Annotated in this window: 50 protein-coding genes and 1 riboswitch (2 of these 51 cut by a window edge); of the genes, 35 read left to right on the top strand and 15 right to left on the bottom strand. The window is 59.3% G+C overall.

The window, feature by feature from the left end; all coding sequences use genetic code 11:
• Window positions 1–209: the 5' end (the start) of an IclR family transcriptional regulator gene (locus tag ACMVPR_RS15465; protein ID WP_416883604.1), read on the bottom strand. It extends 604 nt beyond the left edge of the window; only the first 209 of its 813 coding nucleotides appear in the window; it begins with the start codon at window positions 207–209; its stop codon lies off the left edge, out of view.
• 168 nt (window positions 210–377) lie between these two features.
• Window positions 378–1274: a LysR family transcriptional regulator gene (locus ACMVPR_RS15460; protein ID WP_416883603.1), complete on the bottom strand. Its 897-nt coding sequence runs from the start codon at window positions 1272–1274 to the stop codon at window positions 378–380.
• Window positions 1275–1407: 133 nt separating this feature from the next.
• On the opposite strand from ACMVPR_RS15460, the gene hmgA reads away from it, so the two are divergent.
• The 4 genes from hmgA (at window position 1408) to ACMVPR_RS15440 (ending at window position 5825) form a co-directional block, all read left to right on the top strand.
• Window positions 1408–2757 (top strand): homogentisate 1,2-dioxygenase, encoded by a 1350-nt coding sequence (gene hmgA, locus ACMVPR_RS15455; RefSeq protein ID WP_416883602.1) that lies wholly within the window; start codon window positions 1408–1410, stop codon window positions 2755–2757.
• 72 nt (window positions 2758–2829) lie between these two features.
• Entirely contained in the window at window positions 2830–3819 is a 990-nt protein-coding gene (locus tag ACMVPR_RS15450) for a fumarylacetoacetate hydrolase family protein (RefSeq protein WP_416883601.1), read from the top strand.
• 10 nt (window positions 3820–3829) lie between these two features.
• A complete protein-coding gene (locus ACMVPR_RS15445; RefSeq protein ID WP_416883600.1) occupies window positions 3830–4012 on the top strand; it encodes an FAD-dependent monooxygenase in 183 nt (60 codons plus the stop codon).
• Window positions 4013–4940: 928 nt separating this feature from the next.
• Window positions 4941–5825, top strand: coding sequence for a MurR/RpiR family transcriptional regulator (locus ACMVPR_RS15440; RefSeq protein WP_416883599.1), 885 nt, complete (start codon window positions 4941–4943; stop codon window positions 5823–5825).
• Window positions 5826–5989: 164 nt separating this feature from the next.
• On the opposite strand, the gene ACMVPR_RS15435 is transcribed toward ACMVPR_RS15440, so the two are convergent.
• The 3 genes from ACMVPR_RS15435 to iolD are packed head-to-tail and all read right to left on the bottom strand — an operon-like array spanning window position 5990 to window position 9587.
• Window positions 5990–6823: an SDR family oxidoreductase gene (locus tag ACMVPR_RS15435; protein ID WP_300586852.1), complete on the bottom strand. Its 834-nt coding sequence runs from the start codon at window positions 6821–6823 to the stop codon at window positions 5990–5992.
• Window positions 6820–7716 carry a myo-inosose-2 dehydratase gene (gene iolE / locus ACMVPR_RS15430; RefSeq protein ID WP_416883598.1) on the bottom strand — a complete coding sequence of 299 codons (897 nt, stop codon included), beginning with the start codon at window positions 7714–7716 and terminating at the stop codon, window positions 6820–6822. Before iolE ends, ACMVPR_RS15435 begins: the two co-directional genes overlap by 4 nt.
• Window positions 7716–9587 (bottom strand): 3D-(3,5/4)-trihydroxycyclohexane-1,2-dione acylhydrolase (decyclizing), encoded by a 1872-nt coding sequence (gene iolD, locus ACMVPR_RS15425; protein WP_416883597.1) that lies wholly within the window; start codon window positions 9585–9587, stop codon window positions 7716–7718. The genes iolE and iolD overlap by 1 nt, the downstream gene beginning before the upstream one ends.
• Window positions 9588–9703: 116 nt before the next feature.
• Between iolD and iolG the strand changes: the two genes are divergently transcribed.
• The 9 genes from iolG to ACMVPR_RS15380 all read left to right on the top strand — a co-directional run bounded on the left by iolG (window position 9704) and on the right by ACMVPR_RS15380 (window position 19154).
• Entirely contained in the window at window positions 9704–10714 is a 1011-nt protein-coding gene (iolG, locus tag ACMVPR_RS15420; RefSeq protein WP_416883596.1) for an inositol 2-dehydrogenase, read from the top strand.
• The gene (locus ACMVPR_RS15415) at window positions 10714–12147 is read left to right on the top strand and encodes an NAD-dependent succinate-semialdehyde dehydrogenase (protein WP_416883595.1); all 1434 of its coding nucleotides are present in this window, start codon (window positions 10714–10716) and stop codon (window positions 12145–12147) included. The genes iolG and ACMVPR_RS15415 overlap by 1 nt, the downstream gene beginning before the upstream one ends.
• An 11-nt stretch (window positions 12148–12158) precedes the next feature.
• Window positions 12159–12977: an HpcH/HpaI aldolase family protein gene (locus ACMVPR_RS15410; protein ID WP_416883594.1), complete on the top strand. Its 819-nt coding sequence runs from the start codon at window positions 12159–12161 to the stop codon at window positions 12975–12977.
• 1 nt (window position 12978) lies between these two features.
• Window positions 12979–13944, top strand: coding sequence for an NAD(P)-dependent oxidoreductase (locus tag ACMVPR_RS15405; RefSeq protein WP_416883593.1), 966 nt, complete (start codon window positions 12979–12981; stop codon window positions 13942–13944).
• A 158-nt stretch (window positions 13945–14102) separates the two neighbouring features.
• Window positions 14103–15122 carry a sugar ABC transporter substrate-binding protein gene (locus ACMVPR_RS15400; protein WP_416883592.1) on the top strand — a complete coding sequence of 340 codons (1020 nt, stop codon included), beginning with the start codon at window positions 14103–14105 and terminating at the stop codon, window positions 15120–15122.
• A 24-nt stretch (window positions 15123–15146) separates the two neighbouring features.
• On the top strand, window positions 15147–16628 hold the full coding sequence (locus ACMVPR_RS15395) for a sugar ABC transporter ATP-binding protein (protein WP_416883591.1): 1482 nt from the start codon (window positions 15147–15149) through the stop codon (window positions 16626–16628).
• Window positions 16625–17680, top strand: a complete 1056-nt coding sequence (locus tag ACMVPR_RS15390; RefSeq protein WP_300586796.1) for an ABC transporter permease — start codon at window positions 16625–16627, stop codon at window positions 17678–17680. Before ACMVPR_RS15395 ends, ACMVPR_RS15390 begins: the two co-directional genes overlap by 4 nt.
• Window positions 17681–17738: 58 nt before the next feature.
• On the top strand, window positions 17739–18701 hold the full coding sequence (locus ACMVPR_RS15385) for an aldo/keto reductase (protein WP_416883590.1): 963 nt from the start codon (window positions 17739–17741) through the stop codon (window positions 18699–18701).
• Window positions 18702–18794: 93 nt separating this feature from the next.
• Window positions 18795–19154: a hypothetical protein gene (locus tag ACMVPR_RS15380; protein ID WP_416883589.1), complete on the top strand. Its 360-nt coding sequence runs from the start codon at window positions 18795–18797 to the stop codon at window positions 19152–19154.
• On the opposite strand, the gene ACMVPR_RS15375 is transcribed toward ACMVPR_RS15380, so the two are convergent.
• From ACMVPR_RS15375 to ACMVPR_RS15365, 3 genes are all read right to left on the bottom strand, one after another.
• On the bottom strand, window positions 19123–19350 hold the full coding sequence (locus tag ACMVPR_RS15375) for a hypothetical protein (protein ID WP_416883588.1): 228 nt from the start codon (window positions 19348–19350) through the stop codon (window positions 19123–19125). The two genes, ACMVPR_RS15380 and ACMVPR_RS15375, sit on opposite strands and share 32 nt — an antisense overlap.
• 156 nt (window positions 19351–19506) lie before the next feature.
• Window positions 19507–20217, bottom strand: a complete 711-nt coding sequence (locus ACMVPR_RS15370; RefSeq protein WP_416883587.1) for an aspartate/glutamate racemase family protein — start codon at window positions 20215–20217, stop codon at window positions 19507–19509.
• On the bottom strand, window positions 20214–21134 hold the full coding sequence (locus ACMVPR_RS15365; RefSeq protein ID WP_300586789.1) for a LysR family transcriptional regulator: 921 nt from the start codon (window positions 21132–21134) through the stop codon (window positions 20214–20216). Before ACMVPR_RS15365 ends, ACMVPR_RS15370 begins: the two co-directional genes overlap by 4 nt.
• A 100-nt stretch (window positions 21135–21234) precedes the next feature.
• Here ACMVPR_RS15365 and ACMVPR_RS15360 point away from each other — a divergent pair, with 100 nt between their 5' ends.
• The 7 genes from ACMVPR_RS15360 (at window position 21235) to ACMVPR_RS15330 (ending at window position 29246) form a co-directional block, all read left to right on the top strand.
• Complete coding sequence (locus tag ACMVPR_RS15360) at window positions 21235–22368, top strand: enolase C-terminal domain-like protein (RefSeq protein ID WP_416883586.1); 1134 nt, start codon at window positions 21235–21237, stop codon at window positions 22366–22368.
• The gene (locus ACMVPR_RS15355; RefSeq protein WP_416883585.1) at window positions 22365–23615 is read left to right on the top strand and encodes an NAD(P)/FAD-dependent oxidoreductase; all 1251 of its coding nucleotides are present in this window, start codon (window positions 22365–22367) and stop codon (window positions 23613–23615) included. The genes ACMVPR_RS15360 and ACMVPR_RS15355 overlap by 4 nt, the downstream gene beginning before the upstream one ends.
• A 47-nt stretch (window positions 23616–23662) precedes the next feature.
• Complete coding sequence (locus ACMVPR_RS15350) at window positions 23663–24640, top strand: TRAP transporter substrate-binding protein (RefSeq protein WP_416883584.1); 978 nt, start codon at window positions 23663–23665, stop codon at window positions 24638–24640.
• Between the two features lie 85 nt (window positions 24641–24725).
• Window positions 24726–25256 (top strand): TRAP transporter small permease, encoded by a 531-nt coding sequence (locus ACMVPR_RS15345; RefSeq protein ID WP_416883583.1) that lies wholly within the window; start codon window positions 24726–24728, stop codon window positions 25254–25256.
• 6 nt (window positions 25257–25262) lie between these two features.
• Window positions 25263–26567 carry a TRAP transporter large permease gene (locus ACMVPR_RS15340; RefSeq protein ID WP_292265130.1) on the top strand — a complete coding sequence of 435 codons (1305 nt, stop codon included), beginning with the start codon at window positions 25263–25265 and terminating at the stop codon, window positions 26565–26567.
• A complete protein-coding gene (locus ACMVPR_RS15335) occupies window positions 26567–27517 on the top strand; it encodes a hypothetical protein (protein WP_416883582.1) in 951 nt (316 codons plus the stop codon). The genes ACMVPR_RS15340 and ACMVPR_RS15335 overlap by 1 nt, the downstream gene beginning before the upstream one ends.
• A gap of 10 nt (window positions 27518–27527) precedes the next feature.
• Window positions 27528–29246: a thiamine pyrophosphate-binding protein gene (locus ACMVPR_RS15330; RefSeq protein ID WP_416883581.1), complete on the top strand. Its 1719-nt coding sequence runs from the start codon at window positions 27528–27530 to the stop codon at window positions 29244–29246.
• An 82-nt stretch (window positions 29247–29328) separates the two neighbouring features.
• On the opposite strand, the gene ACMVPR_RS15325 is transcribed toward ACMVPR_RS15330, so the two are convergent.
• Window positions 29329–30432, bottom strand: coding sequence for a mandelate racemase/muconate lactonizing enzyme family protein (locus ACMVPR_RS15325; RefSeq protein ID WP_416883580.1), 1104 nt, complete (start codon window positions 30430–30432; stop codon window positions 29329–29331).
• A 119-nt stretch (window positions 30433–30551) separates the two neighbouring features.
• Here ACMVPR_RS15325 and ACMVPR_RS15320 point away from each other — a divergent pair, with 119 nt between their 5' ends.
• The 9 genes from ACMVPR_RS15320 to ACMVPR_RS15280 all read left to right on the top strand — a co-directional run bounded on the left by ACMVPR_RS15320 (window position 30552) and on the right by ACMVPR_RS15280 (window position 41147).
• Window positions 30552–32054 carry a PLP-dependent aminotransferase family protein gene (locus tag ACMVPR_RS15320; protein WP_416883579.1) on the top strand — a complete coding sequence of 501 codons (1503 nt, stop codon included), beginning with the start codon at window positions 30552–30554 and terminating at the stop codon, window positions 32052–32054.
• 109 nt (window positions 32055–32163) lie between these two features.
• Window positions 32164–33471 carry an NAD(P)/FAD-dependent oxidoreductase gene (locus ACMVPR_RS15315; protein WP_416883578.1) on the top strand — a complete coding sequence of 436 codons (1308 nt, stop codon included), beginning with the start codon at window positions 32164–32166 and terminating at the stop codon, window positions 33469–33471.
• A gap of 193 nt (window positions 33472–33664) precedes the next feature.
• On the top strand, window positions 33665–34705 hold the full coding sequence (locus tag ACMVPR_RS15310; protein ID WP_416883577.1) for a polyamine ABC transporter substrate-binding protein: 1041 nt from the start codon (window positions 33665–33667) through the stop codon (window positions 34703–34705).
• A 79-nt stretch (window positions 34706–34784) separates the two neighbouring features.
• Window positions 34785–35873, top strand: a complete 1089-nt coding sequence (locus ACMVPR_RS15305; RefSeq protein ID WP_416883576.1) for an ABC transporter ATP-binding protein — start codon at window positions 34785–34787, stop codon at window positions 35871–35873.
• A gap of 1 nt (window position 35874) precedes the next feature.
• Window positions 35875–36759: an ABC transporter permease gene (locus tag ACMVPR_RS15300; protein WP_300586891.1), complete on the top strand. Its 885-nt coding sequence runs from the start codon at window positions 35875–35877 to the stop codon at window positions 36757–36759.
• Window positions 36759–37595: an ABC transporter permease gene (locus tag ACMVPR_RS15295; protein WP_416883575.1), complete on the top strand. Its 837-nt coding sequence runs from the start codon at window positions 36759–36761 to the stop codon at window positions 37593–37595. Before ACMVPR_RS15300 ends, ACMVPR_RS15295 begins: the two co-directional genes overlap by 1 nt.
• Before the next feature lie 42 nt (window positions 37596–37637).
• The gene (locus tag ACMVPR_RS15290) at window positions 37638–38003 is read left to right on the top strand and encodes a cupin domain-containing protein (protein WP_416883574.1); all 366 of its coding nucleotides are present in this window, start codon (window positions 37638–37640) and stop codon (window positions 38001–38003) included.
• A gap of 65 nt (window positions 38004–38068) precedes the next feature.
• A complete protein-coding gene (locus tag ACMVPR_RS15285) occupies window positions 38069–38983 on the top strand; it encodes a LysR family transcriptional regulator (RefSeq protein WP_416883573.1) in 915 nt (304 codons plus the stop codon).
• Between the two features lie 121 nt (window positions 38984–39104).
• Entirely contained in the window at window positions 39105–41147 is a 2043-nt protein-coding gene (locus ACMVPR_RS15280) for an acetate--CoA ligase family protein (RefSeq protein ID WP_416883572.1), read from the top strand.
• 72 nt (window positions 41148–41219) lie between these two features.
• Here the strand turns inward: ACMVPR_RS15280 and ACMVPR_RS15275 are convergent, their stop codons facing one another.
• On the bottom strand, window positions 41220–42725 hold the full coding sequence (locus ACMVPR_RS15275; RefSeq protein ID WP_416883571.1) for a fumarate hydratase: 1506 nt from the start codon (window positions 42723–42725) through the stop codon (window positions 41220–41222).
• Window positions 42726–43007: 282 nt separating this feature from the next.
• Here ACMVPR_RS15275 and ACMVPR_RS15270 point away from each other — a divergent pair, with 282 nt between their 5' ends.
• Window positions 43008–44687 carry an ABC transporter permease gene (locus tag ACMVPR_RS15270; RefSeq protein ID WP_416883570.1) on the top strand — a complete coding sequence of 560 codons (1680 nt, stop codon included), beginning with the start codon at window positions 43008–43010 and terminating at the stop codon, window positions 44685–44687.
• Between the two features lie 32 nt (window positions 44688–44719).
• On the opposite strand, the gene ACMVPR_RS15265 is transcribed toward ACMVPR_RS15270, so the two are convergent.
• Together ACMVPR_RS15265 and ACMVPR_RS15260 are read right to left on the bottom strand one after the other, a co-directional pair.
• On the bottom strand, window positions 44720–45745 hold the full coding sequence (locus ACMVPR_RS15265; RefSeq protein ID WP_416883569.1) for an extracellular solute-binding protein: 1026 nt from the start codon (window positions 45743–45745) through the stop codon (window positions 44720–44722).
• Between the two features lie 166 nt (window positions 45746–45911).
• Complete coding sequence (locus ACMVPR_RS15260; RefSeq protein WP_416883568.1) at window positions 45912–48140, bottom strand: DUF4214 domain-containing protein; 2229 nt, start codon at window positions 48138–48140, stop codon at window positions 45912–45914.
• 219 nt (window positions 48141–48359) lie between these two features.
• Window positions 48360–48567: riboswitch (cobalamin riboswitch) on the top strand.
• Between the two features lie 129 nt (window positions 48568–48696).
• Between ACMVPR_RS15260 and ACMVPR_RS15255 the strand changes: the two genes are divergently transcribed.
• Together ACMVPR_RS15255 and ACMVPR_RS15250 are read left to right on the top strand one after the other, a co-directional pair.
• Entirely contained in the window at window positions 48697–50529 is a 1833-nt protein-coding gene (locus ACMVPR_RS15255) for a TonB-dependent receptor plug domain-containing protein (RefSeq protein ID WP_416883567.1), read from the top strand.
• A 24-nt stretch (window positions 50530–50553) separates the two neighbouring features.
• Window positions 50554–51351, top strand: coding sequence for an ABC transporter substrate-binding protein (locus ACMVPR_RS15250; protein ID WP_416883566.1), 798 nt, complete (start codon window positions 50554–50556; stop codon window positions 51349–51351).
• Between the two features lie 3 nt (window positions 51352–51354).
• On the opposite strand, the gene ACMVPR_RS15245 is transcribed toward ACMVPR_RS15250, so the two are convergent.
• Both ACMVPR_RS15245 and ACMVPR_RS15240 read right to left on the bottom strand, forming a co-directional pair.
• Window positions 51355–52233, bottom strand: a complete 879-nt coding sequence (locus ACMVPR_RS15245; RefSeq protein WP_416883565.1) for a BadF/BadG/BcrA/BcrD ATPase family protein — start codon at window positions 52231–52233, stop codon at window positions 51355–51357.
• A gap of 93 nt (window positions 52234–52326) precedes the next feature.
• Window positions 52327–53700 carry an aspartate aminotransferase family protein gene (locus ACMVPR_RS15240; RefSeq protein ID WP_416883564.1) on the bottom strand — a complete coding sequence of 458 codons (1374 nt, stop codon included), beginning with the start codon at window positions 53698–53700 and terminating at the stop codon, window positions 52327–52329.
• A 155-nt stretch (window positions 53701–53855) separates the two neighbouring features.
• Here ACMVPR_RS15240 and ACMVPR_RS15235 point away from each other — a divergent pair, with 155 nt between their 5' ends.
• The 3 genes from ACMVPR_RS15235 to ACMVPR_RS15225 are packed head-to-tail and all read left to right on the top strand — an operon-like array spanning window position 53856 to window position 56878.
• Window positions 53856–55040, top strand: a complete 1185-nt coding sequence (locus tag ACMVPR_RS15235; protein WP_416883563.1) for a M24 family metallopeptidase — start codon at window positions 53856–53858, stop codon at window positions 55038–55040.
• A gap of 4 nt (window positions 55041–55044) precedes the next feature.
• Window positions 55045–56205: an acetylornithine deacetylase gene (argE, locus tag ACMVPR_RS15230; protein ID WP_416883562.1), complete on the top strand. Its 1161-nt coding sequence runs from the start codon at window positions 55045–55047 to the stop codon at window positions 56203–56205.
• Window positions 56198–56878 carry a GntR family transcriptional regulator gene (locus ACMVPR_RS15225; RefSeq protein ID WP_416883561.1) on the top strand — a complete coding sequence of 227 codons (681 nt, stop codon included), beginning with the start codon at window positions 56198–56200 and terminating at the stop codon, window positions 56876–56878. Before argE ends, ACMVPR_RS15225 begins: the two co-directional genes overlap by 8 nt.
• A gap of 56 nt (window positions 56879–56934) precedes the next feature.
• Here ACMVPR_RS15225 and ACMVPR_RS15220 read toward each other — a convergent pair whose 3' ends face one another.
• Window positions 56935–57671: the 3' portion of an AbrB family transcriptional regulator gene (locus tag ACMVPR_RS15220; RefSeq protein ID WP_416883560.1), read on the bottom strand. Its footprint extends 298 nt past the window's final position; 737 of the gene's 1035 nt are visible here — the last part of the coding sequence; its start codon lies beyond the right edge, outside the window; it ends in the stop codon at window positions 56935–56937.

Genomic DNA, 57671 nt, shown 5'->3' with positions numbered 1-57671 from the left:
TCGTATCGACCTGTTTCCTGACTCTGTGAGACGAGGCCTGCGCGGATCAAACTGACCAGATATCTCCGGGCCTTTGTTGGCGTAATGCGGGAATGACCGGACAGTTGTGTCAGTGATGCGGGACCAGGCAAGTCCACGAATGCCTTCAACAGGGTGCCAGCTACCTCAACCGACTGTATGCCAGTCGGTTTCCTTTCCGAATTTCCCAAATTTTCGTACCTTTGAATAGCAGATAGGGAAGGCTTGAAATTTCCCCGTGTCTTTCATGTCAATTTAGCTGACTTGCCGTGGACCCGCCAGCCAAAGTCGTAAAGACCCCGCCCCGCGGTCCTGCCTGGTGGAACGACGCACCGGAGTCAAAGTAAGACCGGGCCGGCCTATTGATGGGGGCTTTCAAGATGCGAACGTATCATTTCCCGGAACGCGCGATAGGCGGCGCTGGCTCTCGCAGAGCGACGGCGGGCAACACCGGCTGGGAAATTCCAGAATGTTCCGTCATGTTCGATGCGCTGCAAACCGAATGCCTGCATGGAAGTCTCTGCCTTGGCTTCAAAGATCGTCAGACAATCCGATTGTCGCAGCAAGGATATGCAGCCCAATGTCGTCGTCTCGATGGCAATCCTTGGCGGTTCGAGCCGATGGGCCGCAAAATAGGACCCGACCCAAGACGAACTTATCGGATCATCGGCCAATAGAATCCATGGATAGCTGTTCAGGTCATCCGGGCTGGCATGGTGCAGGGTCAGGGGATGCCCCGCACGCGCATAGACCGTGTAGCGGGCGTCAAACACGTGTTCTTTGTGGATTTCCGGATGGTCGGGAAAGTCCAAGGTCCCACAGATCGCATCGCAATCACCGTTCAGCAAGGCATCAAGCTGGGTCGAAAACGGCCCGTGGGTGAGCGTGACAAGCACGTCCGGGTAGCGGTCTGAGAAATCCGCAAGGATATTGGGCAGAAAATGGACGATCCACGATGGCCCGGCAGCCAGCCGAAGCCGGCCTTTGATGCCTTGGTGGTGATCTGAAATCTCTGAGAGCGCGTGCTGGTACTCAATGTCCATCAGCTTGACCCGGCGCGCCAGAATAAGCCCTTCGGCAGTCAGAACGACGCCCTTCGCTCGGCGGTCCAGCAGGCGGACATTCAAAGTGTCCTCCAATTGTTTGACGCTTCGCGACAGGGCGGGCTGGGTCACACCAAGTTCGCGCGCAGCAGCTGAAATGGATCCAAGCCGCGATATAGCCAGAAACTGAAACAACAATCTGAACTGGGTCAATCGCGGATCCTTTTTCACATCTTCCTGAGATGGATGCTGGACATAAACAAATTTGATGCCTTTGTGTCAAATCGGCATGTCTGCTCTTGCGACCTTGGCGGTATATTCGCCGAAAAGCGGAGGACGTGATCAGATGACACTACAGGAACACATTTTTTCTGGTGGCCAGGTGAAGAATGCGGACCCGGATTTCGGTTACCTTCCAGGGTTTGGCAACACGCATTCGACGCAAGCGGCATCCGGGGCGCTGCCAATCGGCCGAAATTCACCGCAGCAGCCGCCACTTGGTCTTTATGCCGAGCAGTTGAGCGGCACAGCCTTCACCGCGCCGCGCGCCGACAACAAGCGGTCCTGGCTCTATCGCATCCTGCCCTCGGTCAAACATGGCACCGGGTTTCAAGAGGTGGACCGCGGGCTGATCCGCACCGGACCTTGCCGAGAAAGTAACTTGCCTGCACAGCAATTACGATGGCAACCGATTGATATTCCGGAAGATGGCTCTGTCGATTTCCTGATGGGATTGCGGACGGTTGCTACCTGCGGCAACGCAGCTGCGCAAACTGGTCTGGCCGCTCACGTCTTTGTCGCCAATGCATCGATGGGCCGAAAATACTTTCACAATGCGGATGGCGAATTGCTCATCGTGCCGCAGCACAACACGATGAAACTTGTCACCGAAATGGGCATCATTGTTGCCGCTCCGGGCGATATCGTTGTGATCCCGCGTGGTATCAAGTTCAAGGTCGATCTGGTGGATGGCCCGATCCGCGGCTATGTCTGCGAAAATTACGGTGTGGCATTAACCCTGCCGGAGCGGGGGCCGATCGGCGCAAATTGCCTGGCGAATGCCCGCGACTTTCTTTATCCGGCCGCGGCCTATGAGGATATCCGGGAAACCTGCACACTTTACCTAAAGGCGCAGGGGCGGCTGTTCCGCACGACGCTTGAGCAAAGTCCGCTAGACGTGGTGGCTTGGCATGGGAACTATGCGCCCTACAAATACGATCTGCGCCGTTTTTCTCCGGTCGGCGCGACGCTGTTCGACCACCCCGATCCGTCAATCTTCACCGTGCTCTCTGCCCCGTCCGATATTCCCGGAACGGCCAATGTTGATTTTGTCATCTTTCCCGAGCGTTGGCTTGTCATGGAGGACAGCTTCCGCCCGCCCTGGTACCATATGAATGTCATGAGTGAATTCATGGGCCTGATTTACGGGGTCTACGACGCCAAACCCGGAGGTTTCGTACCGGGCGGTATGAGCCTGCACAATGCGCTTGTCGCCCATGGACCCGACACCGAGGCGTTTGCCCGTGGATCGACGAAAGTGCTGGAGCCCGAGAAGCTCGCCGGCACGATGGCCTTCATGTTCGAGACGCGATACATCCTTGATCCAACGGACTATGCCGCAAATCTCGATACGATCGACGCAAGCTATCCCGATTGCTGGGACGGGCTGGAACGGACGTTCCGGGCACCTGACTGAGCGGCGGCAAAGGCGTGCCCACGGCACTTGCGCCCAAATCGAACATCATTGATCCAACCCAAGGCACTATCCATGAAACTCGCTTCTTTGAAATCCGGTCGCGACGGCGCTTTGATCGTCGTTTCCAAGAATCTCAAATCCGCCGTACGTGTCACAGACATCGCCCCGACGATGCAGGCCCTGCTCGACGATTGGACGCATCTCGCGCCAAGGTTGGAAACCGTGTCAGATGCCCTGAATGCCGGACAGCAGCCGGGCGCATTCGATCTGGATATGGGCATGCTTGCCGCCCCCTTGCCCAGAGCCTATCAATATCTCGATGGCGCCTGCTATGTCTGTCACATCCGGCGCAACCGCGAGGCACGCGGCGATACATTGCCTTCTGATATCATGCAGGCCCCGCTGATCTATCAGGGTATCTCGCATGGATTCGGGGCCTGGAACGATCCGATCACAGGCCAGAAAGTCGAAGACATGATCGACTTCGAGGCCGAGATCGCCGCGATCACCGGTGATGTGCCGCAGGGCGTCACGCCGGACGAGGCCACGCAATATATCCGGTTGTTCTGCTTGCTGCAGGACACCAGTTTGCGGCGCATCGTGGCGCCCGAACTGAAGCGCACCTTCGGCTTCCTGACGTCAAAACCCGCGAGTTTTCTGGGGCCCATCGTGGTGACGCCCGACGAACTCGGCGATCTATGGGATGGCAAGATGGTCTCCGGAAAGATGCATGTGCATTTGCGGGGCCAGCAGATCGGCAACATCCATACCGGGATCGACAGCCCGTTCCACTATGGCGACGCCATCGCGCATGTGGCGCAGACGCGTCCTTTCGAACCCGGTACCATCATTGGCCTTGGGACTGTGTCGAACGAAGCAGCTGACGATGACTGGTCCATTGGCGCGGGCTGTATTGGTGAATATCGTGCAATGGAAACCATTCAGACGGGCGAGGCCAAACTTGCCTTCATGCAGCCGGGCGATGTGGTGCGGATCGAGCTTTTTGATTTTGAAGGCAATTCGGTGATGGGGGCTATCGAACAGAACGTGTTGGGTGCATGACCCGGCGGACATGACCTGGGATGTCGCGGCTATCGGCCTTGGACCCGTTGGGGCAACTCTTACTTCCCTCCTGAGTCTCCTAGGCCTGCGAACGGTGGTTCTTGACGGGGATGCAAAGGTCAACCCGTCGCCCCGCGCGGTTGCCGTTGACGACGAAGCTACGGGCAGCAGCGATCGCGCGAGGCTTTCTTGATCCATCTAGGTCGAGGTGCCCTGCCCGGGTTCAAGGTGACTGCTGTGTGCGGGGTGCCGGGGCAGTCACGGGATGGGCGCATTGGGAAGCGACGTACGGTGTTCCCTTTTCAGCCAATTCAGAGGAGCCGGACACCATGGAAGCGAACATCGCAGGGACGGCTCGACACGTCCATCGATAGACTTGAGGATGCGACGAATGCGCCACTTCCGATCGGTATTACGCAAGCAGGTCAGGCCAGGACCCTTGGACGAACGGGTCGAAACTCAAGTGGTCAGACGTTGCGCACGAGCCGATCTTGTGCACAGGGCGTATACGCGGGTTCTTCTTCAGGCGAGAAAGCTGAGATCGCATAACCAGCACCTTTTCACGCCGCGCCTGCCAGTTCTAAGCCGCAAGCTGCGTAACCACGCTCTCCACCAACTGCAGAAATCGTGAGTTGCGAGCCCCCGCAACCAAATCCCTCCGGAAACCAAATTAATGTTCGTGGCTTGCGGAGTGGCGTGAATTTAAGGATCATTTTTCTATACAGTATCAATTACTTATACCGATAGGTGCAAATCACCCTGCAAACAACTATGACGGAGCATAGTAGCGGTCAATCTGCCGTGTTCTCATGATGCATGGTGACGATTTCGGATTTATTTCAACCGGATGAGGGGCGTCTTGTGGAACACAGGTAAATGCTGCGATTGTGCGATATCGCACGGTGTCGCGGTATGGCGCCGCTCTAGCCGCATGCTGTCTTTTCGGAGTTGACGTGTCTGTATTGCTTAGAATTATCCCATGCGGAAAAGAAGGCTCTGCGACATCGGTTCCTTGGCTTCAATACGCAGTGAGAACCTGAACGAGCGCTTGCGTCTATGCAATAAAAATTGCACAATAAATGCGCTGCAATTGTCATATTGAGGGCCTGGAGACGGATCGAATGCAGACGACACGAGCAAGACAACCTGAGAGTTTCGAAGCGCTCATCACGGAGATCCACGCCCAGTACGATGATCTGAGCAAAACCAACCAGCAGATTGCCGTATATCTGACGCAGAACCCCAATGATGTGGCGATGAATTCCGTCAACTCCATTGCCGAACGGCAGGGGGTGCATCCGTCAAGCTTCGTCCGGTTTGCTCAGCACTTTGGGTACAAGGGTTTCAAGGAGCTTCAGGGGATCTTCCGCCAGCGCTTGAACACAGCCGCGCCGGGGTTTGAGACGCGCGCAGAGCAGATGAAAGCGCGATTGGCCGAGACGGGCGAGAGCGGCGCGAAAGGGCACCTTGTAGACCTCGTGGCAAACGATCTGGCCTCGCTCGAACAGCTTGTCTCCGACATCGACGAAAAGGATCTCGAGCGCGCAATCGATCTTCTGGAGGCGGCCAACTGTATCTACTTGATCGGGCAGTTGCGGTCCGAGCCTGTCGTCCTATTGTTGCGATACATCCTGACGATGTTGGGGCGGCGCGCTGTGCTCATCGACGCCGCAGGTGGTCTGGCAACACATATGGGCAAGGTAATAGGCAAGAACGACGTGCTTCTAGCGGTGTCCTTCCGGTACTATGCCAAGGAAGTCGTGAACACGGCGGAAGAGGTGGCCGCACGGGGCATCCCGATTATCGCGATCTCGGACTCGACGCTTTCGCCGCTCGCCAAGTCGGCCGATGTACTATTCGAGGTGCCGGAGCGAGAGCAGGCTTTCTCGCGCTCCCTGGCTGCGCCGATCTGTCTTGCCCAGGCTCTGATGCTCGGATTGGCGGCACGCCAGACCGATGACGGTGCGAAGAAAGGACCGCTTATTCCGGTCGTCAGTGCGCCCTGAGGCGCAACTCGGAACCATTTGTTGTCGATCGCCGTGACCGAGCCCGGACACGTTTACGTGCCTGCGCGCTTTTGCCCAAAACGAAGCCACGAAAGACCGCCATATGATGCACATGACGGTCTTGCCCTTGTGGCCTGGTGGCCTTGAAACGGGCGCTGTCGGCTTCAGCCGTATTGCGCTTCAAGCGACATCGCCCGTTCGGGCACGGGCGGTGCGAATTGATAGGCACCCCAAACCGATTGGTCGAAATTAATCACGGACCCGGTCATCATGCCAGCATCGTCCGAGGCAAGATAATTGACCGCCTTGGCCACTTCGGCGGGGTCGAGCAGTCTACCGAAGGGTTGCTCGGCCGCGACTTTTTCCAGCCAGTTCTCATCGGCTCCGTGATATTCCCTCTGAGTTTTGTCCTCTCCTTCAGAGGCCATCCACCCGATATTGAGCTGGTTCACGCGGATGCGGTTCCGCATGACGGCGAATGCGGTGTTGCGAGTAAAGGTTGCGAGGGCTTCCTTCGACGCGCAGTAGGTCGAGATGAAGGGTTGGCCCGCGAGAGCGGATGTCGAGCCGATGTTGACGATAGCCCCCTCGATGCCCTCGCGGATCATGATCGCGATGGCTCCCTGCATCAGGAAGAACGGCCCCCGCGTGTTGACGGCAAACATCTTGTCGAACAGCGCCTCGTCCGTGCGCAGGATGTCGCCCCGGTCGGTGATGCCCGCGGCGTTGACCAGAATATCGACACGCCCGAACTCCATGTCGGCGCGATCCGTCACCGCCTTGCAGTCCGCGACCTTGCCAAGATCGGCCTTCTGGAAGACGACCTTGCAGCCGGTATCGGCCTTGATGGACGCGGCGACGGCTTCGCCCTTCTCGGCGCCGCGCCCGCAAGTCACTATGCCTGCCGCTCCGGCTTCCGCCAGACGGCGCGCGATTGCGGCCCCAAGCCCTTGCGTGCCGCCGGTCACCACGGCGATTTTTCCATCAATACGGTTCATGTTGTTACCTCGTATCCTGCTGCGTCCATAACGCGCTTCAATTCCGCGCGGCCCTTGATGGCCATGTCGAGCGGTGGGTTGGCTTTCGGATCCTGTTCGGCCTCGATGACAAACCAGCCCTCATAGCCCTTGTCGGCCAGTGCCATGACAATGGCCTCGAAATCGAGCGAGCCGTCGCCAGGTACGGTGAAAGCGCCCTTGATGACAGCGTCGAGGAAGCTTTCCTTCGTGCGGTCCAGACCGTCGACCACATTTCGCCGAATGTCTTTCGTATGCACATGAGTGATGCGCGCGTGGTGGTTCTCGATCACCCGGAAATTGTCCCCCCCAGCGAAGGCCATGTGGCCTGCATCGAAGAGGAGCGGCACGCTGGAGTGCTTCATGAGAAGGTCCAGTTCGGCCTCGGTTTCCACGACAGCTGCCATGTGGTGGTGGTAGGCGATATGCATACCTTCCGCCGCGCACCAGTCAGCGAAATCGCTGATCTTGCGCCCGTAAGCAGCCATTTCGGCTTCGGAAATGACAGGTTTCTGCGCCAATGGCGTATGCCGTTCGCCCTGAACGGACCGCGCCACCTCGCCGTAGACGATGCAGGGCGCGCCCGCCGCTTTGAAAAACGCGTGCTGTTCGGCGATGCGGTCTTTCTCGGCCTCAATGTCTCCATCCAGCAGCATGCCTGAGAACCAGCCACCGCAGACAGAGATGCCGTGCCGATCCAGGATCGGACCAAGCTCTTCCATGTTCATCGGAAACCGTCGCCCGGTCTCCATGCCGGTCAGTCCTGCCTCGGCCGCCTGGCGCAGGCATTCGTCAAGACTGACATCGTCCGACAGTTCTTCCAGATCATCATTCCACCACGCGATGGGGGCGATGCCGAGTTTGGCCTTGGGCATCAGACGCCCTCCCGCTGCTTTTGGCGGAGCGCTTCTTGACGGGCGCGGGCCGCGCGCACGGTCTCGCGGTCGTTGATCTCGGGCACGCCGACATACCAATCCGCGCCGCCATCGGTCCAGGCGTGGGCATCGGACTCGATCACCAGCACGGTTGTGCGGTCAGTCGTTTGCGCCCATTCCATCGCCGCCTCCAGATCGGCAAGGCTATCGCAGTGGCGCGCCTCGGCCCCCATCGCGCGGGCATGTGCCGCGAAATCGACGTGAAGCGGTTTGTCCCTGTTCTGAACGCGCGAGTCCTTGAGCAGGTTGTTGAAGCCCGGGATGCCCATACCGGTTTGCAACCTGTTGATGACCCCGAACCCGCCATTGTCGCAGACCACGACGATCATCTTGTGGCCGCTCAGAACGGTCGAATAGATGTCCGAGTTCATCAGCATGTAGGACCCATCGCCGACCATCACGATCGGCACACCATTCTGGTTGCCATCCTTGTCGGTCTTGGCCATGGCGTGGCCCCAGCCGCCGGCGATTTCGTAGCCCATGCAGGAGAAGCCGAACTCCAGATCGTAGGTGTTGGGAGCTTTTACACGCCAGTTCTTAGCGGTTTCGCCGGGCAGGCCGCCTGCCGCGGTCACCATCGTATCGGCCTCGCGCGCGGCCTTGTTCACGACGGCGATCACCTGCGCATAGGAGGGCACCGGGGCGTTCGACGGGGCCTGGCCCGCATCGAGGAAAGCGTTCCAGTCTGCGTAGAGCTGCTGTGCCATTTGCATCTGGGTCGGGTCGGCTGTCCAGTCGCCAAGCGCCGCGTCAAGTTCAGTCAGGCATTCGAGGGCGTCACCCACAACCGGCTGAGCGAAATGTTTCGAAGCGTCGAAGCGCGCCGCGTTGATGTTGATGAATTTCGCGTCCTTGGCAAACGTCGTCCAGGAGCCGGTCGTGAAGTCCTGCATCCGGGTTCCCACGGCAATCACGACATCGGCCGCCTCAGCGAGCTCGCGCGCAGCTTCGGTGCCTTCGATGCCCATGGCGCCGACATAGGCCGGGTGATCATGCACAACTGCCCCCTTGCCCGCGATCGTCTCTGTAAAGGGGATGCCCCGGCGGGTTGCGAACTCGGCCAGTGCTTCGCCCGCGCCCGAGTAGCGCACGCCACCGCCCGAGATCAGGAAAGGTTTCTTCGCGGTCTTCATTAGCTCTGCCGCTTGTGCCACCTCATCGCGCGAGGGACGCGGACGCGGGATCGTCCATGTCTTCTCGGTGAAGAAGCTGACAGGATAGTCATAGGCGACTTCCTGAATGTCCTGCGGCAGGCCGATGAAGGCGGGCCCGCAATCGGCTGGGTCCAGCATTGTGCGGATCGCGTTCGGCAGGGATTGCAGGATCTGTGCGGGATGAACAATGCGGTCCCAGTAGCGGGACACCGGCTTGAACCCGTCATTGACGGTGATTGAGGGCGAGCCGTAGTGCTCGACCTGCTGAAGCACCGGGTCAGGCAGACGATTCACGAAGGTGTCGCCTGCCAGCAGCAAAACCGGAATACGATTCGCATGAGCGACGCCTGCGGCGGTGATCATGTTCGTGGCACCCGGCCCGACAGACGACGTGGCGATCATGATTTGGCGGCGCAGCTTGGCTTTGCCGTATCCGATCGCCGCCAAAGCCATGCTTTGTTCGTTCTGTCCGCGCCATGTGGGCAGATCGTCCTGCACCCGTTCCAGCGCCTCCGACAGGCAGGTGACGTTGCCGTGCCCAAAGATTCCGAACACCCCCGCAAAGAGCGGCACACGCTCTCCGTCGATCTCTGTGAACTGATTGCACAGGTAGCGCACGAGCGCCTGTGCCATCGTAAGACGGACTGTTTCGGTCATTTGAACCTCCCTGAACTCGACGTCATTTTAAAAACGTATAATTGCGAAAAAAATTGCTTGCAACATTTATTGCGGTGCTGCTACAAAAATTGCAGAACACCACGGGAGGTCGATAAATGTTGCGAATTGCGGTCCTTGGATGCGGGAGAATCGGGCAGATGCACGCGGCGAATGTCGCACGGCACGCACGCACCGAGCTTGCGATGGTATATGATGTGCACGTCGCGTCAGCTGAGGTCGTGGCTTCGCGCGAGGGGACAAGGGTCGCAACTTCGGCAGAGGAGGTTTTTGCGTCGAAGGACGTGGATGCGGTCCTTATCGCAACGGCGACGCCCACGCATGCAGACTACATTGAAATGGCCGTTGCTTCCGGCAAAGCCGCAATTTGCGAGAAGCCAATCGACCTCGACCTCGACCGCGTCAACGCCTGCGCCAAAAAGATCGCTGGGACCAACGTTCCGATCCAGCTCGGCTTCAACCGTCGCTTCGACCCCGGCCACCGGGCTGCACGCGACGCGATGCGGGCTGGCGCGATTGGTGACCTGCACCAGGTCATCATCACGTCGCGTGATCCGGCCATTCCTCCGCGCGCCTACCTCGAAGCCGCAGGCGGCCTTCTGCGCGACATGACGATCCACGACTTCGATCTGGCGCGCTTCATGCTGGGAGAGGATCCAGTGAAAGAGGTTTTCGCCGTCGCAGGGGCCCTGATCGACCCTGAACTCGGTGCAGAGCTGAACGAGATCGACAGTGCCATGATCATCATGCGCACCGAAGGTGGAAAGCAGTGCCACATCAACAACTCGCGCACCGCTGTTTACGGTTACGATCAGCGCGTTGAGCTGATGGGCTCCAAGGGGATGGCGCTCTCGGACAACCGCAAACCGCACGAGATGCGGACCTATTCCGCAACTACGACAGAGGTCTCCGCGCCGTACCAGTTCTTCTTCCTCGAACGCTACAGCGAGGCCTTCAATGCCCAGATCGACTACTTCGTCGACGCGGTCGAAAACGGCACAGCGCCCGAGGTCGGTTTCGAAGACGGGCGTCAGGCGCTGATCCTGGCGGAAGCCGCTTACAAGTCACTGGCCGAGGGTCGGCTGGTACAAGTCTCGGAGATCGTGTGATGTCGCTTTACGAACCATTCGGCAATTTCATCGCTGGCATTTGGATCGGCGGAACCGGGGGCGACACACCGGTGATAAGCCCGGTGACCGAACGTCCAGTTGGCGCATACCGCTCCGCAACTGTTGCAGATACCGAAGCGGCCATTGCTGCCGCTGAAGGCGCACTCCCGAAGCTGTCCTCCCTGGGCGGCTGGGAGCGCGCGAACCGCCTGCACCGCATAGCCGACGAAATGACCCGGCGGGAAAACGATGCGGCAACGATGATCTCAGTCGAGACGGGTAAGCCGATCGCTCAAGCGCGTCGGGAATGGACGCTCGCCGTCGAACAGTTCCGCTGGTACGCCGAAGAGGCGCGCCGCCTGACCGGACGGATCGTTCCATCACGGGTGCCGGGTGGCGAGTTCCATGTGACCCATGAACCTGTCGGCGTCGTCGCAGCCTTCACCGCCTGGAATTTCCCGGCAGCCTTGGTCGCGCGTAAGGTCGCGCCTGCACTGGCCGCGGGCTGCCCGGTGATCTGCCGACCTTCGTCGCAAACGCCGGGTGTCGCGATGGTGTTGGTGGATTGTGTGCGGGCGGGAGAGCTGCCGGAAGGGGCTGTTGCGCTGGTTGTCGGCCCGATCTCCTCCACCTACGGACCCCTGATGGCCTCCAAGGCGGTGCGCAAGGTCTCGCTGACCGGCTCGACCCATGTTGGCCAACAGATGATCCGGGACGCCGCTGCCACGGTCAAGAAAGTGTCGATGGAACTGGGCGGCAACGCACCTTTGATCGCCTTCGAGGATTGCGATCTCGAGGCGACGCTCGACGTTGCGGTCGCCACCAAATTCGCCAACGCAGGCCAGGTCTGCGTCACGCCCGACCGCTTCTATGTCCATGCGTCACTGCACGATGCCTTTGTTGATGGTTTCGCCAAACGCGCGGCCGCACTGCAACTCGGTGACGGCCTTGAAGAATCAACCGGGATGGGCCCGCTCATCAACAAGAAACGCCGCGACGAGATCGCCTTTGCCGTTGCCGATGCCCTTGCAGGTGGTGCCGAGGTCGTGACCGGGGGCACGGTGGTTGGGGAGCAGGGGTTCTTCTTTGCCCCCACGGTTCTGACGAATGTACGCGACGAGATGGCCGTCATGGACGAAGAGAATTTCGGCCCAATCGCCGCAATCACGTCTTTTGACGACGAAGATGAAGCACTCACCCGCGCCAATGCCTGTGACATGGGGCTTTCGGCCTATGCCTTCACCAAAGATGCGGCGCGCGCACGGCGGGTGTCGGCAGCGCTGAAAGCTGGAATGGTGGGTATCAACAGCTTTGCACTGGCGGCCGCTGAGGCACCTTTCGGTGGCACCAAATTCTCGGGCCTCGGGCGGGAAGGCGGGTCCGAGGGGATCGCCGAATATCTCGATACGAAACTCATACAATCCGTTTTCTGAAGGCACACCTCATGATCAAGAACAAACTCAAGGCGACGTGGGGCACGGGAGAGCCGACGATCAACGGCTGGCTCTCGATTAACTCCCCATTCGTGGCCGAAATCATGGCTGCGCAAGGCTATGACAGCGTCACGATCGACATGCAGCACGGCGCTGTGAGCTACGAAGGCGCGCTTGGGATGCTTCAGGCGATGCGGGCCTCGGGTGTTGTTCCCATGGTCCGTGTGCCTTGGCTTGATCCGGGCGCGATCATGAAGGCACTCGATGCCGGGGCCTACGGGATCATCTGCCCGATGGTGAACACCCGCTCGGATGCGGAGAGGCTGGTCAGCTACATGCGCTATCCGCCTCTTGGCACGCGGAGCTTCGGCCCGACGCGGGCGAACTTTTCGGCGGGAGAAGGCTATGCGGCTGAGGCCAACGGAGAAATGCTGGCCTTCGCGATGATCGAGACGGCGGAAGCCATGGCTAACCTCGATGAGATCGTGCGCACGCCCGGCCTCGATGGGGTCTACATCGGGCCTGCTGACCTCACGCTTGGCCTGTCGGAAGGCGCTCTGGCGCCCGGCTTCGACCGGACCGAGCCTGAGATGGTCGCGGCGATCCATCGGATTCGGGATGCGGCCAAGGTAGCCGGCATCCGCGCCGCGCTGCATTGCGGGACGGCTGACTACGCTGCGAAGGCGATGAATTGGGGCTTCGACATGGTGACCTTGTCGAATGACGTCCGGCTGCTGGCGACTGAGGCCTCGCGCACTGTCAAGCAGGCACGGAAACTGGTGAACGATCAGACGGCGGAGCCCGAACAATTTCAACAAGCGGGGTATTGAGATGGCACGTGTCCTGGTGGCCGGAAAATTGCACGACAGCGGGCTCGCGCTCCTGCAGTCACGCTCTGATTTCGAGATCGACTATGTCGAGGAAATCAGTGCTGCGTCGATGGAGCCCTATCTCGCCGATGCGACGGCAGTCCTGTTGAGAACCCAACCTTACGAAGCCGCTGCCATCGCCAAGAGCCGCAAGCTCGCCATGGTCTCGCGTCATGGGGTGGGGTTCGATGCGGTCGACGTGGGGGCGCTGAATTCCCGGGGTATTCCGCTTGCTATCGTAGGCGATGTGAACGCCCAGACAGTTGCCGAGCACGCCATGCTCCTATTGCTATCGGCCAGCCGGCGCTTGATCAAATACGATGGCGCGACGCGTCCGGGTGGCGACTGGGGGTTCCGAAACAGCCTGTCGGCGCGCGAAGTTGCGGGAAAGACGTTGCTGATCATCGGTCTCGGGCGGATCGGGCGGCATCTGTCGCGCATGGCGCGCGGCTTTGATATCGAGGTCATCGCCTATGATCCCTACATGTCGCAGGCGGCACCGCTTGGTGTCTCTGTCGTCGACGATCTGGACGCCGCGCTGGCACGTGCCGATCTTGTTTCGGTCCATGTTCCCCGCACCGATCAGCCGCTGATCGGACGACGTGAGCTTGGCCTGATGAAGTCCACGGCTGTCATCGTCAATACGGCGCGGGGCGGCAGTGTCGACGAAGTCGCGCTTGCGGATGCCTTGGCCGCAGGCCGTATTCACGGTGCGGGCCTGGATGTCTTTGTCGACGAACCGCCAACCATCGCCAACCGCTTGACCACCTGTCCGACAGCAACGCTTACGCCGCACTCGGCCAGCATGACGGCGGAATGTGCGGAACGGATGGCCGTGGTTTCGGCGCAGAATATCCTCGATTTCTTTGATGGCCGACTAAAGCCGGAACTCGTTGTAAATGCAAGTGAAATTCGGTTTTCCGCATGATTGCGCCCAGGTCAAAAATCAACGTAAATTGCATTATTGAGATAGATGCAATTTTTGTTGACAAACCTGCCGAGTTGCAACAAGCTTTGAAAAGAGACAGCTGATAGACCCGCCTTGGTTCGGGAGTGCCGGGGCAACAACACTGGAGGAGAGAGACCATGAACTACTTCACGACCACAGCACTTGCAGGCGCCATCGGCCTTGCAGCAGGAACGGCCTTTGCAGAGGATGTTCGCGTCGGGTTCACCCCGAAATTCCTGAAGGATGATTTCCAGACGCTGATGCTGGACTTGTCCAAGGCAGCGTTCGAAGCGAAGGGCTTCGAACTCGTCGGCGCGCCCGATCCCAATGGCGACATCGCCGCGCAAGTGGACGCGTTGCAGAACCTGATCGCGAATGGTGCAAACGTTGTCGTCTTCGCACCCATCGACGCAGCCGGCATCGTTCCGGCGGTCAAGCGGGCCAATGACGCTGGAGCGCTGGTCTTCTCGATCGATGACAGCCCTGCAGGCGGGAACGTGACCGCAACGGTCCGCGCCGACAACGTCAACGCCGGCGCGCAGGGTGCCGAAGAGATGGCGCGCCGTCTTCAGAGCGACGCCTGCTGGACCGCGAAAGCCTGCACTGTCCTCGAATTGCAGGGCGGGCTGACCACGCCGAACGGCCTCGACCGGTCGAACGGCTTTGCCGATAAGTTGGCTGAGCTCGCACCGGATGTCACCATCATCCAGCGTCCGACCGAATGGACCGCCGACATGGCCGCGGATGCGACCCAGAACGTGCTGACCCAGAACCCGGACCTCGACGGCGTGTTCATGGCCTCAGAACTGATGGCAACGGCGGTGAACGCGCAGCTGGCCCGCGCAGGCCGCGGAGCGCCGGTGGGTGATCCCGAAAGCGTCATCCGCATCGCCATCGATGGCACGCCGCAAGGTCTTCAGTTGATCCGTGAAGGTGCGCTTGATGCCACCGTGTCGCAGCCGCTCAGCGCGTATGCGACCAAGACGGCGGAACTGATCGAACTGGTCATGGGTGGCGGCACGATCGAACTGGGTCCCAAGGATGACGGGCGCGTCATCGAAACCCCGGTCGGTCCGCAATACCAGCTTAATGCCACGCTGGTGACGTCCGAGAACGTCGACTCGGACGATCTCTGGGCCAACAAGATCGGCATGTAAACGAACCGCGTGGAGGCGAAGGCCATGGAACAGATCAGACCCATCGTCGAGATGCGGGGCATCTCGAAGACCTTCGGCTCCACGCGTGCGCTTCGCGAAGTGGACTTCACGCTGGAGGAGGGCGAAATTCACGCCCTTCTCGGTCGCAACGGTGCGGGCAAAAGCACGCTCGTTTCGGCGATGAGCGGCGTTACGCCCGCAGACACCGGCACGATCCGCATCGCTGCAACAGAATTCCGCGCCGATGGCAGCAGCTATGCGGCGCGAATTAGGGACGACATCGCCCATGTGCAGCAGACGCCCCAGATGTTCGACCTGCTGCCAGTGGCTGAAAACCTCTTTCTCGAAAACGACCAGGTCCGCAACCGATGGGGCCTGGTCAGCCACAAGCGCATGATCGAGAAGACCGAGAAACTCATGCGCGACTGGAACATGGACATTGCGCCCGGCGACCTTGTCGGAGAGCTAGGGGCCGGTCAGCGGCAGCTTCTGGAAATCATGAAGGCACTCAGCCGTGGCGTTCCGGTGATCATCCTCGACGAACCTACAGCCGCACTCAGCAATGCCGAGAAACGAGTGCTGTTCGGTCAGGTGAAGCGTCTGAAGGCCGCCGGCGTGTCCTTTGTTTATATCTCGCATCACCTCGACGAGATTTTCGAGATCGCCGACACCGTGACAATCTTGCGCGACGGTCAGGTGGTGAAGGCCCGGGCTTCGGTCGAAGGGCTGGATACGGAAACACTCGCCAACCTGATGATGGGCGAAAAGACGACCCGGAGCGCACGAGAGGATCACACATTCTGCAACGCGGCACCGCTTTTGTCCGCGCGGCAGGTTCAGCTGAAAACCGAGGGCCCTAAGATCGACGTTGACGTGCGGCCTGGCGAAATCATTGCGCTGGCGGGCCCGGTAGGCAGTGGCAAGGAAGACCTTGCGATGGTGCTCGCGGGCCAACAAACGCCTGCAAGCGGAGAGGTGAGCGGCCCGAATGGCACACTGCCAACCATCGGCTACGTCCCGACCGACCGGCACGCAAGCGGTTACGTGGGGATGCTGGGGGTTCGCGAGAACGTGGCACTTGGCGGTCTCGAAGTTCTGTCGGACAGGTTCGGCTTCATTTCCAAGGCGAAGGAGGACGGCCTCGTCAGCCGGTTGACCCGACAGACCGACGTGATCGCGTCCTCGCTCAATCAGGCGGTGAGCCAGCTTTCGGGCGGCAACCAGCAGAAGGTGGTCTTTGCCCGCGCGCTCTGTCGCGACCCCCAGATCATCGTGGCGCTCAGCCCAACCCGCGGCGTCGACGTGGGCGCCAAGGAGCAGCTTTACGCCCTTCTGCGCGATCTCGCCAGCAAGGGGCTCGGGGTGATCGTCGTCTCGGACGAAGAAGACGAAATCTCGCAACTCGCAAACCGTGTGGTGATCGTATTCGAGGACCGGATCGTGGACGAAATGGTCGGCGACTACCGCATGGAAGATCTTGTATTGCATATGGAGGGCGCAACATGACCATGGAAGTAGAGGTGCCCTCGGGGCATGGGGGGAAGAAGATGGCTGCAAATGGGCAATCGGCGCTGGCACGTTTCGGGCATGGTTTTGTTGCTGGCGGTTGGACGATGTATCCCGTCCTTCTACTGCTGATCATTGTGGGTGCATTCATCGCGCCGCGTTTCCTGTCCTTCATCAACATCGTCAACATTCTGGAACAGGTGAGCGTTCTGGGCCTCACAACAATCGGCCTCACGTTCGTACTGCTGATCGGACGTCTGGACCTGTCGCTCGAAGGTGTCGTTGGTTTTGCGCCAATGCTGGCTGCTGTGATGCTTGTGCCTGCAGCCGCTGGCGGTTTTGGCGTCGAGCTGCCGCAATGGATGGGCTTGATCGTGGCGCTCGGTTGCGCCGGTCTGATCGGACTGTTCAACGGGTTCCTCGTGGTAAAAGTAGGGCTCAATCCGTTCATCTCGACGCTCGGACTTTTGGTCCTTTTGCGTGGCGGTATCCTGATCATCTCGAACGGGCGGTCGATCTATTCGCCAGGCGAGTCTCTGACATGGCTTGGGTCCGCCCAGATTGCAGGAATTCCCATGGCAGTCTTCGTTTTCCTGATCGTTGCGACGGTTGTGGGGCTTGTTCTCAAATATCACCGTTATGGCCGTGCACTGTATGCCATCGGTGGCAATGAAGACGCGGCGCGGGCCGCCGGAATTAACGTGGATCGCATGATCTGGTCCGCCTTCTTTTTCGCGGGGCTTTTGGCCGGTCTTGCCGGTATCCTGCTGACGGGTCGCCTCGACTCGGCGGTCACAACGCAAGGCCAGGGCATCATCTTCTCAGCCTTTGCCGCAGCAGTGATCGGCGGGGTCAGCCTCGGCGGCGGGCGCGGAACGATCGTGGGTGTTGTCTCGGGCGTATTGCTGATCGGTGTGATCAACAACCTGCTGACACTGGCACAGGTGCCGTCGTTCTATGTCCAGGCCTCGACGGGTGCGGTCATCATCATCGCCGCGATCCTGACCACCGTGGCCAGCCGCCGCTCGGGCGGGGTCAAGACACGAACCTGATCGGGTTGAAATGCCGCTGCCCGGCAACGGGCGGCGCTTGCTCTTGCGGGAGGAAGATATGGAAAAGCGACCCATCGGAAACACCGGCCTTTCCGTAACACCCATCGGCTTCGGCACGGCAGCCTTGGGCGGGATGCCCGACACCTACGGCTACGGTGTAGATGACGAAACCGCCTATGCAACGATCCGCGAAGTCTTTGACGGGCCGGTCAACCTGATCGACACGTCGCGGAATTATGGGTTCGGGCGGGCCGAGGAACGGATCGGCAAGGTCATCCGCGAGCGCGGCGGCATCCCCGAAGGCTTCGTGATCTCGACCAAGCTGGACCGCGACATGGAGACCGGTCGCTTTGATGGAGCACGGGTTCGCGAGTCCGCAGAAGAAAGCCTTGAAGCGTTAGGGATCGACCGATTTCAGATCCTGCATCTGCACGATCCCGAGCACGCCCGCGATCTCGACGAGATCACCCGCAAGGGGGGGGCTCTCGACACGCTGTTCAAGCTGAAGGACGAGGGCCTCGTTCAGGCCGCGGGCATCGCGATGGGGCGCACGGATGTCCTTACCCCCCTCATCGAGAACTGGCCCTTCGATGTTGTCCTTGTTCACAATCGATTTACGCTTCTCAACCGCTCCGCAAAGGACGTCTTTGCGCGCGCAGTCGAAAGAGGCATGACGGTTTTCAACGCGGCCCCCTATGCGGGTGGCGTCTTTGCCAAGGGCAGCGACAAGGTCAAGCGCATTACCTATCAGGAGGTCGACGATGCCGCATTGGCGCCCGTGAAGCGGATCGAAGGGGCATGTGCGGCGTACGACGTCGCCCCCGGCGCCGTCGCGCTTCAGTTTTCGATGCGCCAACCACGAATTGGGGCCACGATTGTCGGCGTCAGCAAACCGGAGCGCGTGCGCCAGACCTTGGGATGGGCAAACGAATGTGTCGGCGAAGATTTCTGGTCAGAACTGGAGGGTCTTCCCTTTGAAACTGTCGATCCCGAGGCAGAGCGCGTATACGTTCCCGGCTGACCTGCGCGCGCGGCGTGTATCCGCTTGCAAGGAAGCTCCGCTCCGGCCTATCCACCGAAGTTCCGAGCGATGCCCTAGTTCCGAAGTTCAAAAATGACGTATTTCTTCTTCGGAATCTTCCTTTGCCTGCCGCCCCTGCTTCTTGCGTTGAAATTTATCCGGCAGAAACCGAGTTGGTGGGAGATCGTCATCGCGATAGCGGTGGGAGGCTGGCTTGCCTGGTTTCTCGTGGTTGTTTCCCATTTCGAGGAGCTGCAAAGCACGGTGTCGAGTATGGAGAAGCCAGACACGGACCTTTTGGAGCAAGCCTATTCGGACAGTGGGCCACTTGTTTTCGCGGCGTTCCTGGGATGGCTGGCCGCGCTGTTCTATGCTCTCCCGTGGTGGGTTATCTACCTAATTGCGGCAATGCTCCGGCGTTTTAGTCGACGAGGTCGAATGGGGGAAAGCTAGGATCGCCCGATGCATGCAGCCCAGCTAGAGATGCCGAAAAAACTGCTCGATCGCGCCGCACCTCGTCGTCGATCCAGTCGTTGAACACCCACAATCTCGGCGATCCTTGCAGGTTCTCGTGCCAAACCAGCCAGTACTCGCGCCGGATCGAAATCTCAGACAGCAGCGGCGCAAGGTCGTTGTCTTGGTGGGCCATGCAGTCCTGCAATACGCCGCAAGCTGCGGAACCACGCTCTCCACCAACCGCAGAAATCGTGAGTTGCGAGCCTCCGCAACCAAATTTCGGTGCATTTTTGGCTGCCGTACACCGCATCACCGATGCGGTTCTTTTGTCGTTGCCGCTTGTCGCCTTTCAGAATTTCCTTGGTGACAAGCCAGCCTGGAACCACGACACAAAATTGAGAATGGAAAAAACGGGCAATCCCGTCGCAGCGCGGATCGCGGATGCGTAGGGTCCCATGTTGGTGCATTCGAGCACCAAGGCTCCTACATCCGGGTTGCTTGCCACGAGCTGTCGGGCGGCATCGACATTGTCTGCTTCGGCCGCGGCGACGTCCAACTCAGGTTCGTTTCCCAGAATGGCGCGGGTGAATTCGCGGCCGCCTTCCGTTGTGCCGATTGGTGTATCGAGTGGCACTCCGGCTGCGTTCAAGTGGGCGTGCGTCAGAGAACTTCCGGAGATTGTCAGAATCCCGGCCTTCTTGCCGGGGGGAAGAAGGGCATTGACCATCGCGGTCTGCATCAGAGAGGACGTCGCGACGGGCACCCCGACGGCTGTTGCGATATCCTTCTGGAAAATCGACAGAAATCCGCAATTCGTCGTGATCCCGTCGACACCATCCGCGACCAGTTCCTGCGCGGCGGCGATGAAATCCTGCAAAAGTCCTTCAGCATTCCTGCGCACGACCTTGTCTGGAGATGCTCCGCGCACGATCTTGTAATGGACGGGAAAGTCCCAACTTGTTGCATTCCCCATGTCACCCGGGATGCGGGGAAACCGCGCTTCAAGCATGAGAATGCCCACGGTCGCACCGTAAATCGCCTTGCCACCTTGCGCCTTCATGCGTCTATCCTGTCCTGCGTTACGTCTATTGCGATCTTCTCCATCTGGGGAATGATCTGATCAAGAAATTCCTGCCCGACAACCGAAATCGGTCGATCGCGCCGTGTCACGATGACGATGTCGAGATGAACTGTCGGCTCCAATCGCCGGACCACGTATCCCTGTCCGTCGTCGCTCGCGAGTGTAAAGGGGTCGATCATTGCTGCCCCCAACCCCTGTTTTACGAGGTTAAGCGCATTTCGAAACAGGTCAGTGTGGCATCGCACTCTGAAATGTGCCCCGTTCGAATGAAAGGCCTCGCGCGTTCGGCGGGTGACCATGTGATCTGCACCCATGATGATGAACGGGTAGTCGTCCAATGCGGACGGTGTCACGGTTGCATCCTCGGCCAGACCCGCGCCTTCCGGAATGGCGCAGAGGGTTTCAAAGGTGAATCGACGCTCTTCAAGGCCTTCGTGCAGGATGGGGCGTTCGCAGATCCCGATCTCATACAGACCTGCGGCGACCCATTCCTGTATCTTGCCGGAATACTGAGACTGAACGGCAAGGGTCAGGTTCGGTCGTTTCTCGCAGAACACAGCGATTTCTGCGGGGATAAAGCCGAATGCCAAGGCATGGTTGGTTGCGACCTGTAGCTGACCCGCAGTGCGATTTTGCAGGTCCGCCACCGCTTGGTTCACATGGTCGAGCCCCCGCACAATCGTATCAATCTCTTCAAACAACACCGCCGCTTCGGGCGTCGGGACAAGTCGGCCCCGTCTGCGTTCGAACAGCTTGAACTTGGTGCGCCGTTCCAGTTGCGACAGCAGGTTGCTGATGGCGGGTTGTGAAACTCCGAGGTGTTCAGCGGCTGCCGTGACGGTGCCGCGCTCCATGATGGCGTGGAAGGCTTGGAATTGGCGAAACGGTGTAGACATGCGCCCTGTGTATCAAGAAAAATTATGAAGTCGCAAAATCTTTGTATTTGAAATGATGTAATCCTCAAGGCACGCTCATTGGAATGGGGGACTTACGCGGATGAACGACGCCGATCAGAAAATCACCGGCTTTGACCTGTGGTACCTTTCGCTGCCCGTTGTTTCGGCCCGAGATCATGGCATTGGGCGGGTCGATGGCGCGTGTGAAGTCGTCGTTCTGCGACTGACCTCGGAAGGCGGTGAAACCGGTTGGGGAGAGGCGTCTCCTTGGGTGGTGTTCACGGGATCCCCTGAAGCGACCTATGCCGCTTTGGATCGGTATATCCGGCCATTGGTCTTGGGTCGAAAAGTTGGGGATCGTGAAAAGATCATGCTCGACGCCGACCGGGCGGTCGCGCATTGCACCGAGGCAAAAGCAGCGCTTGATACGGCTCTTCTGGATCTTGCCGGGCACATTTCCAAACAACCAATTCACCAGCTACTCGGTGGGAAGTGTCGCGATGCGATCCCGCTCTCGGTCTCCCTGGCCAACCCGGACTTTGCGCAGGACCGCGCTTTGCTGGATCGTTTGCGCGAGGATGGCGTTCGCATCGTCAAGCTCAAGACCGGTTTCCGGGATCATGCTTTTGACGTGATGCGCCTTGAGATACTGGCGCAGGACTATCCCGAATTCGCAGTGCGCGTGGACTATAATCAGGGCTTAGACCCCGAGGACGCCTTGGCGCGTGTCCGCGATGTTGCGACGTTCCGGCCGGATTTCATCGAACAGCCGGTGCGCGCGCCGCTTTACGACCTCATGGCGAAAATCCGCAAGGTCATCGACGTGCCTCTCTTGGCGGACGAAAGCGTTTTTGGTCCTGAAGACATGTCACGCGCCCTGCGCGAAGGCATTTGCGATGGGGTGTCGATCAAGCTGATGAAATCGGGAGGTTTTGCGCGCGCGCAATCTGTTGCCACGATGGCGGCCAGCCATGGTTTGGGCGCTTATGGCGGCGACATGTTCGAAGCAGGGATTGCACACCTTGCCGGTACGCACCTGATCGCGGCCACTCAGGCCATCGACCTCGGATGCGAGTTCTATCAGGCCCGCTACTATCTGGCGGAGGATATTCTTGAGACGCCGTTTCCCTGCGATGGTGGTCACGTGCAAGTGCCGGATGCGCCGGGACTTGGCATCCGACCTGATCTCGACAAGCTCAACCACTACTGCATCAGCAGGGGACGCACGGCATGAGCGAGGCCAAAACCATCGCCATCATCGGTGCCGGCATCGTTGGCGTGTCGACCGCCATTTGGCTCCAGCGTGACGGTCACAAGGTTATTCTGATCGACCGCGACGGTCCTGCAGCGGGCGCCAGCCACGGCAATGGCGGTGTACTTGCCAGTTGTTCCATCATTCCAGTCGCGGTTCCGGGCCTCTTGCGCAAGGCTCCAGGCATGCTGTTCAGTGCCGATCAGCCACTGTTCATGAAATGGGGGTATTTGCCCAAGCTGATGCCTTGGCTGGTGTCGTTCCTGAAGACAACCAACGAAACTGCGGTGCGGCGGCGCGCAGCGGCTTTGGCCCCTATCATCGGTGACAGCCTTGCGGACCACCAAGCACTTGCCGCTGGCACCGGGGCCGAAAAGTGGATCGTGCCCAGTGACTATCTGTTTCTTTACTGTGATCGCGCGCATTACGAGGGCGACGCCCTTGGTTGGTCGGTGCGCAAGGAACACGGGTTTGCTTGGGATATCCTCGAAGGCGAGGCGTTTCGCGCATACGATCCGATCTTTGCTCATACCATCGGCCTTGCTGCGCGGGTGGGCGATCATGGTCGCATTCGTGATCCGGGCGCCTATGTCAAAGCACTTGCCGCTCATGCAGAGGCGCAGGGTGCGAGATTCATCCGCGCCGAGGTGACCGATTTCGCGCAGGAAAATGGCCAAGTCACTGGCGTGCGTGCGGGTGGCGAAACAATCGCCTGCGATGCTGTCGCGCTGTGTACCGGAGCTTGGTCAAAACAGCTTGCTTCCAAGCTTGGGCTGAATGCACCCTTGGAAAGCGAACGGGGATACCATCTGGAGCTTTGGGAGCCATCTGTGATGCCCCGCGCGCCGGTCATGGTGGCTTCGGGGAAATTCGTTGCTACCCCAATGGAAGGCCGTTTGCGCCTTGCCGGAGTCGTTGAATTCGGAGGGTTGGACGCACCACCGTCGCGTGCCCCGTTCAACTTGTTGGAACGCAACATCCGGGCCGCCATTCCGGGGATCACCTGGAAGAAAACTGTCGAATGGATGGGCCACCGCCCGTCCATGGCAAATTCGATTCCGGTGATTGGCGAGGTTCCGAAGCTTGCCGGTGCCTACGTTGCGTTCGGGCACGATCACGTCGGACTGACTGGCGGCCCCCGAACTGGAAAAATCGTGGCTCAACTCATGTCCAAGACCAAGCCAAACATTGACCTGAGCCCCTATTCTCCCGCACGCTTCTCTGCGTGACGGGATCAAATCAAGAAAACCGAACCAAACCACAGGGAGACTAAAAAATGAAAACGCTAATGAACTTAACCGCAGGTGTCGCGCTGGCGACCACCGTGGCCGCTCCGGTCATGGCCGAGACGTGGGATATGCCGATGGCCTATGCCGCTTCGAACTTCCACTCGGAAGTCGGCGCGAATTTTGCCAAGTGCGTCACCGATGGAACCGGCGGCAATCTTGAGATTGTAACCCACCCATCGGGTTCGCTGTTCCCGGGCAACGAAATCAAGCGCGCCGTCCAGACTGGTCAGGCCAATATCGGCGAACGCCTTCTGTCGGCCCACGAGAATGAGAACCCGCTCTACGGCGTGGACTCCATCCCGTTCCTCGTGTCGTCTTTTGACGAGCACGAAAAGCTTTGGGAAATCGCAGGGCCAGCCGTTGCTGAAGTCCTGGCCGAAGATAACCTGCACTACCTCTATTCGGTGCCGTGGCCGCCGCAGGGTCTGTACTTCCGTAACCCGGTCAATTCGGTCGCAGATATGAACGGGGTCAAATTCCGGTCCTATTCAACCGCAACCGCGCGGTTGGCCGAACTCACAGGCATGATCCCGGTTCAGATCGAAGCTGCCGAAATCAGCCAGGCTTTCGCAACCGGCGTGGCGGATTCGATGATCTCTTCGGGTGCCACGGGCTACGACCGCAAGGTGTGGGAACATCTCAACCATTTCTACATCGTGGATGCATGGCTGCCGCGCAACGCAGTCTTTGTGAACATGGACGCGTGGAATGATCTGGATGACGCAAGCAAGGCCGTGATGAACGATTGCGCGGCCGCTGCAAAGGCAGAAGGGCTTCAGCGCTCGAAGGATTACACCGACTTTACCCTCAATGGACTCCGTGAAGGCGGCATGACCGTCGAGGCCGCAAGTGACACCCTTGTGGGCGAACTTCAGGCCATCGGTGCAACCATGACCGACGAATGGCTGGCCGTTGCTGGCGATGCCGGAAAAGCCATCGTGGATGCCTATAAGGCCGGAAACTGACGATAACTGAACGGGCCGGGACGATTGTCTACGTCAAGACGTCGCCCCGGCCCATTTCAAAACATTCACAGACAGGACCGGGACAATGGCGGCAGCGCGCGCGCTCAGACGTATTCTTGACTTTCTCTATCTGGCAGGTGGGATCATCGCTGCGTTTTTCCTCGTTGGCATTCTGGCCATCATTGTCTTGCAGATGCTCGCGCGTTGGTCAGGTGTGACTTTTCCCGGAGCAACCGATTATGCCGGGTACTGCATGGCCGCCGCATCGTTCTTCGCTTTTGCCTATGCTCTGAACCATGGCGCGCACATACGGGTATCCCTCGTTCTGAGCGCTTTGGGGTCAAAGCGACGCTGGGGAGAGACCTTTTGCTTCGGTATGGGAACGCTGATTGCAACCTATTTTGCCTGGTACGCCGTCAAAGGCACGTATGTGTCATGGCGCTGGAATGAGATCAGCCAAGGGCTGGATAAGACCCCGATCTGGGTTCCCCAGATCTCGATGTCCGTTGGCGCCATTCTGTTGGCCATCGCTTTCTGGGACCATCTGGTTCAACTGCTCTTCAAAGGCGAACACGGGATCAAATCTGATCTGATTGAACAGAGCCACGCGGAGTAACGCATCATGGAACAGCTTGCCCCGATTGCCATCTTCCTCTTCGTTCTGTTCTTCCTGCTCGGTTCCGGTGTCTGGGTCGGGCTTGCGCTTATGGGCGTCGCCTTTGTCGGGATGGAGTTGTTTACATCCCGTCCACCCGGCGATGCCATGATCACCCGCGTCTGGGGCGCGTCGTCGTCGTGGACGCTGACCGCGCTGCCTTTGTTTATCTGGATGGGCGAGATCCTGTACCGAACGCGATTGTCCGAGGACATGTTCCGTGGCCTGTCGCCCTGGCTTGCGCGATTGCCAGGTGGGCTGGTGCACACCAACATCGTGGGGTGTACGGTCTTTGCGGCTGTGTCTGGCTCGTCCGCCGCGACGCTGACCACAGTCGGCAAGATGTCGATCCCGGAACTGCGCAAACGCAACTATCCCGAAAACATGGTGATCGGCACTCTGGCTGGTGCTGCAACGCTGGGTTTGATGATCCCTCCGTCCCTGACGCTGATCGTCTACGGCGTCACGATCAATGAATCGATCACCAAACTGTTTATGGCGGGCATTTTGCCGGGCTTGGTGCTGGCATCGATGTTCATGGCGTATGTGGCCGTGATGTCTTTCGTGTCCAAAGACTTCAATCCGATCCCCGAAGAACCCATGAGCTTTGTCGAGAAAGTCAAAAACTCGCGCTTTCTGATCCCCGTCATCTGTCTGATCCTTGTGGTGATCGGCTCGATGTATCTGGGCTTTGCCACGGCGACCGAGGCCGCGGCTTTTGGTGTCATTGGATCGATGGTGCTGGCGGCCACGCAAGGCTCGTTGACTTGGAGTACCTTCACCGAGAGCCTTATGGGTGCGGTCCGCACATCTGCCATGATTGCGCTGATCCTTGCGGGTGCAGCGTTCCTGTCTCTTTCGATGGGGTTCACCGGCTTACCGCGCGGATTGGCGGACCTGATCGCCTCGCTGGAGCTCAGCCGTTTCGAATTGCTGATGGCGCTGCTGGTGTTCTACATCATACTCGGCATGTTCCTTGATGGCATCTCCTCGGTAGTTCTGACCATGGCTGTGGTCGAGCCGATGATCCGGGATGCCGGCATCGACATCATCTGGTTCGGCATCTTCATCGTGGTGGTTGTCGAGATGGCACAGATCACGCCGCCCATCGGGTTCAACCTGTTCGTGCTTCAGGGCATGACGACCCACGAGATGAACTTCATCGCCAAGGCGGCGATCCCGATGTTCCTCATCATGGTCGTGATGGTCTTTGTCTTGATCGCCTTCCCCGAACTGGCAACGTGGCTGCCTGATAATATCCGACAAAGATAGTGAGCCCGCTCGCCTTCGCTGCCCGGCACGGACGCTGGAGCCTTGTCGCCGGTTTGGCGGCGGGGCTTGCCTTGCCCGGGGTCGCACAGACGATGCGGCCCTGGCTGCCGGAACTGGTCAGCGCATTGCTGTTCGTGGCCGCTTTGCGCATCGGGCCACGCGCCACTATTGGCAGCCTAAAAGCCATCGGCCACACGCTTAGTACGGTGATCGGTTACCAGTTGATTGCGCCGCTTCTGGCTTTGGGTGTCTTGACCGCCATGGGCATGGCCTCAACGCCGTGGGGCATGGCCCTTGTTCTGGTCTTGGCGGCACCGTCTGTCACGGGAAGCGCCAACTTCACAATCCTCATGGGGCAGGACCCGTCAGTCGCCATGCGGATCATGCTGGTCGGGACAGCGCTGTTCCCCCTCACCGCTTTGGCGGTTTTGACGCTGTCTCCAATTGTAGAGTCCCCAGTGCAGGCTCTGCTTGGCACGGTCCGATTGATCGGCGTGGTGTTTGGTGCCGTCGGAACGGCCTTTGCCCTGCGGTGGTTCCTCTGGCGCGATATGAGTGAGACCGGTCGTACCGCGCTTGATGGTGGGTCGGCCATTTTGCTGGCCGTCGTCGTCATCGGCCTGATGAGCGCCGCCGGTCCTGCATTGCTTGCGTCACCGCTGCATTTCGCGTCTTGGCTGGCTTTCGCGTTTGTCATCAATTTCGGGCTGCAACTTCTGGCGCATCGCTTTGTCCCGGTCGAAGACGAAACGCGTGATCGCACGGGTACAAGCATCATCGCAGGGAACCGCAATATCGCGCTGTTCCTTGTCGCCCTGCCGCCCGAGGTGATGGACCGGGTTCTGCTGTTCATTGGCTGTTACCAATTCCCGATGTACCTGACGCCCATTTTGCTTGGAAAAGCACTTCGCCCCCGCGACCTTGTGGGTGCGGACAACCTCAAACAGTGAAGGAAAGCGCATGACACGGATGAACGGCGCGCAAGTCATTCTCAGGATGCTGGAGCTGCACGAGGTCGGGTGTGTGTTCGGATTGCCGGGCGAAACAACCATCGGCTGGTACAAGGAGTGGCAGAACTCGTCACCGATCAAATTCGTTCTGACGCGTGATGAACGCACCGCGTCCTTCGCGGCCGAAGCCTATGCCAAGGTCACGGGTCGCCCCGCCGTTCTTGAAGCGCCCAGTCCCGGCGTCACCCATTGCGCGCCCGGCATTGCCGAAGCGTATTTGTCGTCGGTTCCGGTGATCTTCTTCAGCTCGGACATTCCAGTGAATCAGGACAAGAAGCACGGTCTGACGGGCCTTGACCAGACGGCGCTCTATTCGAGCATCTGCAAGGAATCCTTCTACCTCACACGCGTGCAAGATATCCCCTTCCTTCTGCGCCGCGCGTTCCGGGTCGCCACCTCGGGACGCCCTGCGCCGGTGCATGTTCGGGTGCCGATCAATGTCTTCCACGAAGAGGCCGAGATCACCGATCTTTATGCAGAGCCGGAGTATCGGCACTACCCGGCCCACCGCCCTGTCGCGGATCATGCGAAGATCAGACAGGCAATGGCCTTACTCCTTGCTGCCGAAAAGCCGTTGATCGTGTGTGGTCAGGGCGCGCTCATTTCCGGGGCTGGCGCTGCGGTGCTCGAACTCGCCGAGCTGTTGCAAATCCCCGTTGCAACCACAACGCCCGGCAAAGGCACGGTCCCCGAGACCCACCCACTGTCGCTGCGTGTGATCGGTGCGCGGGGTGGCATGGGGTATGCCAACGACTATGCCGGTGCTGCCGATACCATCTTTCTCATTGGGTCAAACACGGATTCCAGTTCCACCAATCACTGGACGCTGTACGGCGCGCCACAGTCCAAGACGTTCATTCAACTCGACATCGCCGAAGCCCATATGGGAAATAACTTCCCGCTTGCCGTCGGGCTCGTCGGCGATGCGCGCGCAACACTGGAATACTTGCTGGAGCTGCTTCGCCTTGGGCATCCTGATCTTGATCGCCCAAGCGTGGATTTGACCGAACTGAAGAAATCGGCGCTGGATGCGGTGTTCAACGCCAATATCCCCATGCCGAAAGGCACTTTGTCGCCGGTCCGGCTGGCTCAGTCACTGGATCGGCTGTTGCCCGATGATGGGATCGTCACCGCCGAACCGGGTGTTGCCGCGATCTATCCATCGGCCCTCATGTCGGTGCGCAAGGCCGGGCGACGCTATCTGACGAACTACTCCATGGGGGCGCTTGGCTATTCCGTGCCTGCAGCCATTGGCGCGGCCTATGCCAGCGACGGTCCGGTGATTTGTCTGACAGGCGATGGGTCTTTGGCCTTTGTTCTGGGTGACTTCGAAACCATCCGGCGCAGCGGCAAGAACATCACCGTGATCCTGATGCGCAATGACAGCTATGGATGGATCCGGGGCGAAGCCATCCTTCTGGATGACGTCGATGCACCGTGGACCACCGATTTCGGCGCTGTCGATTATGTAAAGGTTGCCGAAGGATTTGGCTTCTCGGCAACCCGCGTGACGTCGGAAGACCAGATCGAACCGGCGCTTGCGGCCGCTCTTGCGCATCCCGGCGCGAACTTCATCGAAATGATGGTGCCAACGCAGGACAAGATCGTCCCGTTTGTGCCCAATTGGGTGAATGCCGCACGTAACAAGGGCCTGTCCTATTTCCGATAGACCGATCGTCGGACGCAGAAGAACAAGCGGAAAGCGCGCCCGCTTCAGATCTGCATGCGATCTGGTGTCGGCACGCGGATGTTCACCCCGGCTCGGACACCCGGTAGTCGGACTTCTCCAACCATTCGGGCGCGACCTCGACGCCCCAACCGGGGGCATCGGTGACCGTGGCGCAACCGTCTTCGATCCGGTACGGTTCGTACGTAAAAAGACCATCCTGCCAAGGATAGTAATCCAGCCCTTCGATCGAAAACTCCAGATACTTTCCGGCGTTCGGGATCGCGCGCAGGAGGTGCATGGTGAACAGCGTCACCATCGAAAGGTTTGCCGCGTGCGGAGTGATCGGCAGTCCTGCGGCTTCTGCCATACGGGCCACGCGCAAGGTCCGTGACAGACCGCCGAGATAGCAGATGTCGGGTTGGAGCACATCGACGACGCGGTCCGTGATCATCGTCTGCCACCGTTCCATCATGCAGTCCTGTTCGCCGCCGGTTACATCGATTTCGAGCGCGTCGGTCACTTCCTTTGTCTGGGAAAACTCCCAGTAGGGGCAAGGCTCTTCGTAATGCGAGATTCCATTGTCCTGCAGCATGCGCCCGACTTCGATGGCGCGGGCTGGCGCATAGCAGGAATTGGCATCAACAAGTAACGCAACGCTGTCCCCCATGGCCTTCCGCATCGTGGGGACGATCTCTTCGGTTCGTCCCGGCCATTCGTCCTGATCGTGCCCGACCTCTGCTCCGATGCGGAACTTGAAGGCGTCAAAACCTTGGGTGTCACGCAATCTCAGCAGTCGTTCCGCTTCGTCCTTCGGTGTGATGTCGCGTTTCATTGACGACCCATAGGCCCGCACCTTGCCCGGAGTGCCGCCGATCAGGGCGCAGACCGGTTTGCCTTCGCGTTTGCCACGCATGTCCCAGAGCGCCGTGTCGACACCCCCCATCGCCCGCCGCAGATAGGATCCGGGAAACTTGTGTTCACGGTCGCGCACCGTTTCAAGCATGGCGTCGATATCGCCGCAATCCATGCCCAAGGCATACGGCGCGACCTGCCGGTGCACGACCTGCGCCGTGATGTCGGCATAGTATGGCGCGACCTGACCCCAGCCTTGCGCGCCATCTTCGGCGGTCGCACGCACGAAACAGACATATTGGTTGGAAAAGGTTTCAAGCTTGACGAGTTTCATTGACCACCACACGCTACGACCGTCCGGGCTGGGCGGTTCTGTGAAAAAGCTGGCGAAAAATCGGGATGCCAGATATATCCATTTAGGCTTTTTCTTCATACCAATTGGCGGGGGCGACCTTGAAACATGCCGCCGGAGCGTTGTTGTCCTCGATCCGGCTTGACCGTTCGCTCAGGCGCAGCGTCAGTGTTCAGCTCTACATGGCCTTGCGCGACAAGATCCTGTCGGGCGCGCTGGGCGCCGGTGATCGGTTGCCGGCGACCCGGGTGCTGGCCCGTGAAATCGGAGTATCGCGCACCACTGTGATCGACGCCATCGACCGACTTGTGTCGGAAGGTATGCTTGTCTCGCGCATCGGTGCAGGGACATTCGTCAGCGAAACGCTTGAGAACCAGAGCCTTGTCGCTGCTCCGAGACAGGCCTCCGGGTCTGCGGGGCGACAGCCAAGGTTGTCCTACGTGATCAGCGATGCGCAGACCGGATTTGCCCATCGGTTGTGGTTGCCGCACAAACCGCGGGCGTTCACCACAGCGTTGCCTGCGCTGGACGCGTTTCCGATGACGCATTGGTCGCGTCTGTCGGCCCGGCACCTGCGGGGCGCTCGCAGCGATGTCATGGGCTATGGGCAACCCAAAGGACTGGCGGCGCTTCGCCGTGCGATTGCCACGCATCTTGGTGCGCTCAAGGGAATCCGGTGCCATCCCGAGCAAGTTTTCGTCACCTCGGGCGCACAGCATGCGTTTTCCTTGATTGGGCGGCTTTTCCTGAATCCCGGCGATAGAGTCTGGATGGAAAACCCTGGGGCATCTGGCGCGCGCAACGCGCTTTTGTCCGAAGGTGCGGAAATGGTGCCTGTCGCTGTTGACGACGAGGGGCTGGTTGTCGCCGATGGCTTGTCCAAGGCACCGCATTTCCGGCTGGCCTTTGTCACCCCGTCGCATCAACAGCCACTGGGGCACGTGATGTCCTTGCCGCGCAGGTTGGAACTGTTGCAGGCAGCGGAAAAAGCACAGGCCCTGATCATCGAAGACGACTACGATGGCGAGTTTTACTTTGGCAACGCTCCGGGTCCGGCGCTCCACAGCATAGATGCCAATGGTCGCGTGCTGTATGTCGGCACGTTTTCGAAATCGCTGTTCCCATCGCTGCGATTGGGCTTTGTCCTGGTGCCCGACCGCATGGTCGACAACTTCGACAAGATGTTCGACACATGGGCCAGCGGGCCGTCTACAATGACCCAAGCGGTGGTCGCCGAATTCATGGACGAGGGCCATTTCGCGACTTACATCCGTTTGATGCGACAGCTCTACAAGGCACGTCACGAAGCCCTGCAAGATGCCGCACGAACCTTGCCCGACAGCATTCGCCTGCAAAAGACGACCAGCGGGTTTCATACGCCCGCTTTCCTTGAGGCTGGTTTCAGCGAAACCGATATCGTGCAGCAGGCCAGGCAGGCGGGTGTTACCCTTGCGCCCTTGGGGCGATACTGCCTGTCTCCGAACCCCCAATCCGGGCTGGTTTTCGGGTTTGGCTGCGCCACGCCCGAGGACATCACATGGGGTATCAGTGTTTTGCGCAACCTGCCGGCGCTTCGGTCTTGCGACGCACGCAGATTGGTCTGATCGTTTTATCATATTGGATATGAGTTGCGTGCCAATAGTCGCCTAGCCTTCGGATCAAGCCAGCGGGCGGAAATGTCTTGCCCGAGCTATGGGAACCGGGTTCGATTCAATGCAACTGACAGAGATCAGGCAAAGCCCCTATTGGCATGACCAAATCGGTGCGCCGCCCCCGTTGGCGACAGACCTGCCTGCCAAGGTAGATGTTCTGATCGTGGGGTCAGGGTATACCGGGCTGAGCGCTGCTTTGGTCACTGCGCGCGCCGGGCGGTCTACCTTGGTTGTGGATGCCGAAGATCCGGGCTTCGGATGCAGCACCCGCAATGGCGGGCAGATCAGCACAAGTGTGAAGCCCTCACTGGAAAAGCTGACCGAGAAATTCGGTGCCGGGCGTGCGCAGGGGATCCGCGCAGAAGGTTCCAACGCGCTGAAATGGATCGGTGACTTCGTTGCAGCTGAAGCGTTGGACTGCGATTTTCGCCGTGTCGGACGGTTTCATGCAGCACATACGCCGCAGCATTACGAGACGCTTGTCCGCGACGCTGAAAAGATGCGTCGGCAGGAAGGCATCGATAGCTTTGCCGTGCCCCGCAGCGAACAGCGTACCCAATTGGGAACAGACACCTATTTCGGCGGCGTCGTCTTTTCGGCACATTGTTCGCTTCACCCGGGCAAGTTTCACCGCGAACTGCTGCGTCTTGCGCTTGATGCCGGGGCTTTGGTTGTTGGCCATTGCCGCGTGACGCATATTGCCCGACAGGGATCAGGCTTTCGCGTCGAGACCGCAAATGGGTCTGTCGAGGCACGCGATGTGATCGTCGCGACCAATGGCTATACCACCGCGCTGACACCGTGGTTGCAGCGCCGCGTGATCCCCATTGGCAGCTACATCATCGCAACCGAGGAATTGCCGGAAAGCACGATAGACGCCCTGTTTCCGGGTGATCGCATCGCCAGCGACACCTGTAAGGTTGTCTACTATTACCGTGCATCCCCGGACCGCAGGCGCGTCCTGTTCGGTGGCAGAGTGTCGGCATCCGAGACGACCGCACTGGCCGGCGCGACCCGGCTCAGGCAGGATATGTGCCGCATCTTCCCCGAACTCGAAGGCGTGGCCCTGTCTCATGCCTGGAGCGGCACCGTCGCGTACAGTTTCGACGAACTGGCGCATACGGGCGTGTATGACGGCGTGCATTACGCGATGGGCTATTGCGGGTCCGGTGTGTCGATGGCGCCCTATCTGGGGATGCGGGCGGGGCAGAAGGTTCTCGGCCTGCCCAAGGGTGTCACGGCCTTTGACGGCCTGCCGTTCCCGACGCGTCCCCTTTATCGCGGCAAGCCATGGTTCTTGCCTGCCGCCGTGTCCTGGTACCGGTGGAACGATCAGCGGCAATTTGAAAGGGCACTGCGCATGGGATGACACGCCGGGCAGGGCCATGATCCGGTCTTTCCCCCGGTATTAACGGATCGAAACCAAGGTTTAGGATTCGAAATTTCATTTGTTCCGAACGTGCCAGCACAATCGAGACAAGTGGAGGACGAAACGGATCTGTGCCCACCGGCGACGCGCCGGGCTGGCACGACCGTCAAAACAATCCAAAGGGAGGAAACCAATGAAAACCAGAACACTTCTGACGATCTCGGCCGCCGTTATGGCCACAAGTGCCTTTGCGCAAGACAAGAGTGTCACAATCGCATCCTGGGGTGGCTCTTATCAGGAAGCACAGAGCAAGGCGCTTTTCGAACCTGCCGCTGCCAAGACCGGGATCGAGGTCAAACAGGAAACCTATGGGGGCATGTCCGATGTTCGACTTCAGGTGTCGTCGGGGCAGGTGACGCTTGATATCGTGGCAAGCGGATCGGGGTCAGCGGCGCGTGCCGCCGCAGAGGGTCTGCTTGAAAAACTGGATTACAGCGTGATCGACGTGTCTACGTTCTATCCGGGCCTCTACACTGATTATTGCGTTGGCGGTGATGTGTTCTCGACTGTCTACGCCTGGAACACCAACACGTATGGCGACGCGGGCCCGCAGAGCTGGGCGGATTTCTGGGACGTTGAGAAGTTTCCGGGAAGCCGTGCCTATCGCGGCGGGGTTGCCGGTGCTTTGGAACCGGCGCTCATGGCTGATGGTGTGGCGCCAGAGGATGTCTATTCCGTACTGGACAGCGAAGAAGGCATTGAGCGCGCCATCGACAAGATCCGCGAGTTGAAGCCGAATATCTCGGTGTTCTGGACCTCGGGTGCACAGCACGCCCAGTTGATGAAGGATGGTGAGGTCGACATGACCACCGGTTGGAACGGCCGCTTCGACAATGCCGCCAAGGACGGTGCCATGGTCAAGTACAGCTTCAATCAGGCGCTGCTGGACTACGACTGCTTTGCCATTCCGAAAGGCGCTCCCAACCGGGACACGGCAATGGAGTTCCTGAACGAAATTTCCAAGCCCGAGTATCAGGACGACTTGCCGAAATACATCACCTACGGCCCGACCAACAAAGCCGCTTATGACACGGGTGAAATCACGACAGAAGTTGCCATGGGACTGCCGTCCTCGCCCGAAAACGCGGCGATGCAGTTGCCGGTGTCGTTGGACTGGTACTCCAAATGGGAAACCATCGCGGCCGAGATGTATCAGGAAATGATGACCGAGTGATCCTGTCGCTTTGGCAAATCGCAACTGCGGGCGCTCTGGCGCCCGCATGTTTCTCAAGTAAAGAAGACGAGGGTTCGACTTGACCGACAGAACGTCCGAAGCGCTGCCGATCTCGGTCAGGAACATTACCAAGACCTATGGACGCGTACACGCGCTTGACGATGTGTCGCTTGAGGTGCGCAGCGGAGAGTTCCTCACGCTGCTTGGTCCGTCCGGGTCAGGCAAGACAACACTTTTGATGGTGCTCGCCGGATTTACGCGGCCCGATTGCGGAAGCCTGAAATTCGGTGACCGCGAAGTGATCCGTACCCCCCCGCATCTGCGCGATGTCGGCATGACCTTTCAAAGCTATGCCCTGTTTCCGCACATGTCCGTGGCGGGCAACGTCGGTTACCCGCTGCGGCTGCGCAAGGTGCCCAAAGCTGAGATTGTCAAACGGGTGGAGGCGGCGCTGGAAACGGTGCAGTTGGGTGGGTTCGGAGATCGCCGCATTGACCAACTGTCCGGTGGACAGCGTCAGCGCGTTGCCGTCGCCCGCGCCATTGTCTTTGAACCCCGAATCCTGCTGATGGATGAACCGCTATCCGCGCTCGACAAGAAGTTGCGCGACCAGATGCAGATCGAATTGCGCCACCTGCACGAAAAGCTGGGGATGACCACGGTTTACGTCACGCATGACCAACGCGAGGCGTTGACCATGTCGGACCGCATCGCCGTGGTGAACCACGGTCGGATCATGCAACTTGCGACCCCGCGCGACCTTTATGAGCGCCCCGCCAACCGGTTTGTTGCCGATTTCATCGGCGAATCCACCTTTCTGCCGGTATCCCGCAGCGGCAAGGACGTGCTTTACGACGGGCAGCCGTTGCTCTGTGAGGTTCCCCAGATTGAAACCGACAATCTCTTGTTGATGGTCCGCCCCGAACGGGTGGTTCTGTCACGGGAAGGTCCGCGTGAAGGTGTCAACAACTTCGCCGCAACTGCAACCGAGGTCGTCTATCAAGGCGACAGTTTCCTACTTCATGCAGATTTGCCCGGCGGCGGGCAGATGGTGCTGCGCGGTGCGATGCGCGGAGCAAATGTGACCGCGCTGCCGGCTGTTGGAGAGTTGTTGACGTTGTGTCTGGCTCCTGAGGATACGGTCCTGATTGACGGAAGCGAGCGTTAGGATGGTGGCCGCGCGGATCAATGAAACAGGATTGCGGCGCGATGAACGGCTGGAGCGGCTGAAGCTTTTCGGCCTTGGTTCCCCGGCGATGTTGCTGATCCTTGTCATTCTCGTCATTCCGGTGGGGTGGCTTTTCTATGTGTCCTTCATTGGGGCCGATGGAACGTTCTCGCTGGAAAACTACGAACGGATGCTGAAGCGAAAATCCTACGCCCGGATATTTCAAACGACGTTCGAGATCAGTTTTCTCACCACCGGCCTTTGCATCTTGATTGGCTATCCGTTGGCCTATTTCATTTCCGGTTTGCCGACCCGGATCGCCAATCTTTGCCTGATCACTGTGCTCTTGCCGTTCTGGACCTCGCTTCTTGTGCGCACCTACGCATGGCTCGTGCTTTTGCAAAAGCGCGGGCTGGTGAATGACTGGGGAATTTCTCTGGGGTTGTGGGACGAACCGATAAAGATGGTTCACAACATGACCGGTACGTTGATCGGCATGGTGCATATCATGCTGCCATTCCTGATCCTGCCGGTCTACGGCGCGATGCGGGCCATCGACCGCGACCTGATGAAGGCGGCTGCCAATCTTGGTGCCAGCCCAAAGCGCGCGTTCTGGACGGTGTTCTTTCCGCTGACATTGCCAGGACTTTTTGCAGGATCGTTGATGGTGTTCATCCTGTGCCTCGGGTTCTTCGTGACACCGGCGGTTCTGGGTGGTGGCAAGGTGATCATGGTCTCTATGCAGATCGTCTCGAACATCGAACTCTTCGTGAACTGGGGGGCCGCCAGCGCCTTGGGCGTTGTGTTGTTGGTATCGACCATGGTGATCCTCTGGATTGCCTCGCGTTTCTTGAACCTGGAGAAGATGACCGGAGGAGGGCACTGATGTTCCGCTGGTTCCGTGCACCCGCCACCGAAACCCAGATCACACATGGGCAGCGCCTGTGGCTCTACGTTTTTGCGGTCATCACAATGGTGTTGCTGGTCACGCCGACCCTGATTGTCGTGCCCATGTCCTTCTCCGACAGCCAGTACCTCGAGTTTCCGCCGGAAACCTGGTCGACGCGCTGGTATGATCATTATTTCGGATCACCTGAATGGATGCAGGCGACGCGCACGTCGTTCAAGGCAGCTTTCCTGACAATGCTGGTCGCAACGCCCATCGGTGTGTTGGCGGCGTATGGGCTACATTGTTCGAAAGTCCGCTTCATCCGGGCAGCATTTGTGCTGATGATCACGCCGATGATGGTGCCTGTTGTGCTGGTCGCGATCGGCGCGTTCTACGCCTATGTGCAGCTGAAAATCCTCTACACCATGACGGGCCTTGTTCTGGCGCATACGGTTCTGGCGTTGCCGCTCGTTGTGATCGTCACGGGGTCTGCGCTCAAGAGCTATGACATGAGCCAGGAAGAGGCGGCCCGTAGCCTTGGCGCACCGCGTTGGAAGGCGTTTCTGACCGTGACGTTGCCGCAGATCCGGTTCGCTGTTGTGACCAGCGCGCTCTTGGCATTCCTCACCTCGTTCGATGAAGTGGTGGTGGCGATGTTCGTGTCAGGCGGAGACAATCCGACTCTGACCCGCAACATGTTCAATGCGCTTCGCGATCAGATCGACCCGACCATTGCCTCGATCTCGACCATCATGATCCTCGTCACGACGGGCATGATGGTTCTGGCACAGCTGTTCGGGCAGCAGAAAGAACCGTCGAAACCGAAAGACTGATGCGCCGTCAAAGGCGCGCTGGCACTCATTGAAAGTTCCGCCATGATCAACCTCGAATCCTTTGCCGATCTAGCATCGGTTCCCTTGGGCGATTTTGCCCCAAAGCCGACGACACTCACCGACGGGCAGACCGAAGCCTCTTCCGTGTTGTGGAGTTCGCCGGACGGCCTGACCAAGATCGGCGTCTGGGAATGCACGCCGGGGCGGTTCACCGCGGATCGCACCACTGCCGGTGAATACTGCCATATCCTGTCCGGCCGGGCCACGGTCACCAATTCCGACGGCAGCCGCAGCCGTGACATTGGACCGGGGGATCTGTTGGTTCTGCCACAGGGCTGGACCGGCGATTGGGTGATCCATGATCATATGCGCAAGCTGTTCGTGATCAGCGCTTCGGTGAACGGTTGACCGAGGCCGTGTAACAAAACGATAATTTGAGTAGCAGATTTCTGACCTTTTCTTATAGTTGGGTCATGCATCTCAAGCTGCGCCACCTCGAAGTCTTTCACGCCGTCATGGAAGAGGGCTCGGTCTCCAAGGCCGCAGACAGGCTGCACCTGACGCAGCCCGCAATCAGCATTGCGCTGTCGCGTCTTGAAGACATGCTGGGTTTTCCGCTGTTCCACCGCTCCAAGGGGCATTTCGCGCCGCGCCCCGAGGCCTATTTACTTCATATGGATGCCGAGCTGTCGATCCTTGCCGTCGAACAGTTTTCCAACCGCGCACGGCTCATCAAACAGGGTGGTACGGGCCTGCTTCGGATCGGTGCCATCGGCGCAGCGGCGTTCGGTCTTTTGCCAGAGCTTGTGGCGCGATATACCAAGGATAACCCACTGGTCGAAATTGATCTTCGCGTCCGAAGCTCGCATCAGATCTCTTACCTCGTAAGCAACGGACAATGCGACATCGGTCTTGTCGAAGCCCCCGTCGCCGCGCCAACGCTCGAGGTGGAACAGTTCTCGTTGCCGTGCGTCTGCATTTTTCCATCTGGCTCTGCCCTTGAGCAGAAAGATCGCATTACACCTGCGGACCTTGCCGATCATCGTTTGGTTGGTATTCAAGACAGCAACCAGGTGGACCGGCAAGTGCGCGCGATCTGCGCGGAGGCCGGGTTCGAAGTGCGTGCGCCGGTCCATGGGTTCTTTTTCGCGGTCGTTCGCAGAATGGTGGCCGAAGGGGCCGGCATTGCCATTGTTGACGCGCTGAACGGGTGCATGCCGCTGCAGGACGGCGTCAGCTGGCGTCCTTTTGAACCCGAGATCCGATATGACACAGCCCTTGTTGTGAAGGCGGGCGCAGAGCTTTCGCTTCCGTCGCAGGCGTTCATCCAGATCATCCGCGACGAGATGAAAGCAAGGGCCACCTTGCCTGATGTGGTCCCGGTATAAGCCGGGTAAATCGCTCCTTACAAAATCGGAATTTCAACTGTTCGCGTGTTGCGACCAATATCCCTTCTGATCCATTCAGAAAGGGTGCGGCGTGCAGGACCAGAGTTTTCCGAGATCGTCCATGGACGCGCTGTTGGCACCGAAAAGCATTGCGCTTGTCGGTGTTTCGGACCGCCCGGAGTCTTACGGGCACGCTCTGGATCGTATGGTCAGTGAAGGCGGTTTTGCAGGTCGGATCATGCGGGTCAATCCACGGCTGGCCAAAGGGTCAGACGGCCGCATTTCAGAAAGCCTCGGTGATTGCCCCAGCGCACCCGAGCATGTTGTCCTGTCAGTGGCGACCGCGCGTGTGGAGGCAGCTGTGGACGAGGCGCTTTCAGTCGGTGCGCGGGCCCTTACGATCTTTTCGGAATGCCCGGACGCGGCAATGCGTCACCGCATCGGCGACAGGGTTCGAGCGGCCGGGGCTGCTTTGTGTGGGCCGAACAGCATGGGGTTCCACAACATCACTCTGGGTCTGAGGGTGACACCCTTTCCCGTTCCACTCGATCTCAAACCCGGAGGGATCGGTCTGATCGCGCAATCTGGCTCAATCCTTGGCGCGCTGATGAACAACGATCGGCGGTTGCGTTTTTCGCAGGCGGTCAGCACCGGGTCTGAAACCGTAACCACCGCAGCCGACTATTTGCTTTGGATGGTCAACCGGCCTGAAACCCGATGCGTCGGCCTGTTTCTGGAAACCGTGCGCGACCCCGAAAGATTTGTCGCAGCGATGGAGGCGGCGGCGGCCCGTGACATCCCTATCGTCATCTTGAAGATCGGTCGCTCCGCGCTGGGCGCGCGGATGGCCATTTCGCACACCGGCGCGTTGGTCGGCAATGACGATGTGTTCCGCAGCCTTGTCGAACGGCTGGGCGGGCACATGGCATCCTCGGTCGATGAAATGGCTGCAATGCTTGTTCTGTTTGCACAAGGCAGACGAGCCCCAGCACCCGGCATCGCATCCATTCACGATTCCGGTGGTGAGCGTGAATTGATGGCTGACATGGCCGAGGATCACGGGCTGACCTATGCCACTTTGTCTGCAGAGACCAAGGCGTCGATCCAATCGGTCCTTGAGCCGGGCATCCTGGCAGACAATCCGCTGGATGCTTGGGGCACTGGGCATGGCGCTCAGGCCACGTACACCCGCGCCATCACGGCAATGATGGCGGACTCATCCGTTGGAACGGGCCTCTACGTGCTGAACTGGCGCGGTAATTATTACCTGCACGAAATGCACGCGCGTGCCCTTTCCGACGCCATAGATGAAACCGAAAAACCCCTTGCCGCCGTATCGAACTTTTCCCGAAGCGACGACGCTGGTCTTGCCGACCGATTTGCAGATTTGGGGATACCCCTGATCAGCGGCATGCAGAACGCGCTGTCTGCCGTGCGCGCGCTGCACAACCGTCGTCCGGTACAACCCTTTCGACCGACTGAACCGCCAAACCCGCGCGCGCAGCATTGGTGCGACGCCTTTCGAGGTCGGGACTGGATCGGAGAGGCGGACGGGTACGCGCTTTTCTCCGACTACGGCATCCAATGTGCTTCACACGTGTTGGTGGCGTCCAAAGAAGGGGCTGTTGAGGCCGCTCGACGGATCGGGGGGAGTGTCGTTCTCAAAACCGCGCAGCTGGGGCTTTCGCACAAGTCAGATCTAGGCGGCGTCAAGGCTGGCCTTAAGGACCTGCAAGCTGTCGCTGACCAGTATGATGATCTGTCTGCCCGGTTTACCGGTGAGGTTCTGGTTTCCGAAATGGTCGCGCCGGGCGTCGAATGGTCGTTGGGGGCAATCAATGACCCCGATTTCGGCCCAGCAATACGCATCGCGCCTGGGGGCATCTTTGTCGACTTGCTTGACGAATACGCCCTCATGATGGCGCCGTTTTCAGAAGCGGACGCCGCGGCGGCAATCGCCAAGTTGCGCGCGGCCAAAATTCTGTCCGGGTATCGTGGAAGCCCTGTGCTGGCCACGGAGAAACTGGCGCAGTCCGCAGCGGCGCTGTCCCGGCTCGCGTGGGACATGCGCGATGTCCTTGCGGAAATAGAGATCAATCCGATCATCGTGAACACGGAAAACGCCGTTGCCGTGGACTCCGTTGTCCGCGCTCGTTTTTGCTGACCAATAAGCAAAGAGCCTGCCGGGTGCGGCAGGCTCTGAGATTTTCGCCGCTATCAGGGTGCCATCAAGGCATCATGCGAGAACCGGTACGCGTTTCCATGCCGCCGGACCGGTTTTGTGGATCGAATTGCCATTGATATCCACGGCAACGGTCACGGGCATGTCCTCAACCTTGAGTTCGTAGATCGCTTCCATCCCGAGATCCTCGAACGCCACGGGACGCGCCTGTTTGATCGCCTTGGAGACAAGGTAGGCCGCGCCGCCAACGGCAATCAGGTACACCGCCTTGTGTTTGGCGATGGCTTCCAACCCTGCAGGACCACGTTCCGCTTTGCCCACCATCACCTTCAAGCCGGTATCGGCCAGAATGCGATCTGTAAACTTGTCCATCCGTGTCGATGTGGTGGGGCCCGCTGGGCCGATGGCCTCATCACCAACCGCGTCAACCGGTCCAACGTAATAGATCGCGCGGCCCCTCAGATCGACGGGCAAGGTTTCGCCCCGGTCAAGCATGTCGATCATCCGTTTGTGTGCCGCATCACGTCCAGTGTAGAGCGTTCCGGACAATAGCAGCGTTTGACCGGGTTCAAGCGACGCGAGAACGTCATCCGACAACGCATCAAGGTCAATGCGCCGTGCTTGCGCGCTGGCCTGATCCAGCAGGATCTCGGGCCAATCTGCCAGATCGGGCGGTGTGAACTCGGCTGAACCGGAGCCATCCAGTGTGAAATGGACATGCCGGGTCGCTGCGCAATTCGGGATCAGACCAACGGGCAGGGATGCTGCATGTGTCGGGAACGACCGGATCTTGACATCAAGCACGGTGGTCACTCCGCCCAGACCTTGCGCACCGATGCCAAGCGCGTTGACGCGCTCCGCGATCTCCAACCGCAATTCTTCTGTCCGGTTCGACGGACCGCGCCGCTGCAGGTCGTGCAGGTCGATCGGTTCTGACAGCGCGGCTTTCGCCAGCGCCATCACGCGGTCAGCATTGCCTCCGACGCCGATGCCCAGAATGCCCGGCGGGCACCAACCCGCGCCAAGAGTTTCGACCGTGTTTACAACCCAGTCAGCGACCGATCCGCTTGGGTTCAGCGTCGTGAATTTCGCCTTGTTTTCGGACCCGCCGCCTTTGGCCGCAACTTCGACTTCGATGGTGTCCCCCGCGACCATTTCGACCGTCAGCATGCATGGTGTGTTGTCACCAGAGTTCTTGCGCGCGCCGAACGGGTCGACCACCACAGAGGCCCGCAGAGGGTTGGTGTCGCGCAGATAGCCCTGTCGTGTGCCCTCGTCGCAGATGTCCTGAAGCGAGCGTTTGAAATCGGTTTTCGCCTCGACACCGTATTTGACGTGAATGTTTGCCGCTCCGGTGTCCTGACAGATCGGTCGCCTCCCGATGGCGCACATGCGGCTGTTGACGAGGATCTGCGCCATCGCCTGTTTTGCGCCGGGGTTTTCTTCGCGCTCCCAAGCTGCGGACATGGCACGCACGAAGTCTGGTGGATGAAAGTAAGAGATGTACTGAAGTGCTTCGGCAATGGATTCGATCAGATCGTCTTCTCGGATCAGGGGCATGTCAGACCTCTTCAATCTCGCGGCTTTCGTTATTGGAGAACACCATCGCGGTATTCCAAGACGGCCACAACCCTATCTGACGTGCAAGATGGTGCAATAAGGAGTGGCATTTTGCCCTCAGCGCCGTCGCGAAGGGTGAACTGCGGGATCGGCACATGTCCTGATGCGATGCGTGGACAGGAATCTGATTTCGCTCGCAAGTTCTCGATGTTATGAGCGTTGCCATACCTGAGTGATCCTATCGGAAATCAGGCATCCATGGCAAATTGACGAACACGGGATATGGCAGAGACTTCACTCATCCTCAAACAGCAGCGCGCATCCTGGACAGGCCGGTTTGCCTGGATCATTGCTGGGTTGGCTGCTGCGATCTGTGTGCTCCCGCATGTCAGCGTCTTGATCGCAGCCTTCATGGGATCGACGGACACACTGCAGTCCTTGGCGGAGACCGTGCTTGGCCGCTACACGCGTGCGACGCTTGTTTTGCTGGTGTCGGTCGTGATTTGCAGCACCATCATCGGAACAGTGACGGCGTGGCTTGTGACGACAACCGAATTCCGAGGGCGCAGAGTTCTGGAAATCGCTTTGGTCCTGCCGCTGGCGTTTCCGGCATATGTCTTGGCCTATGCCTACACGCATGTTCTGGATCATCCGGGGATCGTGCAATCCACGTTGCGCGCGGTGACGGGGTGGGGGCCCCGGGACTACTGGTTCCCGGAAATACGGTCCTTGGGTGGCGCCGCCGCCATGCTGACGCTGGTTCTGTATCCTTACGTGTATCTCTTGGCGCGCGCAGCATTCGCGTCGCAAAGTGCGACCACGTTCTATGCTGCGCAATCGTTGGGGCAGACACGGATCGGAGCGTTCTGGCGCGTATCTTTGCCAATGGCCCGCCCGGCCATTGCGTCGGGTGCGATGCTGGTCGGGATGGAAACCATCGCCGATTTCGGGACCGTTTCGTATTTCGGGGTGCAGACCTTTGCGGTCGGAATTTACTCCAGCTGGTTTTCATTTGCCGACCGCGCAGCCGCCGCGCAGCTTTCGCTGGGTTTGCTGGCGTTCGCCCTGCTTTTGGCCATCGTCGAACGCATCAACCGCGGTGAGGCGCGGTATGCGTATGGTCGCAAGTTCGAACAGATGCCCCGGTCCGTTTTGACCGGAGGTCGAGGGTTTCTTGCTTTTGCCATGTGTTTTCTGCCAGCGTTTCTTGGATGCTTTCTGCCGGTCTTCATGCTGGCTGAAATGGCGCTTGGGTCCGAACAGGATCTGCTCAGCCCGCGCTACCTGCAATTCGCGAAGAACTCGGTCACGTTGGGTGTCTGTGCTGCGGTGATCACGGTTTCGGTGGCCTTGCTGTTTGGCAGTCTGGCCCGGACACGGGACTCGTGGGTTGCAACAGCAGTCCTATATATCGGGCGCATGGGATACGCCGTGCCGGGTGGCGTGATTGCTGTCGGGTTGCTGGTGCCCTTTGCCTTTTTCGACAACACGCTCGACGCCTATATGCGCGAGACTTTCGGGATCTCGACCGGGCTCTTGTTCACCGGGTCGATCTGGTTGCTTGTCTGCGCCTACATGATCCGTTTTCTTGCTGCAGCGATTGGAGCCTATGAGGGCGGGGTTGCCGTGATCAACCCGAACATGGATGCGGCGGCGCGGGTTCTGGGGCAAAGCGAATGGGGGTTGCTGCGGCGCGTGCATTTCCCGCTTCTGCGTCCCAGTCTATTTACCGCGCTCCTGATCGTTTTTGTCGATGTGATGAAAGAATTGCCCGCAACGCTGATCATGCGGCCCTTCAACTTTGACACCTTGGCCGTACAGGCACATCGCTTGGCGGCAGACGAGCGTCTGGCCGGTGCCGCCGTACCAAGCCTTGTGATCGTGGCGATTGGAACGCTTCCGGTGATCCTGCTCTGTCGTCGCATCCGAAACGAGCAGGGCCACAAAAAAGAGGGCGCCTGAGCGCCCTCTTTTCCGCAATCTGATCTAACAGCTTATTTCCAGCCGACTTCGTTGAAGATCTTCTGGGCGGTGGCAAGGTTTTGCGCCACTTCGGACAGGTCCACATCGTCCGGGCGGAACATCCCGAGCGCCGCAACCGACGGGGACAAGCCAACGCCGGGAACAGCCGGGTATTCGTCATTGCCTGCCGAGAAATACTGCTGCGCCTGATCAGACGACAGGTATTCGAGGAATTTGATCGCGTTCTCGCGGTTCGGGGCATGGGCTGCAACGCCACCGCCGGACAAGTTCATATGCGCGCCTTCCGCGTTTTGGGCCGGGAACACCCAGCCGATATTGGCACGGTCTGCTTCGGACAGGCCTTCGACATCAACGCGCAATGCACGTGAGAAGTAATAGGTGTTCGAGATCGAAATATCGCATTCGCCCGAGACAAGACCCAGCAGTTGGTCGGTGTCGCCACCCTGCGGGTCGCGCGCGAAATTGTCGACAACACCCTGCGCCCATGCCTTGGCTGCCTCTTCGCCGTGGTTTTCGATCACTGCGCTGAGCAGCGTCTGAGAGTAGACGTTTGTCGACGAACGGTGGCAGACCATGCCCTTGTACTGGGGGTCGGCCAGCGAAATGTAGTCGAGCGGTGGATTTTCGACGTCGGTTTTGTCGTAGAAGATGATCCGCGCGCGCTGGCTGAAGCCAAACCACTGGTTGTCATCGTCTTGCAGACTGTCAGGAATCCGTTGCTCAAGCACGTCGCTGTCGATGGATTGCAGCACACCTGCCGCTTTGGCGCGCTCGAGCCGCGATGTGTCCACGGTCAGCAGAATGTCTGCCGGCGAATTGGCGCCCTCGGCCTGCATGCGTGCGATCAGTTCGTCGGCATTGCCTTCGATCCGGTTGATCGTGATGCCGGTTGCTTCGGTGAAGTCTGAATAGAGCCGTTCGTCGGTATCATAGTGGCGCGACGAATAGAGGTTCACTTCCCCCTGTGCCATTGCTGCGGTGCTGAGTGCGGTGCTGGCGACAAGTGCCAGCGTCGAAGTTGTCCATAGGACGCGCATGAGACTCTCCGTTCTGCGAATTTCTTACTGAAAGAGTCAGTTACATGATTCTCGGGCGCGATCAATACATCCCGAGTAAATTTGTCGGAATTATTTTCCGTGCGCATGATGGAGTTTACGCGCGCCATCTCGGCCTAACTCCGGCCGTCAAATGCGCGAGGCAAGTTCAGATCTCAGCGAAGTCAGTGTGAATGCCGATCAATGGCATAAGGAAGGAACCGCTTTCCGGGTCCAAAGCCGCTGAATACAGGTCGTCAATCAGAGCACCAGCGCGTTCAAATGACTCTGTGCTCCCGTCGAAAATCTGCATGACCTGCGTCGCCGCATCCGTATCAGACATGCCGCGATCCAATGCGAACCGCACACCTAGATCCGTTTTCATCTCCAGATATCGCTGATCTTCGGCTTGCCGCGCGATTAGACTGGCTGTGGCCGAAGCTGGGAGATCGGCTTTTGCACCCATGAGCAGTTCGAGGATGAATGCGCCACGGCTGACAAAGCCCGAGTCCAGCGCGGCCTCCCAGAACAAAAGGCCCTCCATATCCGGGGCGCGTCCCAGAACGTTGTTATAAATTTCGGAGATGAACCGCAGATTCCCGAAATCGTTGGGGTAGAGAGCTGCAGTTTCGTCTTGTTCGGCGAAAAGCACCGCGATCTCTTCCAGTGGCGTTCCGTTCGCAAACGCGGTTCCCCAGAAGGCAAGTCCCACAGCATCAGGCGCTCGATTGAAATACGCGATATACATTTCGACAAATGTATCCATCGCCGCTTGATCGAGGTCCGTGTGCCCGCCGAACAGCCGAAGATCGAGTGAGCCGCCGAAGTCGGCATAAGGAAACTCGAAGTCAATCAATTCGATATTGTCTAGGTGAACGGATCCGAGACCGCCGACACCCCGGTCTGTCACGCTGAGGCCGTTTGCACCGAACTCAATCGTATAGCGCGACTGGTGCCCCGAAAACTGGACCGTGTCGATACCGTCAAAGCCGTCGATCCGGTCGTGACCTGCGGTCGCAACGATGTAGTCGTCATACGACGAGCCCTCCAGAAACGTCGCTATTGGAGGTGTGGTGGATGGCGCGTCCGTGCGGGACTCGGGTCGGGACACGTCCTCGACAGGGTCGTTCTCGCCGGTCGTCACTTGGCCAGGTTTTTCAAGGAAAAGATGTGTCTCCGTCAAAGGCGTCCCGCTCTGACTTCCGTGAAACACGTCGACCGTTGTTCCGTCTGTAAACGTAATGCGCGACACGTTGTTGAACGGTTTGGATATCGCGGCCAACACGTCTTCCGCAGAAGAAAAGCCGCTGTCGATCAATCGGATCGTGTCTTCGTCCAGATCGAAATCCGACAGCCTGTTGCCGCCATCCCCGGCTGCGATGACGAAAACATCCTGTCCAGCATGTCCAAAATAGACATCTGCACCCGGCCCACCGCGCAACTCGTCATTGCCCGCGCCACCGTCAAGGTAGTCATCCCCGTCGCCTCCGAAAAGCGTATCGTTGCCCGACTGGCCAAACAAGTCATCCTGCCCCGCGTTTCCATCAAGGTGGTCATCTCCGCCTGCGCCCTGAATCGAGTCGTTTCCGGAAAACGCGTCGATGCTGTCGGCAAGATCGGTCCCGAAAATGCGCTCCGCTTCGGGGGTCGCAAGCGCGGGTGTGCTGCCCTGCTTATCGAAGCCTGCGATCTGGTAACCGATATCCGCAAGCATGGCCGCGTCATACGCGCTCAGGACCACGCGAGACCCTGTGGTGAGAATGGGGTCAAGCGCCACGGAGTTATCGGCGAAGCCTTCTTCGACATGCGCGTGGTCGTCTTCGATCGGAATGGGCTGTCCATTGTTGACCCACGTGGCATTGGGGCCGGTGAAGTGTCCGTCGCGGATCCATTGGTCAAAGGCTGCCGACGTGCCAATCCCAAGAATGTGGCCGATTTCATGGATGGCAACAGAAACAAAGTCGCTGCGGCCTGAAACCGGGCCGTCCAGAGCGAACGACCAGTTCGATCTCGAGTTGAAGGTGATCGACCCGGTCCATGGTTCGAAGTCAGTGACGGCACCCGAACCGCGAAAATCCTGGCTGATCCGCGCGGCATAGATGTCACCTGTGACGGTGCCGCCATCGGGTCCGGCAATGGCCAAGGTCGAGGAGTCGAACGCGCGTGCGCCAACGAAGATAAGAATATCGTCAATCGGCTGGTCCAACCTTACGGTTTCAGTGGCAAACGTCGTGGGATTCCGGATTTCGAATTCTGTGCCCGCTGGAACATCGGCGAAGTCGTCTTCGATGATCGCTTGCCATTGTGCCGCCGCCGCTTCCAGCGCGCTGCGACGCGCGGGATCGTCGAAGAACCCCGTACTGTCAAAACGGTAATCGAAGCTAAGCGTAAATGACACCGGCCAAACCTTTTACCCGACACTCTCGATCCCGGTCTGAACCGGAAAGTCTGTTCACGATGCTTGCGAAGTTCGGCAATAATTTGATCTCAATGCGGCGGTAACCCATGAAAAACGCGAAGAATTTAAACGAATTTTCCGGTTCAGCGCGCTGTCATCTGCGACCAATGGCGGTGCCGGTCAGTGTAAACCCCACTTGACGCGGTCGGTTTCGCGGGTGCAGATGATCATGTTTACGGTCCGGATGTGTCACAGCATTCGGTGAAAAGGGAACGCGGTGCTTCGTCAGAAAAATCCGCGACTGCCCCCGCAACTGTGAGCGGTGAGCGACGCTGAACGTGCCACTGGTGTCCGACAAGGATTCTGGGAAGGCCAGCAGAGCAGTGACCCGCAAGTCAGGAGACCTGCCGTAAGCCAACACCCAGTCTGATCGCGGGGTGCGATGAGGCGGCGGCGTCGTCCGCAGTGGTGTCTATCACCGTCTGCGGATGCTTTGGCATTCCAGATTATTCTATCATTCCGGCGCATCGCGTCGGGCAAAGCTGGGATCATTCAAATGGCACGGCTCACGTCAAAACTACTTCTTTGCTCCACTCTGATCGCGCCGTCTCTCGTGGCGGCACAGGATGCGGGTGGCACCGTTATCGAACTTGAGGACATCGTCGTCTTCGGCGGTTTGCTTCCAACGAACCTCGACACAACCGGCGCTACCATTGATGTTGCGGATTCCGAGGATATTCAGCGCGCTGGTCCCAGTGCGACAACCGCCTTGGACGCGCTTCCAGGTGTGTCTGTCAGTGCAAATGGCGGATTGGGCGGCAGTGCGACCGTTCGAATTCGCGGACTGAGTGGTCCATATGTCGGTGTCCGCGTGGACGGTATCGACGTGGCAGACCCTTCGGGACCGCAGACAGCCTTCAACTTCGGGACGTTGACCACGGGTGCGCTGGATCGCGTTGCGGTCGTCAAAGGCACGCAATCGGCGGTCTATGGGTCCGAGGCCATCGCAGGGGTCGTCGAAATCGAAACCTGGCGACCCGAGGTCACCGGCTTGTCCGGCAAAGCGCAGGTGGAAGTGGGCAGCTTCGAGACGCGCGCGGCCAACCTGAGCTTTGGATATCTTGATGACCGCGCCGAACTGGCTGTCAGCCTGGGCCGCGTGACAAGCGAAGGTTTCTCGGCCCGAGATACGGACGACGAAAATGACGGGTTCGAGCAGAGCACGATGAACCTTTTTGCCGCGTATCAGGTCAGTGACACGATCCGTATCGGCGTCACCGGACTATGGTCCGATGGCACCGCAGAGTACGATCAGGCAGAAACCGACCCGCGCGGAGAGATTGACGAGACACGCAAGGGTTTGCGCCTGTTCGGTGAAGTGCAGACCGGGGCTTGGACGCACGAGTTGTCTTTCAGCCGTTACCAGATCGACAGGTTTGATGACCTCGGCTTTACCCGCGATTTTCTTGGGGAGCGCGATACGGCTGCCTATCTTGCCACCGGAGAATTGTCGTCGGGCATGTCGCTCGCACTGGGCGCGGATTGGACCGAAGAACGCGCTGAACTGGACGCCGAGGCGTATGACGCGTCGAATTCGGCGGTGTTCGCCGAGTTGAAAGCCAACCCGACGGACGCGATGGAGGTCTCGCTGACCCTGCGCTATGACGATTATTCGGATTTCGACGGGCAGTTCAGCGGTCGCGCGGCGCTTTCGTACCAGATCAACGATGCCACACTGATCCGTGCGTCGCTGGGTACGGGCTATCGCGCGCCGTCGCTCTACGAGCGGTTTGGGCCGTATGCCGGCTCTACACCGCTCGACCCCGAAGAAAGCCTCAGCTTCGATCTGGGGATCGAGCACAGCTATGGCGACCGGGGTTCGGTAAAGGCGACCTTGTTCTGGGCCGAGATCGACAATCTGATCGGGTTTGGCAGCGCGCCCACCTGTCTGCCGTCACATGCGTTTGGCTGCTACATCCAGACTGATCGCATAACCGAAACACGCGGTTTAGAGATCAGTGGCTCTTACGCAATCACGGACCGGGTGCGTCTGTCCGGGGCGTACACGCTGACCAACACGGAAAACGATGGCGAGCGGGTGGTCCGGGTACCACGTCATGATCTTTCATTGGCGCTCGAAGCAGACGTGACAGATCGCTTGCAGCTGGGGGTCAACTTGACCCGTGTTGCCGACACGTTGGACGGGTTCGGCACACTCGAAGCACTGGATGATTACACGGTCTGGGATGTGTCCGCACGGTACGAGATCACCGATACGGCCAGCGTTTACGGGGCCATCCACAACGTGACGGATGTGTCTTATCAAACAGTGCGCGGGTTCAACGCGCCGGAGCGGACGATCCGTTTCGGTGTTGAAACCTCGTTCTAAACCATGTGGCGTCTGGTGACGCCGGTGGCTTTCGCGCTGGCCTCGTTCGGGGCCAGCGCATCCGACGCGCCACGCGTCGTGTCGGTCAATGTCTGCACGGATCAGCTTGTGATGCTGCTTGCGGACCCTGCGCAGATTATCTCTCTCAGCGACCTTTCCGACGACCCGCGATCATCAGCCATGGCGGAACACGCCGCACAGTTTTCCAAGAACAACAGTCAAGCTGAAGTGATTGCGTTGCAGAACCCGGACATAGTGGTTGCCGGGGCTTACACCAATCCGTCTTTGGTTGCCCTCTTGCGGTCCATCGGGATCGAGGTCGTCCAGTTTCCGATCACGCAGTCTTTGCGGGAAATCCCGGACGACATCCGGCGCATGGGCGCTCTGTTGGGGCAAGAGGACAAGGCGCGGGCGCTTGCGGCGGATTTGGATGCCGAGCTGCAAGGCCTGCCTGCGGTGCAAGAAGATGCGCCACTTGCGGCCTTCTTCATGCCGAACGGGTTTTCCGTGGGCGCGGGAACCCTGAGCCATGACATCCTGACTGCCGGAGGTGCCCGGAACCTGTCCGATGACCTTGGATTTGACGGGATCGGTACACTGACATTGGAGCAGGTGATCCTGCACCAACCGGATTTGCTGATCGGGTCGCAACGCTTTGACGGGTTCTCGCTGTCCGAAGAAATGGTCAGCCATCCTGCCTTGACGGGATTTCCGGTCTTGCAGACCTCCGTCGACTGGGTGTGTGGCACGCCGTTGGTGATGAACGCGATTGCTTCGGTGCAAGACCGCGTTGGCGAACTGAGAGCGGCAGGTAGGGACTGATTTTTAGGTCGGGTCCACGATCTGTCGGGCCAGATGAAGCGCGCCGTCCAACGCGGTGCCAAGCGGTTCGGCAAGACGCGATTGATGCGCAGCGCTGATCCAAGGTGCGTATAACCGTCCCAGACCGCCGGTCATGCAGATGATCTCGTGCTCGTTTAGCGCCAGCGAGTCGAGGCAGTTGTTCAGATAGGTTGCGCCTTCGGCGATCAAGCTGACGGCATGTGGATCGTCGGTGTCCGCCGCGTCAAAAATGAGTGGCGCAAACTGAGCGTAGTCCGCCGGAGCCGCAGTCTTGGCGAAAGCAATCAACAGCCCTTCGTCATTGCCGAACCGCGTCAGCAGGCGTTCCACAAGAGGCGACGATTTCTGCAATCCGTCTGCAACCATTGCGCTCCGTTGCAAGGCGTTGCGGCCCAGCCACGCGCCCGATGCCTGATCTCCCAGTTGCAGACCCCAACCGCCAAGCGTCCGATAGGCTGTGCCACGTTTGTGGGCGACGAAAGATCCGGTTCCGACGGCGATCAAGGCACCATCCCTGTCTTTCAGCGCGCCGATGGTGGACGTCAGTTGGTCATCGCTTACGCGATATGACTTCAGCGGCAATTGGTCTACCAGTCTCTGCCCATCTTCCTGGGTCACGATCCCCGCCAATCCCAGATGTGCGGGCATGCTAAGCACCGCATCAAACGGCAGATCGGCGGCATCCGCTGCTGCTTCAAGGGCGGTAAGGATATTCCTTAAAGCGTCATCCGGATCGGTGGTGACATTGGCGGGACCCGCCGATGCGGTGCCGACAATCGTTCCGTCTGCCGCACTGATCGCAGCGCGGCAGCCGCTTCCGCCGCCGTCAATGCCAATTACAAAACCTGCTCTTTTTGCCATACAGCGGATTTAGCATGATGCACTGGCCGAGACGCAAATGAAAACCGCCGGGAAGGGTCTCCCTGCGGATCGTTTTGCACAGTACGGAGGTGTTTAGCCCAGGATGGCCTTGACCGCGCGCACAGTGCCTTCGACGACTTGGTCGGCTTCGCTGCGCGAGAGGCAGAAAGGCGGCGCAAAGCCAAGGATGTCGCCTTGCGGCATCGCACGTGCGATGATCTTGTCCTGCTCCAGAAGCTTGGCCGAGATCTGCGGGCCGATCTTGTCCGCGGGATCGAAGAACACGCGGTTGTCCTTGTCCTTTACGAACTCGACCGCGCAGATCATGCCTTCGCCACGCACTTCTCCGACATGGGGATGATCGGCGATGGCGTCTGTCATGGTTTTGTTCAGATAAGCCCCGACCTCGCCTGCGTTGGAGACAAGGTTCAGATCGTCAAGCAGTTTGAGGTTGGCCACGCCTGCGGCCGCCCCGATGGGATGCGCGGAATAGGTCCAGCCATGGCCGATCGGCCCGTTTTCGTCTGTACCCCGTTCCAGAACGGACCAGACCTTGTCCGACACGATGGAGCCTGACAGCGGCGCATAGGCTGAGGTCAGACCTTTGGCGATGGTGATGATGTCCGGCTTGATCCCATAGTGTTCAGACCCGAACATCGTTCCAAGACGACCGAACCCGGTGACGACCTCGTCCGCGATCAGCAGGATGTCGTGTTTGTTCAGCACTTCCTGAATGGCGGCCCAATATCCAGCGGACGGGGGCACGATACCCCCGGTACCCAGCATCGGCTCTCCGATGAAAGCCGCGATGGTGTCGGCGCCTTCGCGGGCGATCAGGGCTTCGAGATCGGCCACGCATTGCGCGACAAACTGAGCCTCTGTCTGGTCGAGGTTTTCGCGGCGATAGTAGTAGGGTGCTGTGGTGTGGATGACCTGTTCGACGGGCAGATCGAATTTCTTGTGGAACAGTTCCAACCCGGTGAGCGATCCGGTGACCAGACCTGACCCATGATACCCGCGCCACCGCGAGATGATCTTTTTCTTCTGCGGGCGGCCCAGGATGTTGTTGTAATACCAGACCAGTTTGACATTGGTCTCGTTCGCGTCCGACCCGCCGAGCCCGAAATAGACCTTGGACATGTGATCGGGTGCGCGATCGAGGATCATCTTGGACAGAGTGATCGACGCCTCGGTGCCGTGTCCGACATAGGAATGGTAATACGCCAACTCATGCGCCTGCGCGGCTATGGCGTCGGCAATCTCGGAACGGCCATATCCGACATTCACGCAGTAAAGGCCCGCAAAGGCATCCAGCAGGCGGTTGCCATCCCGGTCTTCGATGAACACGCCGGATGCCGTCTTGATCACGCGGTTTGGGCTTTCGCCGCGAGCGTGTTGGGCAAGGTGGGTCGACGGGTGGAAGAAGTTGTCGCGATCCCACTGATCAAGTTGGTCGTTCCGGAGCATGTCGTTTTCCAGTCATTAAAGGTGGCAAATTGTTGTGCACATCAGGCGATGATTCAGGATCATATCAAGAAATCAGGTCCTGATTCTGTGCGCCATTCGACGAATTATCTGTCAAGTTGTGTACATCTTACGTGAAACTCGGTCGAGGTCCAACCATGCCAAAGGGAAATGCCCCCTTCAGTCAAACAGAATATGATCGTCGCATCGCGCTGACACGAACCGCGATGAGCGAGGCCGGTCTTGATGCCATGTTCGTGACCGACCCGTCGAACCAAGCCTGGCTTACGGGTTATGACGGATGGTCCTTCTACGTTCATCAGGGTGTGCTGCTCAGGCTGGAGGGGGAGCCGATCTGGTGGGGGCGCTACATGGACTCGATCGGCGGTCTGCGAACCTGTTGGATGTCTGAAGACAACATCTTTGGCTATGCCGACAGTTACGTGCAATCGACCGTAAGGCACCCGATGCAAGACCTCGCGGCACGCCTTCGGGACATGGGTCTTGGCTCTGCAACCATCGGCGTCGAGATGGAAAACTACTATTACTCCGCCAAAGCGCATGAGGTCTTTGTCACCGAATTGCCCGAAGCGCGCTTTGTCGATGCGACCGCGCTTGTGAATTGGCAGCGCCTAATCAAATCTCAGGAAGAGATTGCCTTCATCCGCAAAGCCGCCCGGATCTCGGAACGTGTCATCGAAACCGCCATCGACCGCGCCGCGCCGGGAGTGCGCAAGAATGATGTGGTGGCCGACATCATGCATGCCGGGATCACCGGGGTGGACGATATCTGGGGCGACTACCCGGCGATTGTTCCACTGACGCCATCAGGTCTCGATGCGACAGCTGCACATCTGACATGGAACGGCGATCCGATGCGCGAGGGCGAGGCAACATTTTTCGAATTGTCTGGCTGCTATCGCCGTTACCACGCGCCGCTGTGTCGGACTGTGTTCCTGGGCAAACCACCGAAAGAAATGCGGGATGCCGAGGAGGCCCAGCTTGAAGGGATCGAGGCGGCGTTGAACGCGGCCCGCGCGGGCAATCGAACCTGCGACATCGCACAAGCGCTGATGGATGTGTTGCAGAAACACGGGATCTTCCGCGAAGGCCGCTGTGGCTATCCCATCGGTCTCAGCTATCCGCCGGACTGGGGCGAACGCACCGCGTCGATCCGGGTCGAGGACCAGACGATCCTGCAGCCGGGTATGACCTTCCATTTCATGCCTGCGCTTTGGATGGACACGTGGGGGCTCGAGACCACGGAAACGATCCTGATCAAGGAAAACGGGCCCGCCGAAGCCCTGTGCAACGTCGAGCGCAAACTGTTCGTCAAGGACTAGGACCGTGGATCACCTGCAACGTACAATCGACATTCTTGGCGATCTGATCGCCTATCCGACCATTTCGGCGGACAGCAATTTCGACATGATCCAACACATGGCGGGGTTGCTGGAGGATGCAGGAGCGCGGTGCGAGGTGATCTCATCCCCGTGCGGTACGAAAGCCAATCTGTTTGCCACGTTAGGGCCGGATCGAAACGGAGGGATCCTGCTGTCGGGGCACAGCGACGTCGTGCCCGTTGCGGATCAGGCCTGGACCCGCGATCCATTTGCCATGGATGCGGAAGACGGGCTGCTTTATGGGCGGGGCACCTGCGACATGAAGGGCTTCATCGCAGCGACACTTGCGATGGCCCCCCATTTCGCGGATCGCATTGGCGACAAACCGCTGCATTTCTCCTTTACCTATGACGAAGAGGTTGGCTGTCTCGGCGCACGTCACCTTGCGGACACCCTGAAAGAGCGCGGCATGACACCCGGCGTTGCCATCATCGGCGAGCCGACGATGATGCGCATCATCGACGGTCACAAAGGGTGCAACGAATACACGACCCGCTTTAACGGTCTGGCAGGGCATGGATCGCTGCCCGACCATGGGGTCAATGCCGTCGAATACGCGGTACGATATGTAAACCATCTCTTGGGCCTCAAGGACGCGTTGCGCAGCCGCGCACCGGACAATTCACCGTTTGACCCGCCCTGGACAACGGTCAATGTCGGCGCTTTGGTCGGTGGGGTTGCGCACAATGTCATCGCCCCATCGGCGCAGGTCGATTGGGAAATGCGACCCGTCCAGCCGGGGGATGCGGAGTTCGTGAAGGAAAGCTTGCAGCATTATTGCGAAACCGAGCTTCTGCCGAAAATGCGTGATGTCCATCCGGGAGCCTACATCACCACCGATGTGATCGGAGAGGTGGTGGGCCTGATCCCCACGGACGAAAACGAAGCGCGGCGCATCGTGTCGGAACTCACCGGCGCGAACAGGTGCGATGTCGTGGCGTTTGGCACTGAAGCGGGATTGTTTCAGGCTATGGGCACGGATGTCGTGGTGTGTGGCCCCGGGTCGATTGAACAGGCGCACAAGGCTGACGAGTTCATCGCCGTAGATCAACTGTCGCAATGTCTTGGCATGTTGGACAGGCTCGGCGCGAGATTGAATGGCTGAGCCGGTCACCGATACCAGTCTGACAGTCAAGGACCGCCATGCCGCCATGCACGCCACATTGCGGCAACGCATCTGCCTGTTGGACTACCCGCCGGGAACTCAGCTTTCCGAGATTGCCCTAGCCAAAGAGTTTGGCACCAGTCGCACACCAATGCGGCGGGTCTTGGCGCGATTGGAAGAGGAGGGGCTGGTTCAATCCGTGCACGGCGTCGGCACCCTTGTCACGGACGCCAACATCACCGAACTGGAACAGGCCTACAGGCTGCGGGTCGAGTTGACTGCGCTGACGGGTGAGCTTGATCCTGTGGTGCCGGACGACGCGTTCCTTGACCGGTTGCAAGACTTGATCAACCGTGCGGCGCAGATGGTCGTTTCCGGTACCCCGCGCAGCTTTACCGAGTTGGACATGGACGTGTTCCAGACGCTGTTGGACCTGACGGCGAATGATCCGCTGCGGCAGGTTCTTGAGCGCCTCTACTACCGGACCAAGCGCCTTTGGCTTGTCCGAGCCATCAAGGCCGAGCTTGATCTGGAAGAGGAATACAGGATCTTTCTGCACGAGCTTGAGGCAATCCAGATCGCCTTGAAGTCTGGTGATCTGCAAGCTGTCGCACACATTCAGCGTGCGCATATCTCGATGAGTTTTAATCGTTTGCTGCAGCATCGCGACTGAACGGGCAACCAAGAAATCACAAGGGCTACCCGCACAGGATGGAGCACGCAGAGGCTCTATCCGTTCCGATACCGGATGGCGAACAAGGGCAGCAGCGCGCCTAGAATGGTCAGCCGAAAGACATGGTGCGCCGCGACCAAAGCAGGTTCCAACCCGGTTTCGATTGCCAGCGCGGCCATGACTTCGACCCCGCCCGGTGCAAATGCAAGAAAGAGCGCAGCAGGCGGCATCCCGATCAAGAGAGCTGCTACATAAGCTCCGGCTGCAGCGATGATGCATCCGGCAATTGTGCTGAGCAATCCGGCCAGAAACGCGCCCCGCAGATGGGATTTGTTGACCCCTCCAAACCGGGTTCCGATCAAAGCCCCCATACAGACAAATGCAGCCATTGTGAGCCATGCAGGTGCCACGCCAACGACCAGACCGGTTCCGTGGCTCACGGCAGACACCGCCATCGCTCCGATCAACAAGGGGGCTGGCACGCGCAAACGTTTCAGCCCAAGCCCTGCCGCAAGCGCAAGAACCAGCACCAGACCAAGATCAAAGGTCGAACTTGTGCCTTGGCCCGCAAAGGTCGCAGTACCTGAAACACCCCAGAACGAGATCAATACAGGGACAAGCAGGGTCAGCAGGAAAACCCTGACGGTCTGGATCAGCACAACCTGTGGAACATCGGCTTTCAGATCGGCGGCAAGTCCCAGCACAAATGTCAGGTGGCCGGGGGCTGCAGAGAGAAAGGCCGTCACACGGCTGTGGCCAAAGAGCAGCCGCAGGCTGATTGGAACCAGCAGCA

The organism is Marivita sp. (assembly GCF_048006345.1).
Classification (GTDB): domain Bacteria; phylum Pseudomonadota; class Alphaproteobacteria; order Rhodobacterales; family Rhodobacteraceae; genus Marivita.
The sequence above is the reverse complement of the archived record's forward strand: the minus strand, read 5'-3'. Positions and strand labels throughout refer to the sequence as shown.

Bases quoted from the DNA above. Each gene is read 5' to 3' on its own strand.
- ACMVPR_RS15385 (WP_416883590.1), top strand. From the start codon at position 17,739: ATGGAAAAGCGACCCATCGGAAACACCGGCCTTTCCGTAACACCCATC.
- ACMVPR_RS15290 (WP_416883574.1), top strand. From the start codon at position 37,638: ATGATCAACCTCGAATCCTTTGCCGATCTAGCATCGGTTCCCTTGGGC.
- ACMVPR_RS15345 (WP_416883583.1), top strand. From the start codon at position 24,726: ATGGCGGCAGCGCGCGCGCTCAGACGTATTCTTGACTTTCTCTATCTG.
- iolG (WP_416883596.1), top strand. From the start codon at position 9,704: ATGTTGCGAATTGCGGTCCTTGGATGCGGGAGAATCGGGCAGATGCAC.
- ACMVPR_RS15395 (WP_416883591.1), top strand. From the start codon at position 15,147: ATGGAACAGATCAGACCCATCGTCGAGATGCGGGGCATCTCGAAGACC.
- ACMVPR_RS15350 (WP_416883584.1), top strand. From the start codon at position 23,663: ATGAAAACGCTAATGAACTTAACCGCAGGTGTCGCGCTGGCGACCACC.
- ACMVPR_RS15310 (WP_416883577.1), top strand. From the start codon at position 33,665: ATGAAAACCAGAACACTTCTGACGATCTCGGCCGCCGTTATGGCCACA.
- ACMVPR_RS15300 (WP_300586891.1), top strand. From the start codon at position 35,875: ATGGTGGCCGCGCGGATCAATGAAACAGGATTGCGGCGCGATGAACGG.
- ACMVPR_RS15355 (WP_416883585.1), top strand. From the start codon at position 22,365: ATGAGCGAGGCCAAAACCATCGCCATCATCGGTGCCGGCATCGTTGGC.
- ACMVPR_RS15245 (WP_416883565.1), bottom strand. From the start codon at position 52,233: ATGGCAAAAAGAGCAGGTTTTGTAATTGGCATTGACGGCGGCGGAAGC.
- ACMVPR_RS15340 (WP_292265130.1), top strand. From the start codon at position 25,263: ATGGAACAGCTTGCCCCGATTGCCATCTTCCTCTTCGTTCTGTTCTTC.
- ACMVPR_RS15440 (WP_416883599.1), top strand. From the start codon at position 4,941: ATGCAGACGACACGAGCAAGACAACCTGAGAGTTTCGAAGCGCTCATC.
- ACMVPR_RS15315 (WP_416883578.1), top strand. From the start codon at position 32,164: ATGCAACTGACAGAGATCAGGCAAAGCCCCTATTGGCATGACCAAATC.
- ACMVPR_RS15265 (WP_416883569.1), bottom strand. From the start codon at position 45,745: ATGCGCGTCCTATGGACAACTTCGACGCTGGCACTTGTCGCCAGCACC.
- ACMVPR_RS15410 (WP_416883594.1), top strand. From the start codon at position 12,159: ATGATCAAGAACAAACTCAAGGCGACGTGGGGCACGGGAGAGCCGACG.
- ACMVPR_RS15380 (WP_416883589.1), top strand. From the start codon at position 18,795: ATGACGTATTTCTTCTTCGGAATCTTCCTTTGCCTGCCGCCCCTGCTT.
- ACMVPR_RS15365 (WP_300586789.1), bottom strand. From the start codon at position 21,134: ATGTCTACACCGTTTCGCCAATTCCAAGCCTTCCACGCCATCATGGAG.
- ACMVPR_RS15330 (WP_416883581.1), top strand. From the start codon at position 27,528: ATGACACGGATGAACGGCGCGCAAGTCATTCTCAGGATGCTGGAGCTG.
- ACMVPR_RS15325 (WP_416883580.1), bottom strand. From the start codon at position 30,432: ATGAAACTCGTCAAGCTTGAAACCTTTTCCAACCAATATGTCTGTTTC.
- ACMVPR_RS15370 (WP_416883587.1), bottom strand. From the start codon at position 20,217: ATGAAGGCGCAAGGTGGCAAGGCGATTTACGGTGCGACCGTGGGCATT.
- ACMVPR_RS15435 (WP_300586852.1), bottom strand. From the start codon at position 6,823: ATGAACCGTATTGATGGAAAAATCGCCGTGGTGACCGGCGGCACGCAA.
- ACMVPR_RS15415 (WP_416883595.1), top strand. From the start codon at position 10,714: ATGTCGCTTTACGAACCATTCGGCAATTTCATCGCTGGCATTTGGATC.
- ACMVPR_RS15235 (WP_416883563.1), top strand. From the start codon at position 53,856: ATGCCAAAGGGAAATGCCCCCTTCAGTCAAACAGAATATGATCGTCGC.
- iolE (WP_416883598.1), bottom strand. From the start codon at position 7,716: ATGCCCAAGGCCAAACTCGGCATCGCCCCCATCGCGTGGTGGAATGAT.
- iolD (WP_416883597.1), bottom strand. From the start codon at position 9,587: ATGACCGAAACAGTCCGTCTTACGATGGCACAGGCGCTCGTGCGCTAC.
- ACMVPR_RS15390 (WP_300586796.1), top strand. From the start codon at position 16,625: ATGACCATGGAAGTAGAGGTGCCCTCGGGGCATGGGGGGAAGAAGATG.
- ACMVPR_RS15450 (WP_416883601.1), top strand. From the start codon at position 2,830: ATGAAACTCGCTTCTTTGAAATCCGGTCGCGACGGCGCTTTGATCGTC.
- ACMVPR_RS15375 (WP_416883588.1), bottom strand. From the start codon at position 19,350: ATGGCCCACCAAGACAACGACCTTGCGCCGCTGCTGTCTGAGATTTCG.
- ACMVPR_RS15285 (WP_416883573.1), top strand. From the start codon at position 38,069: ATGCATCTCAAGCTGCGCCACCTCGAAGTCTTTCACGCCGTCATGGAA.
- ACMVPR_RS15225 (WP_416883561.1), top strand. From the start codon at position 56,198: ATGGCTGAGCCGGTCACCGATACCAGTCTGACAGTCAAGGACCGCCAT.
- ACMVPR_RS15270 (WP_416883570.1), top strand. From the start codon at position 43,008: ATGGCAGAGACTTCACTCATCCTCAAACAGCAGCGCGCATCCTGGACA.
- ACMVPR_RS15275 (WP_416883571.1), bottom strand. From the start codon at position 42,725: ATGCCCCTGATCCGAGAAGACGATCTGATCGAATCCATTGCCGAAGCA.
- hmgA (WP_416883602.1), top strand. From the start codon at position 1,408: ATGACACTACAGGAACACATTTTTTCTGGTGGCCAGGTGAAGAATGCG.
- ACMVPR_RS15295 (WP_416883575.1), top strand. From the start codon at position 36,759: ATGTTCCGCTGGTTCCGTGCACCCGCCACCGAAACCCAGATCACACAT.
- ACMVPR_RS15280 (WP_416883572.1), top strand. From the start codon at position 39,105: ATGGACGCGCTGTTGGCACCGAAAAGCATTGCGCTTGTCGGTGTTTCG.
- ACMVPR_RS15445 (WP_416883600.1), top strand. From the start codon at position 3,830: ATGACCTGGGATGTCGCGGCTATCGGCCTTGGACCCGTTGGGGCAACT.
- ACMVPR_RS15400 (WP_416883592.1), top strand. From the start codon at position 14,103: ATGAACTACTTCACGACCACAGCACTTGCAGGCGCCATCGGCCTTGCA.
- ACMVPR_RS15255 (WP_416883567.1), top strand. From the start codon at position 48,697: ATGGCACGGCTCACGTCAAAACTACTTCTTTGCTCCACTCTGATCGCG.
- ACMVPR_RS15405 (WP_416883593.1), top strand. From the start codon at position 12,979: ATGGCACGTGTCCTGGTGGCCGGAAAATTGCACGACAGCGGGCTCGCG.
- ACMVPR_RS15360 (WP_416883586.1), top strand. From the start codon at position 21,235: ATGAACGACGCCGATCAGAAAATCACCGGCTTTGACCTGTGGTACCTT.
- ACMVPR_RS15240 (WP_416883564.1), bottom strand. From the start codon at position 53,700: ATGCTCCGGAACGACCAACTTGATCAGTGGGATCGCGACAACTTCTTC.